Source organism: Streptomyces sp. NPDC048257, from assembly GCF_043201855.1.
In the GTDB taxonomy this organism is placed as follows: domain Bacteria; phylum Actinomycetota; class Actinomycetes; order Streptomycetales; family Streptomycetaceae; genus Streptomyces.
Map to the genome: position 1 here is coordinate 187,418 of NZ_JBICZI010000010.1, position 49,542 is coordinate 236,959.

General features: G+C 70.0%; 38 protein-coding genes and 6 pseudogenes. 22 read left to right on the top strand and 22 right to left on the bottom strand.

The genetic code is table 11. The features are described from left to right. Positions 1 to 163 precede the first annotated feature (163 nt). The 3 genes from ACGFZK_RS21470 (at position 164) to ACGFZK_RS21480 (ending at position 5,633) form a co-directional block, all read left to right on the top strand. Positions 164 to 691, top strand: a complete 528-nt coding sequence (locus ACGFZK_RS21470; RefSeq protein WP_393850473.1) for a hypothetical protein — start codon at positions 164 to 166, stop codon at positions 689 to 691. A gap of 2,957 nt (positions 692 to 3,648) precedes the next feature. Then, complete coding sequence (locus ACGFZK_RS21475) at positions 3,649 to 4,500, top strand: peptidoglycan-binding protein (RefSeq protein WP_393850474.1); 852 nt, start codon at positions 3,649 to 3,651, stop codon at positions 4,498 to 4,500. Between the two features lie 191 nt (positions 4,501 to 4,691). Continuing rightward, a complete protein-coding gene (locus ACGFZK_RS21480) occupies positions 4,692 to 5,633 on the top strand; it encodes an FHA domain-containing protein (RefSeq protein ID WP_393850475.1) in 942 nt (313 codons plus the stop codon). 312 nt (positions 5,634 to 5,945) lie between these two features. On the opposite strand, the gene ACGFZK_RS21485 is transcribed toward ACGFZK_RS21480, so the two are convergent. The 3 genes from ACGFZK_RS21485 to ACGFZK_RS21495 all read right to left on the bottom strand — a co-directional run bounded on the left by ACGFZK_RS21485 (position 5,946) and on the right by ACGFZK_RS21495 (position 9,516). Further along, the gene (locus ACGFZK_RS21485) at positions 5,946 to 7,175 is read right to left on the bottom strand and encodes a serine hydrolase domain-containing protein (RefSeq protein WP_393850476.1); all 1,230 of its coding nucleotides are present in this window, start codon (positions 7,173 to 7,175) and stop codon (positions 5,946 to 5,948) included. 832 nt (positions 7,176 to 8,007) lie between these two features. Next, complete coding sequence (locus tag ACGFZK_RS21490; RefSeq protein WP_393850477.1) at positions 8,008 to 8,655, bottom strand: NADPH-dependent F420 reductase; 648 nt, start codon at positions 8,653 to 8,655, stop codon at positions 8,008 to 8,010. 48 nt (positions 8,656 to 8,703) lie between these two features. After that, positions 8,704 to 9,516, bottom strand: coding sequence for an inositol monophosphatase family protein (locus ACGFZK_RS21495; RefSeq protein ID WP_393850478.1), 813 nt, complete (start codon positions 9,514 to 9,516; stop codon positions 8,704 to 8,706). Between the two features lie 120 nt (positions 9,517 to 9,636). Between ACGFZK_RS21495 and ACGFZK_RS21500 the strand changes: the two genes are divergently transcribed. Beyond that, positions 9,637 to 10,578, top strand: a complete 942-nt coding sequence (locus tag ACGFZK_RS21500) for a LysR family transcriptional regulator (protein WP_393850479.1) — start codon at positions 9,637 to 9,639, stop codon at positions 10,576 to 10,578. 767 nt (positions 10,579 to 11,345) lie between these two features. Here the strand turns inward: ACGFZK_RS21500 and ACGFZK_RS21505 are convergent. The 3 genes and pseudogenes from ACGFZK_RS21505 to ACGFZK_RS21515 form a co-directional block, all read right to left on the bottom strand. Continuing rightward, positions 11,346 to 12,059 (bottom strand): annotated as a pseudogene (locus ACGFZK_RS21505) (MFS transporter); the annotation flags it as partial. A 343-nt stretch (positions 12,060 to 12,402) separates the two neighbouring features. Next, positions 12,403 to 13,518: an AI-2E family transporter gene (locus ACGFZK_RS21510; protein WP_393850480.1), complete on the bottom strand. Its 1,116-nt coding sequence runs from the start codon at positions 13,516 to 13,518 to the stop codon at positions 12,403 to 12,405. Positions 13,519 to 14,577: 1,059 nt separating this feature from the next. After that, complete coding sequence (locus ACGFZK_RS21515) at positions 14,578 to 14,982, bottom strand: SgcJ/EcaC family oxidoreductase (protein ID WP_393850481.1); 405 nt, start codon at positions 14,980 to 14,982, stop codon at positions 14,578 to 14,580. 322 nt (positions 14,983 to 15,304) lie between these two features. Here ACGFZK_RS21515 and ACGFZK_RS21520 point away from each other — a divergent pair, with 322 nt between their 5' ends. Next, complete coding sequence (locus ACGFZK_RS21520) at positions 15,305 to 15,832, top strand: 2'-5' RNA ligase family protein (protein ID WP_393850482.1); 528 nt, start codon at positions 15,305 to 15,307, stop codon at positions 15,830 to 15,832. Positions 15,833 to 16,418: 586 nt separating this feature from the next. On the opposite strand, the gene ACGFZK_RS21525 is transcribed toward ACGFZK_RS21520, so the two are convergent. Then, positions 16,419 to 17,783 (bottom strand): NAD(P)/FAD-dependent oxidoreductase, encoded by a 1,365-nt coding sequence (locus ACGFZK_RS21525; RefSeq protein ID WP_393850483.1) that lies wholly within the window; start codon positions 17,781 to 17,783, stop codon positions 16,419 to 16,421. Positions 17,784 to 18,038: 255 nt separating this feature from the next. Between ACGFZK_RS21525 and ACGFZK_RS21530 the strand changes: the two are divergent. Both ACGFZK_RS21530 and ACGFZK_RS21535 read left to right on the top strand, forming a co-directional pair. After that, a pseudogene (locus ACGFZK_RS21530) lies at positions 18,039 to 18,593 on the top strand (ATP-binding cassette domain-containing protein); the annotation flags it as partial. Positions 18,594 to 18,789: 196 nt separating this feature from the next. After that, entirely contained in the window at positions 18,790 to 20,220 is a 1,431-nt protein-coding gene (locus tag ACGFZK_RS21535; protein ID WP_393850484.1) for an amidohydrolase family protein, read from the top strand. 361 nt (positions 20,221 to 20,581) lie between these two features. Here ACGFZK_RS21535 and ACGFZK_RS21540 read toward each other — a convergent pair whose 3' ends face one another. Further along, positions 20,582 to 21,397: a hypothetical protein gene (locus tag ACGFZK_RS21540; RefSeq protein ID WP_393850485.1), complete on the bottom strand. Its 816-nt coding sequence runs from the start codon at positions 21,395 to 21,397 to the stop codon at positions 20,582 to 20,584. A gap of 942 nt (positions 21,398 to 22,339) precedes the next feature. On the opposite strand from ACGFZK_RS21540, the gene ACGFZK_RS21545 reads away from it, so the two are divergent. After that, a complete protein-coding gene (locus tag ACGFZK_RS21545; RefSeq protein WP_393850486.1) occupies positions 22,340 to 22,693 on the top strand; it encodes a hypothetical protein in 354 nt (117 codons plus the stop codon). A 57-nt stretch (positions 22,694 to 22,750) separates the two neighbouring features. Here the strand turns inward: ACGFZK_RS21545 and ACGFZK_RS21550 are convergent, their stop codons facing one another. Further along, complete coding sequence (locus tag ACGFZK_RS21550; protein WP_393850487.1) at positions 22,751 to 23,431, bottom strand: 2OG-Fe dioxygenase family protein; 681 nt, start codon at positions 23,429 to 23,431, stop codon at positions 22,751 to 22,753. A 738-nt stretch (positions 23,432 to 24,169) separates the two neighbouring features. Further along, entirely contained in the window at positions 24,170 to 24,631 is a 462-nt protein-coding gene (locus tag ACGFZK_RS21555) for an ATP-binding protein (protein WP_393850488.1), read from the bottom strand. Positions 24,632 to 24,959: 328 nt separating this feature from the next. Here ACGFZK_RS21555 and ACGFZK_RS21560 point away from each other — a divergent pair, with 328 nt between their 5' ends. The 3 genes from ACGFZK_RS21560 (at position 24,960) to ACGFZK_RS21570 (ending at position 26,649) form a co-directional block, all read left to right on the top strand. Next, a complete protein-coding gene (locus tag ACGFZK_RS21560; RefSeq protein WP_393850489.1) occupies positions 24,960 to 25,559 on the top strand; it encodes a TetR/AcrR family transcriptional regulator in 600 nt (199 codons plus the stop codon). Positions 25,560 to 25,825: 266 nt separating this feature from the next. Beyond that, positions 25,826 to 26,227: an SsgA family sporulation/cell division regulator gene (locus ACGFZK_RS21565; RefSeq protein ID WP_393850490.1), complete on the top strand. Its 402-nt coding sequence runs from the start codon at positions 25,826 to 25,828 to the stop codon at positions 26,225 to 26,227. A gap of 71 nt (positions 26,228 to 26,298) precedes the next feature. Continuing rightward, entirely contained in the window at positions 26,299 to 26,649 is a 351-nt protein-coding gene (locus ACGFZK_RS21570; RefSeq protein ID WP_393850491.1) for a PRC-barrel domain containing protein, read from the top strand. Between the two features lie 101 nt (positions 26,650 to 26,750). Here the strand turns inward: ACGFZK_RS21570 and ACGFZK_RS21575 are convergent. Further along, positions 26,751 to 27,295, bottom strand: a pseudogene (locus tag ACGFZK_RS21575) (transposase family protein); the annotation flags it as partial. 88 nt (positions 27,296 to 27,383) lie between these two features. On the opposite strand from ACGFZK_RS21575, the gene ACGFZK_RS21580 reads away from it, so the two are divergent. The 4 genes and pseudogenes from ACGFZK_RS21580 to ACGFZK_RS21595 all read left to right on the top strand — a co-directional run. Continuing rightward, a complete protein-coding gene (locus ACGFZK_RS21580) occupies positions 27,384 to 27,911 on the top strand; it encodes a GNAT family N-acetyltransferase (RefSeq protein WP_393850492.1) in 528 nt (175 codons plus the stop codon). A 118-nt stretch (positions 27,912 to 28,029) separates the two neighbouring features. After that, positions 28,030 to 28,434, top strand: a complete 405-nt coding sequence (locus ACGFZK_RS21585) for a RidA family protein (protein ID WP_393850493.1) — start codon at positions 28,030 to 28,032, stop codon at positions 28,432 to 28,434. A gap of 98 nt (positions 28,435 to 28,532) precedes the next feature. Further along, positions 28,533 to 29,299: pseudogene (locus ACGFZK_RS21590) on the top strand (transposase); the annotation flags it as partial. Positions 29,300 to 30,485: 1,186 nt separating this feature from the next. Then, positions 30,486 to 31,181: pseudogene (locus tag ACGFZK_RS21595) on the top strand (helicase); the annotation flags it as partial. A gap of 879 nt (positions 31,182 to 32,060) precedes the next feature. On the opposite strand, the gene ACGFZK_RS21600 reads toward ACGFZK_RS21595, so the two are convergent. The 6 genes from ACGFZK_RS21600 to ACGFZK_RS21625 form a co-directional block, all read right to left on the bottom strand. Then, the gene (locus ACGFZK_RS21600) at positions 32,061 to 32,894 is read right to left on the bottom strand and encodes a PIG-L family deacetylase (protein WP_393850494.1); all 834 of its coding nucleotides are present in this window, start codon (positions 32,892 to 32,894) and stop codon (positions 32,061 to 32,063) included. Positions 32,895 to 33,238: 344 nt separating this feature from the next. Beyond that, a complete protein-coding gene (locus ACGFZK_RS21605; RefSeq protein WP_393850495.1) occupies positions 33,239 to 34,261 on the bottom strand; it encodes a hypothetical protein in 1,023 nt (340 codons plus the stop codon). An 823-nt stretch (positions 34,262 to 35,084) separates the two neighbouring features. Further along, positions 35,085 to 35,804: a hypothetical protein gene (locus ACGFZK_RS21610; protein WP_393850496.1), complete on the bottom strand. Its 720-nt coding sequence runs from the start codon at positions 35,802 to 35,804 to the stop codon at positions 35,085 to 35,087. Further along, a complete protein-coding gene (locus ACGFZK_RS21615) occupies positions 35,801 to 36,994 on the bottom strand; it encodes a tryptophan 7-halogenase (protein ID WP_393850497.1) in 1,194 nt (397 codons plus the stop codon). Before ACGFZK_RS21615 ends, ACGFZK_RS21610 begins: the two co-directional genes overlap by 4 nt. Beyond that, the gene (locus tag ACGFZK_RS21620) at positions 36,991 to 38,964 is read right to left on the bottom strand and encodes a LodA/GoxA family CTQ-dependent oxidase (protein WP_393850498.1); all 1,974 of its coding nucleotides are present in this window, start codon (positions 38,962 to 38,964) and stop codon (positions 36,991 to 36,993) included. Before ACGFZK_RS21620 ends, ACGFZK_RS21615 begins: the two co-directional genes overlap by 4 nt. Before the next feature lie 126 nt (positions 38,965 to 39,090). Beyond that, the gene (locus ACGFZK_RS21625) at positions 39,091 to 40,245 is read right to left on the bottom strand and encodes an oxygenase MpaB family protein (protein ID WP_393850499.1); all 1,155 of its coding nucleotides are present in this window, start codon (positions 40,243 to 40,245) and stop codon (positions 39,091 to 39,093) included. A 636-nt stretch (positions 40,246 to 40,881) separates the two neighbouring features. Between ACGFZK_RS21625 and ACGFZK_RS21630 the strand changes: the two genes are divergently transcribed. The 6 genes from ACGFZK_RS21630 (at position 40,882) to ACGFZK_RS21655 (ending at position 45,561) form a co-directional block, all read left to right on the top strand. Further along, positions 40,882 to 41,082 (top strand): hypothetical protein, encoded by a 201-nt coding sequence (locus ACGFZK_RS21630; protein WP_393850500.1) that lies wholly within the window; start codon positions 40,882 to 40,884, stop codon positions 41,080 to 41,082. 154 nt (positions 41,083 to 41,236) lie between these two features. Continuing rightward, positions 41,237 to 42,115: an oxaloacetate decarboxylase gene (locus ACGFZK_RS21635; RefSeq protein ID WP_393850501.1), complete on the top strand. Its 879-nt coding sequence runs from the start codon at positions 41,237 to 41,239 to the stop codon at positions 42,113 to 42,115. Then, positions 42,112 to 42,366 (top strand): hypothetical protein, encoded by a 255-nt coding sequence (locus ACGFZK_RS21640; RefSeq protein WP_393850502.1) that lies wholly within the window; start codon positions 42,112 to 42,114, stop codon positions 42,364 to 42,366. Before ACGFZK_RS21635 ends, ACGFZK_RS21640 begins: the two co-directional genes overlap by 4 nt. Before the next feature lie 781 nt (positions 42,367 to 43,147). Further along, the gene (locus tag ACGFZK_RS21645) at positions 43,148 to 43,639 is read left to right on the top strand and encodes an SRPBCC family protein (RefSeq protein WP_393850503.1); all 492 of its coding nucleotides are present in this window, start codon (positions 43,148 to 43,150) and stop codon (positions 43,637 to 43,639) included. Positions 43,640 to 44,245: 606 nt separating this feature from the next. Continuing rightward, complete coding sequence (locus tag ACGFZK_RS21650) at positions 44,246 to 44,545, top strand: integrase (RefSeq protein ID WP_393850504.1); 300 nt, start codon at positions 44,246 to 44,248, stop codon at positions 44,543 to 44,545. Positions 44,546 to 44,622: 77 nt separating this feature from the next. After that, the gene (locus ACGFZK_RS21655; protein ID WP_393850505.1) at positions 44,623 to 45,561 is read left to right on the top strand and encodes a tyrosine-type recombinase/integrase; all 939 of its coding nucleotides are present in this window, start codon (positions 44,623 to 44,625) and stop codon (positions 45,559 to 45,561) included. A 156-nt stretch (positions 45,562 to 45,717) separates the two neighbouring features. Here ACGFZK_RS21655 and ACGFZK_RS21660 read toward each other — a convergent pair whose 3' ends face one another. The 4 genes from ACGFZK_RS21660 to ACGFZK_RS21675 form a co-directional block, all read right to left on the bottom strand. Further along, entirely contained in the window at positions 45,718 to 46,245 is a 528-nt protein-coding gene (locus ACGFZK_RS21660) for a hypothetical protein (protein ID WP_393850506.1), read from the bottom strand. A gap of 99 nt (positions 46,246 to 46,344) precedes the next feature. Further along, entirely contained in the window at positions 46,345 to 46,788 is a 444-nt protein-coding gene (locus ACGFZK_RS21665) for a hypothetical protein (protein WP_393850507.1), read from the bottom strand. Positions 46,789 to 46,906: 118 nt separating this feature from the next. Further along, positions 46,907 to 47,071 carry a hypothetical protein gene (locus ACGFZK_RS21670; protein ID WP_393850508.1) on the bottom strand — a complete coding sequence of 55 codons (165 nt, stop codon included), beginning with the start codon at positions 47,069 to 47,071 and terminating at the stop codon, positions 46,907 to 46,909. Between the two features lie 230 nt (positions 47,072 to 47,301). Beyond that, positions 47,302 to 47,577 carry a hypothetical protein gene (locus ACGFZK_RS21675; RefSeq protein ID WP_393850509.1) on the bottom strand — a complete coding sequence of 92 codons (276 nt, stop codon included), beginning with the start codon at positions 47,575 to 47,577 and terminating at the stop codon, positions 47,302 to 47,304. A gap of 713 nt (positions 47,578 to 48,290) precedes the next feature. On the opposite strand from ACGFZK_RS21675, the gene ACGFZK_RS21680 reads away from it, so the two are divergent. Further along, positions 48,291 to 48,683 (top strand): hypothetical protein, encoded by a 393-nt coding sequence (locus ACGFZK_RS21680; protein WP_393850510.1) that lies wholly within the window; start codon positions 48,291 to 48,293, stop codon positions 48,681 to 48,683. Between the two features lie 739 nt (positions 48,684 to 49,422). Here ACGFZK_RS21680 and ACGFZK_RS21685 read toward each other — a convergent pair. Next, positions 49,423 to 49,542: pseudogene (locus tag ACGFZK_RS21685) on the bottom strand (MerR family transcriptional regulator); the annotation flags it as partial.

Below are 49,542 nucleotides of genomic sequence, written 5' to 3' on the forward strand. Positions count from 1 at the left end.
CGGCTCGCACTCGGTCGAGGCGGGTGCTTGGCGCAGCTGGTCAGTGCGACTACCGCGGCGCATCGCTCATCCCGCGGCCCAACGGCCGAATTCCTCCTGCTGAGGGCGGGATTCCACTGCGAGGCTGCGGGCGTCCATTCGGATCACACCGCACGGAGTCCGCATGAACCGAGTACGCATCCGCCCCGTCTTACTGGCCGCCGCTCTTCTCGCCCTGATCCCGGCCGGGCTCGGCGCCACGGCGGCGCAGGCCTCGCCCGCCACGCCGGCTGTCACCTCGGCCGCCCTGGGCAGTGACACCGAGACCGTCATCACGGGCACGACCGGCCTGAACCGGGGCGAGGCCTGGTATTCGCCCGACCGCCGAACCATGCTGATCCAGCAGTACGACGGCCACGTCGTGCTCTACCGCGACAACGTCGCCATCTGGACGGCCGTCGGCAGTTACGGCTACGGCAACACTTTCTACATGCAGGCCGACGGGAACCTCGTCTCCTACGACGCGGCGATGCGCCCGCTATGGAACAGTGCCACCGACCATCACTGGGGTGCGTATTTGGCGATCCAGAACGGCGGCAACCTGGTGGTCTATTCCGGCTCCACCCCACTGTGGTGGTCCAATTTCCGGCCGGGCGGCCCCGTGGATCCTGGCGACGACTGCAACCCGACGCCTGGCCGGCTCTGCCCGTAGGGCGTGACGCCGCGCCCGGCATCTGGTTCGCAGACCGCCATCCGTTACGGGGCTGCTCGCAGCCCTTCGGACGGGCCCCTCCCCCGGGCCCGCTCGGCAGCCAGCGCGTTCGTCTCCTTGGGGAGTCCGTTGGCCTTGTCCGCTGGCCTTGTCCGTTGGCCTTGTCCGGTAGCTGTCCCACGATGCGGTGGCCGTGGCTCGCCAGGGTTGTGGTGATCGCCCGGGACCGGTTCGTGCGCGGTGCCGAGGATGTCTTCGGGGCCGGTCGGCGCCCGGCGGCCGGTAGACGGGGACGATCAGGGAGGCGGTCTTCCCGGAAACGTCCAGGCACAGGGCGCGGCCCTGGGCTTGGGCGCAGCGGATGACGCTGCGGGTGGGGTGGGCGAAGACGACCGCGTCGACGCTGGTGATCTCGACACCCTCCGGAACGAGATTGGCGTTCGCCAAGATCGCCGCAGCGGGCGCGGCGAAGGCAGTGGAGGAGGAACAGATCCCCCTTCGCGGGCGGCCATGCGCTGACCTTGCACTGACCATGCACCCCTGACCCAAGGTCAAGGTCGACCTCTATCGCGGCCATGGGCTGCCGGGACCGATCGCAGGTTTCCCCGGCCTCGAAACGGAGGTGGCCGCCGGCCGGCAGCACCGCCGAGATCGCAACCCGAGTCCCGCTCACTCCAGGCCACCCTCGGCCCGCTCCTCGACGCGGCTCACACGATCACAGCCGCCGACGATGTGGGGGCACGTTGAGCCCATGCCAGACGGGCTCACCATCGGGCAGGCAGCGGCGTCGGTCGGCGTCACGTTCACGACGATGTGTCTCTTGTGCCCGCTGTTCGACCCCGTCCGGCGCATGGCGTGGTCTGCACGATGGACTCGAAGATCGTCAATGCCGCGCAGATGCACTGCTACGACACGCGTGAGACCGTCGTCGGTGACGGCCGACGCCCTGCCCGGACGCCTCTGAAGAAGACTCAGGACCAGGCCGGTGCCCCGGCCGAGCGCTGGAGGGGCCGCCAACTCGGCATCCTTGCAACGATGGCAGAGGAGCAGGCCACCGAGGAGCAGCTGCGACGTGGCGGCAGGTGTCAGCCGACCGTGCAAGGCCGGGCGGCGCGGGAGGAGGCGGTCGGCCGGGCTCGGTCCGTACGCCGTCGTGTGAGGGCGCGTCATGGATGCCGTCCGTGACCCCGAGCACCTGACAGGAGACCGCCCAGACGGTCGCCGCCTCAAGGGCGCGCTGGAAGATTTCCTCTCTCCACGAGGCCCATCACCACGTCGCCCCGCGGCCTGGCACCGGGGGTACTCCCGCGCAACGACGCGGAGCCCCTCGAGATCAAGGCACCCGCGGTGGGTGCGGGCGAGGTCCCCGTGGGCAACGCCCGCGCCCCGGACCAGAGCCCCGGCGGGCGCGTCGCGCACTCACGCCCCTTCTCCTCCTTACCGCGTCCATGTGGGAAGGTGCGTTGAATTTTGTTCGAACACGCACCGCCTTCGGGCTTCGGCCGGGACGCCGGGCATCGTGAATCAGCCACAGGATCCTTCACCAGTACCGCCTCGCACGGTGCGCAGACAGAACATCACAGGCTGATCTCAGCCAACCCAGCCGGGTTGACGATCTTCCCCTGACAGAGGTTTCATAGAGCACGCCCGTTGAAATCTGTTGGTTATTGGCCGATTTCACGGTTGGCCTACGAGTACTTCGACCCGCCACAGAGCCGACGGGCGGCCTACGCCCGTCGCGGCGAACGCGCCGTCGGATCGCCCCTTGACCGGCCGGACCCCTACCGGCCCAGTCCGGTGGCCGCCCCATGCCGGCGGTCACCGGACGACCGCTCCGCCGCGGCGAGCCGAAGCAGAGTGTCTCCTTGCCACGAGGATGGTTCATGTTCCACTGTCACAGGCGTCGGCGTGTAGCCGGCGTGGCCCTGGCCGCAGTGGTGGCGCTGGGAGCCGCCTCCCCCGGGACCGCCGTCGCGAAGTCGACCACACCCGTCCCGTTCGCGGGCGGGTTCGACTCCGGCGGTGCAGCCCAGTGGCCCCGCGAGCGAAGCGAAGGCGCAGGCACCGCGGCGGTCGTGGGACACGATCTCGGTCCGGCGCGGTTCGGGCAGTGGAGCCAGTGGTCCGTCCAGGACACCGCCCCGTTTCACAAGATCGGTCTGTACCGGCCGAGATGGAAGGGGACGAAGGGACACGCGGCGGGTGGGACGCCCACGGTGGTGATCTACTACGACGACATCAGCATCACCTCCCTCTCCCCGGGCTCGGCCCGGCCCGCACCCGCACCGTCCGTATCCGCACCGGCCGCATCCGCACCGGCCGCACCCGCGCCCTCGAAGGGCGCGACATCACTTCCGCCGGCTCCGCCCACGGCATCCCCGTCCGTGTCGACGCAGGCCTCCGGGGCGACTGCGGCATCCGGCTCAACTGCGTCGGCCGCGACATTGCCCGGGGCTTCGGGCAGAGCCGGGGCCGACGCGGCCGGCGGACCCCTGGCACAGCCCGGCGCGTCAGGACCCCTGGCGCTCCTCCCCGCCTTCGGCGGAGCACTGCTCACAGCCGGCCTGGTCATCACCGGTCACGCCCGTGCGAAGGCGAAGGCGACCAGGCGCAGGGCGGGGCACTCGTAGCACTGGAACGGCGAGGGATGACTCCTCGGATCGCCGGGCAGCGCTCCACCGCCGGCAGACGGCGAAGGCAGCGGAGTTGTACCCGGTCGCGCTCCGGACGGACCACGGGATCGCGGCCAGCTGGGCGGCGTACTGGAACGCGTGCCGAGCAAGGGACATACAGGGATCCCGCAGAAGAGATGCGGGGACGGGTGAAGTGCGGGCAACGGCTTGCACACGTGGCCGGCAACGGCCCAAGGAAGGATTTCAGTGACTGGGAGAAGCTGTCCGGATTGTGGCGCTGTCGGCGCCGGCTGCGGGTGTGCGCCGCTTCGGGGTTTCGACCCCATGCGCATACGTCCGTACGTCGCGTTGCCCGACCCCGGCGAGCCGGACGCCCCTGCGTTCGAGTCGCCGGTACTGGGCGCGGTGACGCTGCCCCCGGGCGACACCCCGGCGTACGGGATGCACGTACCGCCGGAACACGTGCTGTGGCCGGAAGCCCCGGCGCCCGTCCTGCACGCCGCCCACACGGTGGAGCTCCAGTCGGTATCCCGGGAGCCCGCCCCGGGAACGGTCGGGTGGACCGCGGACGCGGCGGGGGCGGGCCGCGGCTCCGAGGAACGGACCGACCGGACTTCCCGGAGGCTGGCGCCGCTCCTGTTTGCCGCCGCCGCGGTAACCGCGGTCGGTGGGACGGCCATGCTGTGGACGGCACCGGGCTCCTCCTCCGTCGACTTCGTCATGCTCCCGGATGCCGTACCGTCGGCTCCCGCAGTGACCACGGTCAAGCCCGGGGCCTCCCCGACACCCTCCGCCAAAGGGTCCCGCCCTTCACCTTCGGCTTCGCGCTCTCCGTCAGCGAGCGCGTCCGCTTCGGCGTCCCCGTCCCGGTCCACCTCCCCCGATCCCTCCCGCTCGGCGCTCCCCTCTGCTTCACCGAGCGCGAGCCATTCCCCCGTCCTCAAGCCGCCGCCACCTGCGCAGGTACCGACCCTGCGGTACGGGGACTCGGGCTCGGAGGTGGAGAAGCTGCAGCGGCTGCTGGCCGCGAAGGGCGGCCTGTACAAGGGAAAGATCAACGGCCGATTCGACTGGTACGTGAAACAGGCGGTGTCGAAGTTCCAGGTCGACCGGGGCATCGACGAGGACGGTCGGGGCAACTACGGGCCGGCGACCCGTCGAGCACTGGAAGGATAGGAGCCCAGGTACGGATCGTCCCGAACGCACGGCCGAGACCGTCGAGTCAAGCAAGCCGCGCCGCGAGGGCCTCCTCAAGCGCGCTGCCGGGTCGGCGAGATGCCCCTTGAACCCGTTCGCCGTATTCCGTCCGAGTAAGAAGCCCGAGAAGACCTGCCACGATGACACAAGGAGAACGGGGAAGTATCGCCATGTCGACCTGCCCGAACGGGCACCAGTCCGCCTCCGAAGGCTGGTGCGAGTTCTGCGGCTACCCCATGGCGGCCGCCGCGAACACCACTGCGGCGCCTTCCTACGGCTACGGCTACGGCTACGGCTACCCTCCCGCGGCCGGTGAGTGGACCGCGCAGGCGGAGCTGTGCCCGCAGTGCCGGACCACGCGCGAGGCCACCCTCCCGTTCTGCGAGGTGTGCCGGTACAGCTTTCCGACGCCAGCGTCGGCTTCGTACACCCCGCTCGCGCCGGAAACGGACAGCGCTGCGGGCACCCGGAGGGTGGGCACTGCGCCGCCCCCGCCGACCTTCTCGCAGGACCACTTCGCCGCTCAGGGCTCGTGGCCCACCCCGGGCAACCGGCCGGCCGACCCACTCCCGCGCGAGGACCACTGGCTGCTGCCGTCCGGGCCCGATCAGCAGTCGCACGCGCAGCACCAGTACTACGAGTACCCCTCGCAGCAGCATCCTCATCAGTACTACGCGCCCCCGAACCAGGTCTCGTCGCACGGCGGCGGTGACTGGAGCGCGACGGTCGGCCTCGACCGCTCGTACTTCATGGCGATGATGCAGCACACTGGCCCCGAGGGGGCCGGGTTGAGTCTGCCCGAGCACTCCCCCGAGCAGTACCTCGCGCTCTCCGGCGGCCAGATCACCATCGGCCGGCGCCGCGCATCCTCCGGCGAGTCCCCGGACATCGACCTCTCGGTGCCGCCCGAAGATCCGGGCGTCTCCCACCAGCAGGCGATGCTCGTCCAGCGGTCCGACGGAACCTGGGCGGTGATGGACCAGAACTCCACCAACGGCACCACCATCAATGGCTCTGAGGAACCGATCCAGCCGTACGTCCCGATCCCGCTCGACGACGGCGACCAAGTCCACGTCGGCGCCTGGACCACGATCACCGTCCGTCGCCGTTAGGCCGGAGGCGAGCTTGGCGGTCGGACACGGGTAGTTCGCGGACGTCAGGGAGGCGGTGCGCGCTGCAGAGCAGCACCGGTGGCCCGCAGCCACTTCTTCACCTCGGGCGCCGTGAGCTGCTCTTTCGGCTCTTGCCTGGCCCGCGCTGCCTAAGGGCTGTCCCGTAATCCCGGTGGATCAGCGCACGGCGTCAGATGCGGTGCATCGCAAGGCGGAGGAGCGTCCTCATACTGTGCCTATTCGGGCGTTCCGACCACGCAGCGAGGTGCCGTAGCTGTCGTTGTGCGCCCGCCGGGGATTGCGGGCCAGCCCTTAGGGGTGTTGTCCGGGCAGGCTGGGGCTTCCCTGGTTCCCGAAGGCGGCGAGGGCCAAGCGTTGGGCCACTGCTTCGGCCCCGTTGCCGAGGGACGATGACGTGCCGATCGCGTATACCGCGCGCCGGTTGAGGTCCGGGGAGGCGAAGACGCCGCTCCGGTATCCCGGATCGGAGCCCGTCTTGCCCCACAGGACCGAGCCGTCGGGCAGCGGCACATACATCAGGCCGACGCTGAAGCATGCCGTGCCCTTCGCGGGACCGGTGTTGCAGTTGGACCCGTTGGCATAGGGCAGCGGCTTGCCGTCGGTGCCCTTCGGCACGGCGAACAGCTCCGCGGCCTGCGCCGGACGCAGCAGCCGGCCGTCGAACAGGCCGGAGATGAAGCGGTCCAGGTCACCCGTGGTGGAGGTCATGCTGGCGGGCAGCCCGCCCTGTACGTTGACATCGACCAGCTCGCCGTTGCTCCTGGCCATGTAGCCGGGCAGGTAGGGCGCAGGCACGGGCGTACTGCGGCCCGGCACGGCAGCCCTGGTTTCCCTCATCTTCAGCGGCTTCAGGATGCGGGTAGTCACCTCGTACTGGTACGGGTGCTTGGTGATCTCTTCGATGAGCTTGCCTGCCACGCGGTAGCCGAAGGAGTTGTACTCCTGCCGGGTACCGGGGCGAAAGCGCGGACCTGGAGCCGGCCTGCCCACGGGGCGGAGCGTCTGCTCGATGACCTCGTCGAAGGAGAGGTACTCGTGGCGACGCTCGATCGCCTCGTCCGCGGGGGTGGCCGGAGAGCCCTCGAAGTCCTGGGGCAGGCCACTGGTGTGGTTGAGCAGCTGCCGGACGCTGATCGGCTCCGCGAACCGGGTCTCCGGCAACAGCCCGGGCAGGTAGTGCTGGACGCTCTGGTCCAGATCGACGCGGCCCTCGGCGGACAGCTGGAGGAGAATCACCGCCTCCATGGGCTTGCTGATGCTGCCGATACGGAAGTGCGCATCGGGGCTGATGGGCTTGCCGGTGCTGATGTCCCCGGACGTACCGCGCCACCTCTGCCCGTTCTTGTGCACATCGGCCACGACACCGGCGGCACCGTCGTCCGGGCGCACGGTAATCGCCTCGCGCAGGGCGGCACGGTCGAGGTTGCCGGCGGGCGTGGAGGCAGCGGTGGCGGCCTGCGCGGGGGCGATCACACCGAACGCGAGGGCGGCGGTCAGTGACAGGGCCGAGGAACGGCGCATAGGGGAAACTCCATTGGGAACGTGATGATCAAGTACAGGTGAGTCTGTCCGCCCAAACCTGCCCGGTTCGTCGGGGATCGCCCTGCCCGGACCCTGATCAGACCCTGCCCCCACATCAGGGATCCGTAGGAAACGGCCTCGATGTCGAGGATCAGCTGGACCTGAGGGTAAGCGGGCGCCTCGACACGCGTGTTGCAGCCACCCGGCACCCGGTTGGTGAGACTGTCGACCACGTCCGCCGTCCCATGGCCTGGACTGCAGGGCAGACCACCAGGAAGGCCGCACCCCGCTCGTACCGGTGGAGACCGGAGGGCAGGCCTCGTCGGGGCGGGCATATCCCCGGCCGGCTGCTCAGCAGTCCCCCCTGCGCCGGGCATCCTCCGCTCCGCCGCGAGCGGGCCGGGCGCGCAGACGTGCAGGGCCCGTACGTACGCACCCCGGACCTTCTTGTTGACCGACGCGATCAGCTTCGGCGGCTCCGCTGCAGGTTGATGCCGCAGGCCGGGGCGTCGGGGGCGGCGTCCAAGGCAGCCGGTGGCTGCCTTGGACTTCACGGCCTGGACATGCCCGGCGAGGCCAGGCGCGGCCGCAGCCGCAGCAAGGATGCTCTCCCCCTGAGCGAGTACGCCTCCGTCGGCGGCCGGGGCAGCGTGGCCGCGAGCGGGCCCCGGCGGCCGGATCTGCCGGCTGGACCGGCACGCTCATCCGTGCCGTCGCGACGACCGCCCCTGCGCTCGGTCGTTCCTCGCCCCGTTGCTGGACCGGCGCCGAGCGGCCTCGTACGGGCCCGCCGGCTGGCTGCGGTCTGAACCCGGTGTTGGCGTGGTGGTGGTCAGCGGGCGAGGGAGACGGCGAAGGGCGTGAAGCCGTGGCGGCGCAGGATGTGGGGCACGACCAGGATCATCGCCTCGGTGGCGCGGGCTGTGCTGATGTCGCCGAGATCCTCGATCCGTTCGGGCTGCCAGCCCAGGTCGCCGAGCAGGCTGGTGACGGTCTTCTTCGCCTGTTCGTCGTTGCCCGAGACATAGACGGTCGGTGGGGTGGCCAGGGTTTCGGGGGCGGTCATGACCATGAACAGCATGGTGTTGAGGGTCTTGACCACATGGGTGTCGGGGAGGGCGGCCTGGAGCTTCTCAGCGAGACTGCTGCCGGGATAGCACAGGTCGCCGGGCAGGCCGTCTCCGGCGTCGCGGGTGGCGTTGGAGACGTCGATGAGGAGCTTGCCGGCGAGCTCGGTGCGCAGGTCGGTGAGGCGGTCCAGGGCGCTGTCGCCGGGCGTCGCGTTGATCACGATGTCCGCGGTGCGGGCAGTGGTGCGCTGGTCGGCGAAGGAGACGCCGGGGGCTGTGCCTTCGGCGGCCGCCGCGGTCTCTTCCCTCGGGCTCCGGCGGCCGAGGGTGACATGGTGCCCGGTGGCGGAGAGCTTGCGGGCGAGATTGGTGCCGACGCGGCCGGCGCCCAGGATGCCGATGCTGGTCATGAGGTGGTGCTCCTTGCGGTATCGGGTGGGAAGAGCGGGGGTGCCCGGTCAGGCGATCGGCGAGAGGACCTTGAGGGCTGTGGCGTGGATGCCGGGGGCGGCGGCCAGGAAGTCGCGGCTGCCGGTGTTCCAGGGTTCGCCCGCCAGATCGGTGACGGTGCCTCCGGCCTCGGAGACCAGCAGTGCGCCGGCGACCAGGCCGGAGCGGACGTCGGAGAACTGCCAGAAGGCGTCCATGCGTCCGGCGGCGACGTGGATGAGCTGCATCGTGGCGGGAACGGACACGCGCACGACGAGTCCGTTGATGAGCATGGCGGTGACGGAGTCACCGATCCGCCGGAAGGTGCGCTCGTCCTCGCCGGGCCTGGCTTGGCCGGTGCCGATGAGTGCAGCGCCCATTTCGGTCTTGGCGGACACCTTCAGCGGTCGGTCGTTGAGGCGGGCACCTCCGCCGGCCACTGCGGTATAGGTGTCGTCGGTCAGCGGCAGGTGGACGACGGTGAGTACCGGCTGGTTGTCGCGGACGAGGGTGGCGGTGACGGCCCAGTCCGGCATGCCGTGGACGTGGTTGATGTTGCCCTCGGCGGGGTCGACGACCCACCACTCCCCGGGCGGGAGCGCGCCGCCGGCCAGCTCGTCCTCGGCCCATTGCGATCCTCGCCGGGCCCGCAGCAGCGGTTCCCGCAACACATCCAGCACCGCGTCGTCGTTGGCGTGGATCTCGTCGACGACCTCACCGAGGCTCACGCCGCGGGCGTGCGAGGTGTAGCGGTGGAGCAGCGTGAGGCCGGCGGTCTTCACCGCGGTGGTCACGTCGGACAGGAGCGTCGTGTCGGCGTCGAAAGGCATGACTTTGCTCATGGCGGGCTTCCCTGGGTTCGGTTCGTGCGGCGGGGCGGCTCGTTCCGCACCCACACCTCGAAGTTAGGCCGCCAGTGGATTAACAACAAGTGCATGCTATTCACTCGTAGAGTTACTCTCATGCAACTGGATCTGAACCTGCTCACCGCCCTGGACGCCCTCCTGGAAGAGGGCAGTGTCGCCGGCGCGGCGGACCGTCTCCATGTCACCGCACCGGCGATGAGCCGCTCCCTGGGCCGCATCCGCAAGGCCACCGGTGACCAGATCCTGGTCCGCAACGGCCGCAGCATGGTCCCCACCACCCGCGCGCTGGCCATGCGCACCCAGGTCCACGCCCTCGTGCAGCAGGCCCACCAGCTTCTTTCCGCGCAGCAGGAACTCGACCTGGCGTCTCTGGACCGGGTGTTCACCGTGCGCTGGCACGACGCCCTCACCGCCGCTTGCGGCACCGCCCTGATCACCGCCGTCCACCGCCAGGCCCCCGGCGTCCGGCTGCGCCTGCCCGCCGAACCCGGGACGGACACCCCCGAGCTGCGCCGGGGTGAGGTCGACCTCGAATCGAGCTCCAGCGCTCCGGCGCTCCCCGACATCCGCCACCGCCTCGTCGGCAGAGACCGGCTGGTCGTCGCCGTCCGCCCGGGCCACCCGCTCACCGAAGGCCCGCTGACCCTCGAGCGCTACGCGGCCGCCGAACACCTCACCGTTTCGCGGCGCGGAAGCCTGCGCGACCCGATCGACGACGCCCTGACCACACGCGGCCTCGAACGACGCGTCGCCGCCGCCGGGCCCACCGCCGCCTTGGCTCTGCAACTCGCGCTCGGCACCGACCTGGTCGTCACCCTCCCCGACGCGGTCACCCGCGCCGCCCGGGAACAACTCGGCCTGGCCACACTGCCACCGCCGCTCCCGCTGCCCGACGTGCCCCTGTACCTGCTGTGGCACCAGCGCTACGACAACGATCGCGCCCACACCTGGCTGCGCGAAATGGCCGCCGAAACCGTCCGGGCACTGTTCGCACCACCGACCGCCTCTCAGCCCCTCACCAACCGGACGGTGCAGTGACGCTGAAGCACGGGGGAAGGCCCGTGGCGGACCGACTCCCGTTCTCGGGCTCTGACTCACCCTCTGTGGCCGTGGCCGTGGGTGACCGGTTGGGCCTCGACGAGGGCTTCGTCTTGTGACGGGATCGGAGGGGCCGGCCAGGACGTCGCGAAGGCGGATGCCGGGGTCCGTGTCGTTGTCGAAGGGGCCGATGCCCCAGGTGCCCATGTCTCTCCGCGCGTGGCCGTCCGGGGACCGTCGCGCCGGCCCCTGACAGTGAGGTCGGGAGGCAGGCAGTACCCGCTTGCCCAGGAGCTTGAAGCGAGCGAGCTTCGGCTCACCCGTTTCCGAGGAGCAGGTGGCTGCGACGAGAACCGCGCGGAGATCAACCGGCCCGAAGCCTCCTCGGGCTTCCCGCCGCGTACCGCCGCGTACCGGCGGGTGCGGCCACTGCGGCGACCGCCTCACCCGCACCGGCTGCGCGGCACTCGGGCCCCTGCCGGTGCCGGACCAGGACCCCGACGTCGTCCCGCGGTTCCACGCCGACCGTCCCAACATCCGCGGTGCCTGCGACGAGGACACCGGGCCCGACGCCGGGCCGGCCGAGATGAAGGCCCTGACCGAATCCCGCACCACGCCCATCGCCGCCGACCTCCTGCGCGCCGGCACCGGCCACGCCATGCTCGACACCAACCTCGACCCGAGTAAAAGCGAGGGCAGGGTCGGGGGCTGCCGCGCGACCAAGGTCGCCCGGCCCGCTGCGGCACGCGGCCAGATCACCCAAGGGATCAAGTCAATTCGGGTGCACCCTTCCGAACGGGGTCCTCGGATTGCGGGTGACCTGGACCGCCGGTCGAGGCAGCGCTCCGCAGCGCCGCCTCGACCCGGCGGTTGCCGGTCATGTTCGCCGTCACGGCGGTCATGGTGAGAAGGAGGCCGGCGGCGACGTAGAGCGGGGTGCGTACGTCGTACGTGGTAGCCAGCCAGCCGCCGAGGAAGGCACCGAACGGGGCGGCGCACATGGCGAGCATGCGGGAGGTGGAGGCGACCCGGCCCATCAGGTGGGCCGGGACGATCGCCTGCCGGAGGGAGGGCCCGAGCACCATCGTCGTGCCCATGCCCGCCCCGCAGACGGCGAGCGCGAGCCCGGCCACGTACGGATTCGGGGCGGCGGCAAGGCCCAGGATGGCAAGTCCCTCGACCATCGCCGTGCAGATCAGCGCGGTGCCGGTGCCGAGTTGCCGGCCGAGGAAGGAGGCGATGCCCGCGCCGAGCAGGCCGCCGGTGGCCTCCGCCGTGAGGAGCAGGCCGTAGCCGAAGCTGCCGATGCCGAGACGGTCGTGCGCGAAGAGGGCGAGGACGGTCTCCACGGCGAGGAAGGCGACGTTCCCGACCGCCGGACGGAGCGCGAGCCCGAGCAGCAACCGGTCCCGGAAGACGTACGAGGCCCCGGCCCGCGCCTGCCGAAGCAGCGACTCGCGGGCCTCCGGTACGGGCCGAGGACGTCCGGCTGCGCATGGGGGCCGAGAGAGCGGGCCAGGTATCCGTAGGAGCGGGATCGGCATGGGGGCGTCAAGGACTGCACGACCTGGCGTACCCACGCAGGCGCCGCCCCCGCCCTCACCACCCCCAACGGCCGCCTGTATGCCATCTGCCACGCCCCCACACACGGGGGCATCCCGGCCGGCGCCGGATACCCGGCAACGCGGGACGCCACCGGGTGGTGGCGCGCCCGAACATGCCAGGCCGGTTTTCGGCTTGAGGGCCTGTTTCCGGCGCAGCCCCGGCTCCAGGCCGCACAGGCGGGCACGAGCAGCATCAGGGCGGCGGCGCCGCAGCGCGGTCCTACGACGGGGCGGGCGCCGTGGGAAGCCGTTCGCCGGCCTCCGGCTCGTGCGGTGGTTCGCTGAGCTGGTCGCGCAGATAGTTCCAGACGACGGCGATGAGTGCGGCCGCCGGTACGGCCAGCAGGCTGCCCACGACGCCGGCCAGGCTGCCGCCCAGCGTGACCGCCAGCAGGACCACCGCCGCGTGGAGACCGAGACTGCGGCTCTGGATCATGGGCTGGAACACGTTCCCTTCGAGCTGCTGCACCGCGACGATGATCGCCAGCACGATCAGCGCGTCCGTCAGGCCGTTCGACACCAGCGCGATGAGCACCGCCACCAGACCGGCGAACAGGGCGCCCACGATCGGCACGAACGCGGAGACGAAGGTCAGAACTGCCAGCGGCAGAACCAGGGGTACGCCCACGATCCACAGGCCCAGGCCGATGAACACGGCGTCGAGGAGGCCGACGAAGGCCTGGGACCGGACGAACGAACCCAGGGTCTGCCAGCCGCGCGCGGCCACGACCGGGATGTCGGTGGCGAACCGGCCGGGGAGCTGGCGGGTGAGCCACGGCAGGAAGCGGGGGCCGTCCTTGAGGAAGAAGAACATCAGGAAGAGCGCCAGGACGGCGGTGACCAGGCCGTTGAAGATGGTACTCACCCCCGTGACGACGGTGGAGACCGCGCTGCCGACGCTGTTCTGGAGGCGGTCCATCGCGGCGTCGGAGGCGCCGGTGATCTGGTCGTCGCCGATGTTCAGCGGCGGCCCGGCCGCCCACTCGCGCAGTCGTTGGATGCCCTCGGACACGCCGTCGACCAGTTCGCCCGACTGGGAGGCCACGGGCACGGCGATCAGCGCCACGATGCCCGCGGCCACCAGGAGGGACAGCACGGTCACCACGGAGGCGGCAAGAGCGGGCCGCCACCCGCGCCGACGCAGGAATGCGGCCAGGGGCCAGGTCAGGGTGGTGAGGAACAGGGCGACTATGAGCGGCCAGACGACCGACCACATCCGGCTCAGAACCCACAGGGTCGCCGCCGCCATGACCAGGACCACCAGCAGTTCGGCGGAAAACCGCGCCGCCGTACGGAGTGCGGCAGCGGCCTTCGTGGAGCTCAGAATGACAGACATGGCGTCACCCTAGTCACACTCCGTTCGCGCTGGGGCAGGGCTCGGCCTGGTCAACGGCGGGGCTGGGCACGTTTTCGGCCCTCCGCTGGAACTCCCCACTCGTAGTCGGCCGGCATCGAGCCGAAGTGTGCCAGGGCGTCCGGATCCTCTGTCAGTGCCGCAGGGACTCCCGAGGCCCGCGTCGTGCTCGCCGAGGGTGTCTTTGTCCAGGGCGACGCTCCGGGCGCGCTCGGCGGGCCCTTCTTCGGCGGGCCCTTCTGCCGCATCCCGGCACGTCGGGCCATCGTTGCCCGGGCACGGACCGGGCGACTACGGCCCGGGCGTAGGGGCCACCGTAGACGGGCTGTTCGAGGAGTTCCGGCGCGGTGGCGGCCGACGGCGGCGATCGGGACGGACCCCGAGGGCGTCGGGGGCGGGATCGTGGTGGCCGGAGCGTTCGGCGGTTTCCAGGATCCGGGTGAGATCGACGTGCAGGGGCATGCTCACGCAGCCGCGCAGTTCCAGGCCGGGGCGGACGATGCGGGTGAGATCGACTGGTCCGCCTGGTGGAGGTGGTGCGGAAGGAGGGCCCGGGCCGCTCGCGCGGCGGCTTCACCACCAAACTCCTCCTCAGCGCGGACGACCGCTGCCGCCCGCTGTCCCTGATCGTCACACCGGCCAGCGGGCAGACCGCATGCAGTTCAAGCCGGTGCTGGAGAAGACCGCCTCCCGAAGCTCGGGCCGGGCAGGCCACCCGCAGGAAGCCGGACAGCTTCGCGGCCGACAAGGCCTACAGCAACGGACCGTGGCGCGAGTACCTGCGGCACCGGGGCATCCGGCACACGATCCCGGAGAAGACCGACAGCCAGGCCGCCCGCTTGGGAAATGGCTCACGCGGCGGGCGGCCGCCCGGCTTCGACGGGGAGCGGTACAAGCACCGCAACTCATCGAACGGGCTGTCAATCGGTCGAAGCAGCGCCGGGCGCTGGCCACCTGCTACGGCAAGCGCCGTTACGTCCACCTCGGCACCGCCACTGCGGCAGCCCTCACGGTCCGGCTCCGAACGTGATCGAGGGCAAGCTAGTGGGCGACGACCCCCGTGTTCTGGCAGGCGGTCAGCAGCCAGCGACCGTCGGCTTGCTTCGAGATCACGTACAGCGGGGCACCTTCGCTCTCCTCGCCTGGGGCGAGGTAACGCTGACGGACCTTGACCGCCGCGACATCGGGGCGGATGAAGAGCACGTGGACGACCTCGTAGGTGACCTCGCCGTCCCAGCTCGCCGCGGGGAGGACCTTGCGGGTGAACTCCGAGATCGCGTCGAGGCCGATGAGGACCTTGCCGTGGGCAGTCGTCCAGATCGCGTGCGGGTGGAAGAGGCCGAGGAACTCCTCGGGGTCCTTGTTCTGCTGGGAGTGCTCGACGGTGGCGACGAGCCGGCTGATCGCTTCGACGTCTGCTGCGCGGGATGTGGATTCCGTGGTCATGTGGATCACCGTCACACCTCAAGCGTGATTGAGGTCAAGCGTGTGATCACACGGTGATGTGAGGATGACCGGACATTCGGCGCGGTTCCGGCACAAGCTGCCCAGGAGACCTGAGCCCAGGACGACGAGCCGGGCACGAGACATTTGCGTGATCGGCAGGACAAGTCCGAGACGGCGCACAGCTCGCCAGACGGGCGGGCGCGCGTGCTTCCGGCCTGCCGCTCCGTGATACCACGTCACGCAGCGTGGGCCAGACCCCCAACCGCCCCGCAACCCCAGTCTGACCGTGTCGGTCCCGTACCCGGCCTGCGATGATGATGGAGTGCCAGAGCCAGGGACCACTGCCGTCGTCATTCTTCTGCCCGATGCCGCCCCCCTCCTCGATGCGGCGTGGCGTATCGACCCGGCTCTTGTGCGTCATGGGGTGCCGGCGCATGTCTCGCTCCTCTACCCGTTCGTGCCGGACTCGGCGCTGACGGGTCAGGACGAGAAGGGCGTGCGTTCCCTGGCGGCGAGTTTTCCGGCAGCTGATCTGCTCTTGGAGGAGCTCGTGACGGCGTCCGGCTTCGTCGGCGTCACCGTTCCGGAACTCCAGCCGATCGTTGATGCGTTCCGCGCCACGTGGCCCCGGTTGCGCCCGTACAGAGGCCGCTTCGGGGCGCGGCCCGCCGCCCATGTCACGGTCGCCATGGGCGCGGACGACCCGACAGCCTCCGCCCATGTCCGCGCTGCGGTCGGCAGCCTGCTGCCTCTGCGCACCCGTGCGGCCGCGGTCCAGGTGGTGGTGCTGACGGAGGAAGGCTGGCGTCCGCGGTTCACCGCGCCGCTCGGCGGCCCTGACGGACGGTGAACACCGCCCGACAGTCCCCTGGCTGCCACGACCACAGCCAGAGGCCGGCACCCCACAGCTGACCACGTCTCGAAAGCCAGTGGAACTGCGCCTACCCGGTGGCACGCCATCGGCGGCGCCCTGTCCGATGAGGAGACGCAGAAGCGGTTCGAGGGCCTCATCACCTGCGCCCAGCCCCCCCGCCCGGACGGCCGGACGCGCCCGTGCGCAACCGGCCACAGCGTCGGCCCGGCACCGCCCCAGGTACGGCACGGCGCCCCTCGGCTCCGGCACTCGGCCCCCGCCGGACCTGCGGTGTGCAGAGGCGGCTCGGCGAGCTGGGCGTGGGCCGGGCCCGGTAGCGGGGTCGGGCGGCTGTTCCAGAATTCTGGAACAGCCGCCCGCCTGTAGGGGCTGGCGTCAGTCGCGGACGCGGGTGCCGGCGGCGAACATGCCCACCGCCGCCACGATTCCCAGCGCCCACGCCACGCCCGTACCCACGCTGCCCAGGGCCACCGGCTCCACCATGCGAACGGATCGGGCTGCGGGAACCGCCGGTCTTGGTGGGTCCGACTCCTGCTGATGGCGATCTCGCTCGGCGGAACGGTCAGCCTCCGTCGGCCGCCGTGCGGGCCCGTACCTCCTCCGGGGTGAGGTAGTGGTCCGTGTACTCGAAGTCGCGCAGCGTCCCCGGCTTGTACGTCTGGAAGCCGGTCCGGACGAAGTCGTCGCCCGCCACGGCGTTCAGGAGCCAGTTCGTCATCACCCGGGTCTTCGCGGCCCCGGTGCGCAGCGCTGCCCAGTGGTAGCCGCGGGCCACGGCCTGGGCGGGCATCCCGCGCAGGTCGATGCCGAGCGGTCGGGAGACGCCGTCGCGGCCGCCGAGGTCCACGACCAGTCCGAGGTCCTTGTGGGCGTACGGACGCAGCGGCGTGCCCCGCAGCGTGGCGACGACGTTGTCGGCGGCGACCCTGCCCTGGCGCTCGGCGTGCTGCGCGGTGGGCGGGCACACCGCACCGTCCCCGCCGCCGGCAAGATCGGGCACGGCGGCCGCGTCACCGAGCGCGAACGCGCCGTCCGCCCCCGGCACCCGCAGGTCCGGAGCGACGACGAGCCGGCCGCTCTTCGCGGTCTCGGCGCCGAGCGTGGCGATGAGCGGGCTCGCGGCGACGCCGGCCGTCCAGATGAGGGTGCGGCAGGGCAGCACGCGCCCGTCGGTGAGGGTGACGTCCTCGGGGCCCGCCTTGGCGACGGAGGCGCCGAGCGAGACCTCGATGCCGCGCCGGCGCAGCACGTCGAGGGCTGCCCGGCCCAGCCGGTCGCCGAGCTCGGGCATCAGCTTCGGGGCCACGTCCACGAGGTGCCAGCTGATCTCGCGCCGGTCCAGCCGGGGGTAGCGGCTGACGGCGTTCGTGGTGAGCCGCTCCAGGGAGGCGGCCGTCTCGGTGCCCGCGTAGCCGCCGCCCACCACGACGAAGCCGAGCCGTGAGGCCCGTTCCGCCGAGCCCGGGGCGGCGGCGTCGGCCAGGTCGAGCTGGGCGATCACGTGGTCTCGCAGGTGGGCCGCCTCGGCCAGCGTCTTCATACCGCGGCCGTGCTCCGCCAGGCCCGGGATGTCGAAGGTGCGGGTCACGCTCCCGGGGGCGAGCACCAGGTGGTCGTAGGGCTGGTCCACCAGCTCCCCGGTGATCTTCCGGATGACACAGACCTTGGCCCGGGTGTCTACGCCCACGGCCCCGCCGGGCACGATCTGGGTCCGGTGGCGGCGGCTGCGGCGCAGCGACACCGCCACGGACTGGGGGGTGAGCACACCGGAGGCCACCTGCGGCAGCAGGGGCAGGTAGAGCTGGTAGGAGAACGGAGTGACCAGCAGGATCTCCGCCTCCCCGGGTGGCAGCGTCCGCTCCAGGCGGCGTACGCAGGCGACGCCGGCGAAGCCCGCGCCGACGACCACGATCTTCGGTCGTGCCATGGTGTCCGTCCCTTCTCGGGTGTACGGGTCCCCGGCACGTCTTCCCCGGAAGGCCGTTCCCTGCACGCAAAAAGCGGGACGGACGGCTCCAAAGGGCCTGGACGGCCACCGAACGGTCCCGAACGGCCCCGGATGTCCCCGCCCCGAGGCACGGGAGTGCCCATCAGGGTCTCGCATTCAAGCGCGGGGAAGCCGCTTGCTCGGCGACGGCGAGCAGGGACAGGTCTGAATCGCACGTACCCGCGCGTTCTCGGAGGTCGACGACACCGATTCCTGATCTCCTTCACCGCCCGGCCGGGTGAGAAGGCCGCCGTCATCGGGGAGAACGGGGCCGGCAAGACGACGCTGCTGCGCGTCATGGCGGGCGACCTCGCACCGGACACCGGAGCGGTACGCCGGCCCGTTCGCATCGGGTACCTGGCGCAGGAACTATCCGCGCGCTCCACCCGGCTCCCGCTGCTCGCGGCTTTCACGGCCGGGCGGCCCGGGCGGTCCGGGCTGCCGGAGGAGTACACCGAACGGCTGTCGGCGCTGGGGCTGTTCCGCGAGGAGGACCTGGACGTCCCGGTCGCGGCGCTGTCTGCGGGACAGCAGCGGCGGCTGCAGATCACCACCCTGGTGGCCCGGCCCGCGGACCTTCTCGTACTCGACGAGCCGACCAACCACATCGCGCTCGACCTCGTCGAGGACCTGGAGGCGGCGCTCGCCGCGTACCCGGGAGCGGTGGTCGCGGTCTCGCACGACCGCGGCTTTCGCCGGCGCTTCCCGGGCGAGCGCCTGGAACGGCGCGACGGCCGAAGGAGGCCCTGAACCGCGCCGAGCCCGCCCCGGGGCGCGGGAGTCGGATGGCCGGCAGATGGCCGGAACGGAAAATGTTTTCCGCGAACGCCTATCGAATGGCCGTTCGCTGGGAATGCTGCCTGTGCTCTCCCGCCCCTGCCCGACGCTCCCACACGGCGTTGCCCGGGCGGGCCTTCCGTTCTGAGCCTTCGGGAGGTACTACGCCATGCAGTCGTCCCCCACCCCGTCGCCGGCCCCCAGCCGCCGCGAAATCCTCACCGGCCTCGGCCTGGCCGCCGCCACCCCGCTCGTCCTCGGCATCACCACCCGCCCCGAACGCCCGAGCCGCCCCACCTACCCACACGTCCCGGTCGGCCCGACGGTCCTGCTGCGCGGCGCCTCCCTCGTACTCACCATGGACCCGGCCCTCGGCAGCGGCTCCCTCGGCGCCCTCGAGAACGCCGACGTCCTGATGCGGAACGGCACCATCGCCTCCGTCGGCACGGGCCTGCGGCCCCCGCCCGGCACCTGGATCGTGGACGCTTCGGGGAAGCTGGTCATGCCGGGGTTCGTCGATACCCACACCCACCTCTGGCAGGCGGTGATCCGCGGGGGCTGTACCGACGGAGACCTGTTCGGCTGGTTCACACGATGTACCGACCCCCAGCGGGGCCGGCTCACCCCCGAGGCCCTGCACAGCTTCGTACGCCTCGCCGCCCTCGACGCCGTCCAGTCGGGGGTGACCACCCTCGTGGACTGGGTGGACATCTTCTCGTACGACCTCATCGAGAGCTACGTACGGGCCCTGGCCGGAACCGGAGTGCGGTTCACCTACGCGATGTTCCCCTCCGAAGCCGACCCGACGCTGGTCACGAAGGTGAAGAAGGAACTCGTCGACCCCGTTCCGCTCGGCGGCTTCCAGGTCGCCACACACGCGGCGCGCGCCGTCCAACACCTCAACCACGCGCACTGGGAAGCCGCCCAGGACCTCGGAGTCATGCTCAACTCCCACGTCCTGGAACGCCCCGAGCAGCGCGCCGACGACCCCATCGGGGTCCTCGCCGACATCGGCGCCCTCGGTCCGCGGCTCCTGATCAACCACGCGATCCACCTGACCGACGACGAGATCGCCGCCGTCGCTGCGCACGACGTGCGTGCGGCCCACTGCCCGCTCAGCAACATGCGGCTGGCCTCCGGCATCATGCGGCTGTCCGAGTTCGGACGGCGGGGCGTCAAGGTCGGCCTCGGCCTGGACGGCGGCACCAACGACAGCTCGGACTTCCACGCGCTGATGAAGACGGCCATCGGCCTGCAGCGCGCCCGCGCGACGGAGGCCGGGATCTTCCCACAGGTGCACGACATCCTGCGGATGGCCACGCTGGGCGGCGCCGAGGCCCTCGGGATCAGCGACCGGACGGGCTCCCTGACCCCAGGAAAGCGTGCCGACGTCGTGGTCGTCGACCCCGCCGCCCTGAACTTCGCGCCGCGCTTCGACTGGGTCGGCCAAACCGTCTTCAACGGGCGGCCCGAGAACGTCGAGGCCGTGTTCGTGGACGGACGGCCCCTGAAGTTCGACGGCCGGCTCGTGGACATCGACACGAACCGCGTCGTACGGGAGGCGGAGGCGGCCGCCACCCGACTCCGCGCGGCCGGATAGACACGCCGGCCCGGCGGACCGTACGCGGCCCCCATCGGGTTTCTCCGGACCACCTCGCCCCGGCTGCGGTGGGTGATCCCATGCCTGCCGCGGAGGCTCGGCCGTGCACCGGACTGGACGCTGTTTCGGTCCGGTGCACTCGCCGTCGCCGCCCAGGCCGAGCAGGGCGAGCAGGGCGAGCCGTCCGGCGTACCACCCTTCAGCAGGGGTGGCCGGGGGTGTGGCCGGAGCCCACGCTGCCTGAACCTTGAGCTCGCAGCGGGCGCCCCCCATAGGCGGACCGTCTGCCTGAGCCTGCGTGGCCGGCACCTGCGAAAACGACTTCCCGCTCACCACACTCGACTGGGACCGCCACAGCCCGTCAGCTCACCTTCGGACTCGGCTCGTCCGCCGGCCGGGCCGTCTCGCCCACGTGCCCATCACCAGCGCCGAGGCCGGCGCCGCGGGGGCCGACCGCGTCCCAGGCCGTCAGCGGACCGTCCAGCCAGGCGGGTGGCAGCTCGGCGGCGTCCCACTCCTCCCGCAGTACGACCGTTTGCGTGGCGAGCCGCTCCAGCACGGCGACGCTGGTGGCGGAGTGCAGAAGGGAGTAGCGGCCGTGGATGGCGGTGGCACTGCCGGGCCCGTACTCCACGTACAACCGCTCCAGACGGGCCCGGTGCTCTTCGGCGAAATCCGCCAGCCGGCCGGCGTAGCGGGCCCTCTGCCGGGGGGTCATCGTGCCGAGGACGGCACGCAGTACCTCCTCGGTGACCTCGGGGTCGAGGTCGGAAACGGCGGTGAAGGTGAGGTAGAGGGGGGTGACCGCCGCCTTCGCCTGCTCCACCTCCATCCGCCCGACCGGCGGCCGGGCGGCCGAGGCGGCGCTCGGTCCGTCAGGGTCGACGGTGTGCCGCAGTGCCCGTTCGGCGATCCCGCCGAGCTCGTCGGTGACGGCACGGGCACCGTCCAGCCAGCCCGACTCGTACGGCTCGCCCTTGTCCCCCGGTAGGGATCCCCCGAGCGCGCCGACCTCCTCGCACGCGCCGGCCAAGGCGCCCGCCTCGACCAGGGCGATCAGGCCCTCCGCATCGTCGGCGGAGACCCCCGCCCGGCCGAGCAGCTGGAGCAGCGTCCTCTTCGCGTTCAGGACGCTGACCGAGTCCAGCTCCTGCCGGTTCTCCTCGGCGGCATGCATCCGATCCTCCTCATCCCAGGGGCCAGCGGTGCGACGGGGTGCGCCAGCGCGGAGCGCACCGTTTGACGGTTCAACGCATGATGGGGCCGCTGTGATCCCTGCGGATGCCCTGTTGCACGACGACTGCATCCGTTCAGCGGAACGAGCGCCCCGGCCTGGTCGCACGACACGGGTGACGGTCGCCGGGGTCTCGCACCGGACTCCGGGGCGCAGCGCCGCAGGCCGGACACGCAGGTGCTGGCGTGGTCGACCTCCACCTGCCAGTCGGTCAGATGGTCACTTCCTCCGAAGGCGTTGGAATCGTTCAGGGTACTGGACGCGGCACTGGATTCCGGGCCGCCTGGGGGGCGCTCAGCACCCCTTGAGCGGGCAGGCCAAGCAGGCCGACTGGTTGCGGGCCGTACGGGTAAGCTGCGCACCGTCCAGTACGGCCCTGGGCGTGCAGTACCGCACCTGCTGCTCGCAGTCCCCGCCCCTGAGCGGCGGGGGCGTATCAGCCCAGGGCGAGCGGGAACCTCACCGCCGCGGCGTGCAGTTCGGCCCGCTGCGCGTCGGTGGGCGCGCAGCGGCCGGTGCCGACCAGGAGTGCGTCCCGGTCGGTGAACGACGCGGGGAACGTCGCCCCAGCAATCCGCGCATACGTCGAGGACCGCGGTCCGGCCGGTATCCCAGTGGTCGGCCAGCGTCTCTCCGGGCTCCGACCTCTCGGACCCGAAGGGTCTTACGCGGCCGACAGTTGCCGCGTTCTCGGCCCGGCCAGCGGAGAGGTGCTCGCAGAGCACGTCCTGCCGTCCTTTCCTGCTCACCGCCTCCATGGGCCAGGACGGCGCCCGCTGCCTCCTGGTCACCTGCACGGCCGGGGGCTCGACATCCGTGCGGCGGGCACCGCCGGAGAACCCTACGTCGGCCTCGTGCCGCACGCAGGACGGCGCTGACGACGTCATGATCGAAGCCAGCAACCTACTGCCCGACGAGCGGCCCTTTGTCGGTTACAACCCGGGCTTCGTCGACAACCGAATCCTGGTCGTGACGGGCGGGGAACAGTGGGCGGAGCAAGGCACCCACCTCCGCCTCGGCCCAGGCACACTCCAGCCCATCGCCGTACCGCTCGGCGACGGCAGCTGGCTCACCCCCGATCAAGAAACAGTGCAGCGCTGGACGACCTCGTCCGGGTTTGCGCCGCTGACCGCATCACTACGCGGCGGACTCGGCCGGGCCGAGAAGGCCCTGCCCACCGCGGAGGAACAGGAAGGACTCGCCGCGTCCAGGCGGCCGCCGAAGGGGCCGCCCACGTAGCTGGTCGGGGACGGCGCCGCGTATTGGCGTGTGCGGCGGGCGCGGGTGGTGCCGGTGTCACAGCTGGGGGACGTACGGGGCGAGGCCGACGATGAGGATGGACCGTTCGCCAGGCCCCGGCTCGGAGCCCGTGCGGACCGGGCCGACGTAGTGGCTGACTCTGTGGTCGTGGACGGCGTAGCCATCCAGTGGGTCGGCGAGGGTGAAGTCGGCGTGGATGTCCGCCCACGGGTCCTCGGGCTGGAGGCCTGCGCTGCCCGGCGTGGCGATGACGTTCTCCCCGCCGGCGACGTTGGTACGGCTGATCAGGTGGGCGAAAGTGAACGTGCTGGCCGAACCGCCGTCCTGGTGCAAGCAGTTCGGAGAAGAAACGGCGTCCTGGCCGGGACGGTCGACGCCGAGCCGGATCAGGTGGACACCAGCCCACAGCGGCCGTCTCCCCAGATTCTTCAGGGACAGGACCTGCTCGATGTCCCAGCGCAGGAGTCGCAACAGCAGAGCGTTGCCGCGCAGCGCCTCGGGGATGTCGGGGAGCACGCGCCGCGTCCGCGGGTTCTCAGGCCCGTCCTCGCCCTGGGAGAAGTCGGTGACCGTACCGTGTACGGGGTCAGGGCTTCCGGGAATCCAGGACAGTTCGTCCTTCCACGGCAGATAGACGGCATGGGAGTACCGGCGGAACCGATTCGTTCCCGGAGCGTACGGATCGGGCGGCAGAGCCGCGAAGACTTCCCGGATCATGGCCAAGTCACTCGCAGCGGAGCCGGCCGGAATACCGAGTTGCTCAGCGCCGTAGCGGGCGAACCCGCGTTCGCGCAGACCGTCCAGGACCTCCCCCGGACCCCCCTCACCAGAGTGCGATCGCCGCTGGGGCTCAGTGTTTTCCATGTGTTCCTCCAACAGGTCACCACCAGGGCCACGGCGCCGACGGCCCGAGACGGCCGTATGCACGCCTCCCCCGTCACGCCCCGGGCTCGACGCGGCCCTGCAATGCAAACCACAGCCCTTGCGGCGTGCTCGTCGAACGGGCGAGGCTGCGGACGGTCCAACTGCTGAGCGTCCTACGGGCCGGCGGAGGAAGCAAACTCGATCTTCCTGCCGCGGACGCGTGCACAGGCTGCGTAACCGCTGAGGGCGCTCGTCCGGCTCGGCAGCGACAGGACCCGTTCACTCCTGCCCCCGGCACGGCGCCCTCGCCCCGCGCCGGTGGGGCACCGACCAGCAGTGGGCCGCCGTGGTGCTGTCCGTCCGCAATGATCGATCTGTCTCCTTCGGCTGCCACGGGCGCGCAGGTGCTCTCCCATGGGTGGAGCCATGCAGATGGCTGTCCGTTATACGGAGTCATGGCCTTATGGCGCGAACACGATGTAAAACGGTTCAAAACCGGCGTCTCGGACTTGTCTCGGACTTGCAATGAGGTCTATCCGGTCAGTGATCGTGGGGAGGTCGCGTCCGCGCAAGCCGGTGAGCGGTGCTGCGTCACATCGTCGGCGCCGGATACGACTGGTCGTGACCGGGGATGGCCAGTTCGAACCACGTCGATTTGCCGGTGGTCGTGCGATCGCTGCCCCAGTCCTGGGCCAGGGCGCCGACGAGTTCGATGCCCCGTCCGCTTTCGGCATCGATGCCGGCGGTGCGGGGGACGGGGCCAATCGGGCTGGCGTCCTCCACCTCGCAGCGCAGGACCGCGCCGTGCACGCACACATTGACCCGGATCGGGCCGTGAGCATGACGCAAGGCGTTGGTGACGAGTTCGCTGACCAGGAGCCGGGTCGTGTCGGCTACTGCGTGAAGTCCCCAAGAGGACAACTGGGCCGTCACGACGCGCCGGGCATGGCCCACCGAAGCCGATTCACGAGCCACGGGCCAGGACGCGCCCCGCATGCCGGCACAAATCGCCGAGGCACCGTACGGGGTGAGCGCCCGCAACCACAGCGCCATCTGCCGGGCGACCCAGGAGGTACGCCCGCGACCGTCCAGCCACTGCCCGCCACGCGCGGAACCAGGCCGGACGGACCCGCCCCGGCAGGCAGGCCGGCAGATGCGGAGCCCGCCGGGCCGGCCGTTCTGGCGGGTTCCACGGAGGCCGACGCCCTGGGCGGCCATGCTGATCACTCCATTCGCTCGGCTTGGTGGCGGTTCCCCGCCTGCCGGTGCCCCGGCCGTTCATGTAGCACTCGCTACAACAAATATACACGTAGCGGTTGCTACAGTAAATACCTCCCGATATAGGACATGCGGGGTGGCGGTGCAGAGAGGGGTGACTGTCATGGCACGACCGGCTGACCTGGGCAAACGGGCAGACCTGCTGCGCCGGGTCCGCGAGTACGTGATCCGGAACGGGCTGGCGGGCCTGTCCCTCCGCCCCCTCGCCAAAGCACTGGGTACCAGCGACCGCATGCTCCTCTACTACTTCGGCAGCAAAGACCGGCTGGTCGCCGAAGCACTGGCCCAGGACGAGGGGAGGCCCGTGTTGCTCGTGCGCAAGGCACTCGACAGCGCAGGAGCCCCTGGGAATGCCGCGGCCATGCGGCTCGTCATGGAAGAGCTGTGGAACCAGTTCATGGCCCCGGAGCGCCGTAACGTCCTCCCCGTCACCTTCGAGGTGATGACGGCCAGCGTGCTCCACCCCAGCCGATACGGCCCCGTCATGCGCGACGTGCTCCACGAATGGAGGACTCTGCTCACCGCCGCCTTCACCGACCTCGGAATGTCCGGGTCGAGGGCCCTCGTCGAGGCCAGTCTCCTGGTCGACGCCACCCTCGGACTGCTCCACGCGGCACTCGCCGACGACGACTGGGACCGGGCGACAGCAGCCTTCCAGACACTGCTCGACCGCCTCGAGCCCGCCTGGCGAGCCGTTGATTGACCAGCGGCACGGGCGCCGGCACCCGGCGCGCGGGCCCCCGGCCGTTCGCCGACCAGAGCCGGCCGGCTGTCCGCCTCGAATTCGTCGCCGGGGAAGGTCAACGTAGCCGTGGCCAGTGCGGCCACCAGGTTTCCTCATGGGTGGTCCCCACTCTCACACTCGGGAGCTCGGCGATCCGGTCCCTCGCTCCGGAGTGAGTACGGCGGGAGAGGGCACACGAGGGGCGCGGTGTACCGCCTATTTCGGAGGCCTCCCTCATGTCCTGCATGTCCAGTCTGATCGCTGTCCGTCTCGAGACGGGGGAGGGTGCTGTCCCGCTCCTCGCCCGGTTTTCGTACTCCGCTGACAATCCATACGCGGTACAGGCGGACTTTTTCGACCGTCTGGCCCTCCTGGCTTCCTGGCAGTTCGACCGGCAGATGCTGACCGAGGGGGTGCGTCGGCAGGTGGGTGAAGGCGACGTCACCTTCCGCCCCCATAGGGGGTCAGGCGGCGACGAAGTCCGTATCGGCTTGCGAAATCATGGTGATGGCCGAGAAGGACATGCGGTGCTCTTTGCGGATGCCGGCGCGCTGAAAGGGTTCCTGGATCGGACGTACGCCGTTGTTGGCGAAGGCGAGGAGTCCCTCGACCTCGACAAGCTCCTCGAGGAGTTCCTGGCCCGCTGAGGAGCCAACGCATCGGATGCTGTCACAGGACACCGGCGGCGAGGGTTTCGAGAAGCAGAGGAGTATCGGCGATGGCGGAGGACCCGTGGAGCTTTGGCCCGTCGTGCGGTCAGCTGGCCGGCATTGACCTGACCGGATGGCGGGTCGAGGCCGCTGATGGCCACATTGGCGAAGTGGACGAGCACTCCGACGAGACGGGCAACGCGTTCCTGGTGGTGGACTCGGGCGGATGGATCTTCGGGAAGCTGCTGATCCCGGCGGGCGCAGTGACGGGGATCGACCGTGCCAGGCGCACCCTCCATCTGAGCCTGAGCAGGGGGCAGGTGGAAGACGCGCCTCAGTTCCTGCCCGGCCAGCACCGTGGCGACCGGGAGTACCGGGAGGACATCGTGGAGTACTACTGGAAGGTCGGCCCCTGCTGAGGGCTGTCCCGTAAATGATCTATGGCGTGCTCGATGACCAGCTCGTCTCTCCGTTATCCGGCGAGGGTGAGGTTGTGAGGCGGGCGATGCCAACATGGCGTGGGCAGCTCGGCCTGGCCGCGTTGGCGGCGGTGCGGGATGATCAGGCCGGTGCCCCGGTAGCCGCCGTCGGCGATCACCGTGGCCCATCCGACGGCCGCCTTGGTTCCGGACAGTTCCCATGCCTCACAGTCGTTGCGGTTTCCCGGCAGAGGCCGGCCGACTGCGACGACGAGTAGTTCTTCGACTGCTCGGCGACGTTGTGGTCGCGGGTGGGCACCGGGGTGCCGTCCACGATCAGGACGGTGTCCTTGCGGACGCCTGTGGTGCCGGCCAGGCGCGGGCCGACGTCGTTGACGATGCGGTCGGCGGCCGACTTCGATATGCCGAAGAGCGGGGCCAGCTGGCGCAGTGTCAGGTTCGTTCGCCGATACGCGGCGACCACCAGTATCCGGTCCTCCAGGACAAAGCCTCATGGCCGGCCCTTGCGCACCGGATCAGCCCCCTCCCGTCGCAGTGCGGTCAGCAGCTTGCTGAAGCAGCGCGGGCTCAGCCCGGTGAAGGGGGCTATACAAGACGGCTCCGACGCCGTGATCACACCAGTCACACCAAGGTCATCCCCTGTGACGGGTGGCTCCGTGTGAGGCCCTCGGAATCCGATGGTGTGACACGGTTCTGGCGTCAAGAATTGCCGGATGAATGAAGTGAAGCTGTCCGACGGGATCACCACTCTGTCCGCGCTGCGCCTGGACGATGTGGAGGCGCACCTCACGGGGGAGGATGAGTTGCTCGTCCGCTGGCTCAACGGCGGTCCCGGCACGCGCGAGGGCGTTGAAGCGTACGTCCGGCACTGTCAGGAACAGTGGGAATCCGCTGGGCCACTCCGCGCTTTCGGCATTCGGGTGGGAGCCGACGAGGCACTTGCAGGGACGGTCGACTTGCGGTTCGCAGGCGAGGGTTTGGCTCCCGGTCAGGTGAATGTCGCCTACGGCCTCTATCCCTCCTGGAGGGGGCGTGGCCTGGCTACCCGCGCGGTGCTCTTGGCGTCCCAGTACGCGGCGAGCGAGGGCGGGGAGGCGGCAGTGATCCAGGTGGAGCCGGGGAATCCTGCATCTGCCTCAGTCGCGCAGCGGGCAGGGTTCGCCCCCGGCAAGCAGACGCACAGCAAGGACGGCACACGGTTCGACTGGTACATCCGGGACCTACGCGTCGCCACTCAGTGACGACCAGGTGATTATGGGACAGCCCTTGGCTTGTTCTTTAACCTCAGGTTGCTGCGGAGTGCTTGCCGGTGGGGAAATTGCGGTGCGTTTCGGCACCACGCTAGGCAGACTCGCGGACATGAAGATCACCCGCATCAACCCCGAGCAGCTGCATGAGACGCCCGGCTACCACCACATCACGGTGGTAGAGGCAGGGCGTACGGCCTACCTGGCGGGACAGTGCCCGCTTGATCGGAACGGTGACCTCGTCGGTGCCGGTTCCCTCGAGACGCAGGTCGACCAAGTGGTCGCGAACGCGCTCACTGCCCTGGCCGCGGCGAGTGCCCAGCCGCAACACGTGGTGCGGTCAGTGATCTACGTGCGGAGCGACGAGAGGGACATGCTCGGAGTCGCATGGCGTCGGCTCACCGAGTCTGCCCTGGGGCCGGCGTTCACCACCGCCAGCACACTCTTGGGCGTTGCCCAGCTGGGCTTTCCCGGACAGCTCGTCGAGGTGGATCTCACCGTGGCGCTGCCTGACTGACTTCGAACGGCGTATCGATGGGTAGCCCAGCTGGGCATTCGCCGGATGCTGGGACGGCCTTCGTCTGATCATGTGCTCCGGCCAAGGTGCACGTGACCATGACGAAGGCCGTGAGGGTGAGTCTGCTGCCTGATGCTGCTGTACGGGAAGCGTTCGCGGAAGCCTCAAGCTTCCGGAACGAGTTGTACGCGTGTCTGACCGTGCGGGGCGACGAGCTGTTCGAGCTGGTGGACGCGGTGCTGTGTGCTCCGGGTGCGGTGCACTCGGCGGTGGAGCTGACGTTGCTGCCCGAGCACCGGCGTGGGCATGGCGCTATGTACGACGGCCTCAACCAGGGCCGGATCGACAGCGGCCGGCTGCGGTCGCTGCTGGCCGGCCTGCCGCTGCCCCGCTTCCCGGACGCACGCCTGGTGCCGGCGGTAGACGTCTCGCCGTGGCTGCGGTCAGACGCGCCGCGTTCGCCGGAGCGGCAGTTCTGCCACGTCTACGGCCGGGCCAGCCGTACTCATTCGTCGCGGTGCTGGAGATGGGTGCCACGTCCTGGACACAGATTCTGGACGCGGTCAGGCTTGGCCCAGCCGACGATGCCACCACGGTCAGCGCCGCCCAGCTCCGCGATGTCGTCGAACGGATCGTCGCGGCAGGCCAGTGGGCGCCGGGCGAGCCGGACATCACCATCGTGACCGACGCCGGCTACGACGTCACCCGCCTGGCCTGGGTCCTGCAGGACCTGCCTGGCGAGCTGGTCGGCCGCGTCCGCGGCGACCGTGTGATGCCGCTGCCGAAGCCGCCGCGCGTCCATGACCCGAAAGGCGGCCGGCCGCCGAAGCACGGGCCGGAGTTCCGCTTCGCCAAGCCTGAGACTTTGAAGATCCGCTAACACGCCGGAGCGTTCGACCCACCCAGGCGGGCGTACCCGACAGCGAAACCCTCCGCGCGAGACCCCGTCACACCATCTGGCACCACGCCTCAGGCCTGCATGGACGACAACCAACCTCCACCGAAAAACGACACTCCGGCCACGCGGCACTCAAGCCCGCCACGCCCACCACCAGTGAAAACCCCTAACGCACACCAGTGCACACCACACGACACCCAGCAGTCGAGGAGCCTGTGGAGAGCGACCTGCCGGAAAGGGCTGCGACGTACTGCGTAGGGGACAGATCTCCTGGATGTCACTCAACTGGCCCGCGGTACCCGAACTCGACCTCGGAACCCGAGCACGCACGTACAGGCGTACAGGCGTACAGGCATACAGGCGTCCTTCAACATCGACGCCACCCACGAACCGACCCGCCAACTACACCGTGTACGTCCACCCTTTCGATGGAGAGCGGGCGGAGTACCTCGCCCGGCAGATCGGACGGGCATCGTCGGCCCAAGCGAACACGGCTGGTGGCACAGGCCCGGGCAGGGCATCGCCTCCCGAACTGCACGGGAAGATCGGAAGCACCGATGATTCAGCGTCGGCAACACCAGGTCAAAGCGAATGCGCGTATGCGCGAGGGGGTGCGATTCCGCGCGAGATCATCTGTGTCCACCAGGGGGGCGCTGAGAGATCAGGTCGGGGCGGCAGATCTCGCAGGCTCCGCGCTGGCCCTGGACATCGCTGCGCGGGACGGATTGGACGTCATGGGTCTCGTCTCCCCTCCAGCGGGCGTACCGCTGTCCATCTTTGATTCCTTCACAGTTGGGTGTCCGGTGATATACGCTCCCGCCTTTGGTGATGTAGACCCTGCGAGGCAGTTCCGATCGTGCCGTCCGGCAGTGGTCGCACTGGGATGCGGGAAGGAGCATCACTTCGCAGAAGTCTTCGGCCATGCCTCCTATTTTCCTGCACTGGACCCTCCCTGACCATCTCTTATCGGTCAATCGCCCCTCGGTAGAGGGCTTTTGAGTGTCGCAACGAGAACAGGATCCACTCCGCCCGCATACAGGTCTGGTAAGAGAGAGCTGAGAGGTTAAGGATGTCGATCACCGACTCCGCGAGCACCAGGTGGACGCGAATTCTCGTATTCGACGGTGGATCGGATTGTCTTCACGGAACGCCGTACGAGCTGGAGACCGGGCGCCACGTCCCGGCGGACCGGGTGGGGTCGGCGTGGCTGCGCGGCGACCACCTTGTCGCCGAGCGACGCGAGGGGCTGCGGCAGTTCGCGAACGGCATCGACGCCGGCGGCCGGCGGGTGCACCGCACGTTCCTCGCCTTCGTGCGCGTCCTCCTTGAAGGCGTGGACATCGTCGGCGAGCGGGGGAGGCGTTCTGCTTCGCGGACACCCGCGGCTCCCAGGTCGAGATCTGCAGAACGTCGTCCGGGCCCTGCGCCCGAACCCCCACGGCACCCCCGAAGTCGCCCGGATCATCGTCCCGGTCTTCCGCGCCCCCGGCGAGGACCCCCAGGACATGGTTCGCTTCCGCCTCGTAGGCGCCGCTGGTCGCCGTAGGCCTGCGCTCACATGCTGAGCGCCTGGTCGAGCAGCTCGCCTCCCGAGCCCTGACCCGCCAGTCACGAGCCAAGCCACACCACCTGGTCCGCGACGCCGACGGCCGGATCAATCGCCACCAGTGCCGACAGCACGGTGACCGGCACGGGCCAGGAAGAGGGGACGCCGGGCGAGTCGGCGCTGCTGCACTTTTCCACCCCCCGGGACCCCGCGTCCGTTTACGCGTTCCTGCGCACCCGGGTCTACCGCCCGGAGTCGCCGGTGTGGCTGGAGGGCTACCAGGCCCTGCTGCGATGGCGGGAAATTCCTCCTCGGGCGGTGGGTGCACCACGGTGCACCACGGTCCCTTCGCCCGTGCCGGTCACGGCGAACAGCGCCGAGCCCACCTGCATCGCGTTGACCGTGGCTTGCCACGACTCGAGGGTGTTCGCTTCCGGTTCGGCACGCAGTGGGCCTGGAGGGCCGGGACAGCGGTGCTGAACGCGAAGTCGATCGCGTCAGCCGATTCTTCGAGACGGTCGATGCGGCGCGCCACACTTCCGCTCAACCGCGCGGCGAATTCAGCGGCTCCGGGCCCGCCCACGAGGTGGCTGGCAACCGTCACCGTCATGGAAGAGTTCCGCTGCTGATGTCGAATCGCCGGCGCGGGCGGCGGCCCGGCTCCTGCCGAGTGGGCCGCTACGCGTCAAGCGCTGCGCGCCGGCGCCGAACGGGCCGGAAGCCCGAAGGCCACCGGCGCCAAGGCCACCGCGTGCTGCAAGACCGCCGCCCACGTCCCCGGCCGCCCGAACATGGCCCGCGACGACCTGGTGAAGGCGCTGCCCCGAACACGACCCAGGCAGGTCATGACGACCACGACCCGTCCGGCCGCGACCACCTGTGTCCGCTGCGCCCTGTCCGATGCCCGCTGGCGGCCGACCGCCGCACCCCGCCTGACGCCGACCGGTATCCGGCGCACCTGCCGCTACCGCGTGCCGGCCAGCCGGTCGTGGCCTCGGTTCCCCGGCGTCTCGGCGCCAGAGCCGGACATGCGGGCCTCCGTCCGGACAGACATCGCGCGGCGATGGTTGGTCAGTACGGTGGCCAGATCGGCAGGGCGGCCAACTGCTCTCGGCGTCGGCGGTCGGCTCGCACCTCGGCGCGCCCGGTGGCGGCCGCGGGCCGCCGATTCGGACGGGCGGATCAGCGCAGCCCGGCGAAGAGATCGCTCTCGGGTACGGCCGCGCCGGTGGCGTCCTTGACACGGACGAAGGTCTCCATGCCCATCAACTCGCCGAACCTCTCCTTGCCCATCCTGAGGAAGAAGATGTTCTCGCCCTGACTGGCGTGCGCGGCCAGCGCATCGAACTTCTGACCGCTGAACGCGGTGGTGTCCACCCACGTGGTGATCTCGTCGTCGGGGAGGCCGATCTTGGCCATCGCGGCGGCCTCGGCGGGATCCGGCTCCGGCATGTCCTCATGGAACTCGCGCATGATCTCCCCGAACCGCTGCATCCCCGAGCGGGGCATCGTCGTCCAGTACACCTTCGGTGTCAGCGCGGTCATCTCCAGCGCCGCCATCGTGATGCGGTGGGCCTGGATGTGGTCGGGGTGGCCGTAGAAGCCGTTCTCGTCGTAGGTGACGACCACATCGGGCCGGTAGTGCCGCATGAGTTCCGCGAGTCGGGCGGCGCCTTCCTCCACGGGGGTCTGCCAGAAGGATCCGGGGGCGTCGTTACTCGGCCAGCCCATCATCCCGGAGTCGGCATAGTCCAGGATCTCCAGATCGCTGACCTTCAGGACGTCACAGCTCGCCTCGAGTTCTTGACGGCGCATCAAGGCGACGGTCGCCGGATCGTGCCCGGGATCGCCCGGCTTGACACCCCCCGGTCCGTCACCGCAACGGCCGTCGGTACACGTCACGAGAACCGTGCGGATGCCTTCCGCCGCGTACCGCGCGAGGACCCCTCCGGTTCCGGTGGCCTCGTCGTCGGGGTGGGCGTGCACTGCCATGAGCGTCAAGGGCCGGTCAGTCATGAAACAGTCCTCCTGCAGAAAATGCGTCTTGGTCCGAGTGCGCGGCGGGCGTGCCGCGATCCCGGGGCCCGGATCCTGGCGGGCGAACGACCTTGTGCTCTCTGTGCTCACCCCTGGATCCGGTCCCTCGGTCGATGCAACCGCGCCGACCGGCCCGGCTGTTCCCGGCCCGGCGGCTCGGCTTCCCAGGACGGGCGACTATTTCCTCCTGCGCCCCAGCCAGCCGTAGGCTGTCCGGCAGCCAGGGGGCCGCCCGCGGGTCGTCGAGAGATGCGTGGGTGGCTGGGGCGCGGGCCAGCAGAGCGTTCAGCGGTTCCCGTCCACGGCGGGAGCCGCCGGTTTCGTCAGGACGCGGGCTGGTGGAGCCAGGGTGCGCTGGTCGCCCAGAACATCACGTCCGCGCCCAGGCGCCGGCCGCCGAAGTCGACGAACTCCTCCTTGGTGTAAGGCTTGCCGGTCGAGGGGTTGGTGTACTCGAAGTCCGGTTCCTGCACCGCCATCGCCACCAGGGGGAGCCGCCCGCGGTACCGCTCGAAGAAGGGGTAGGAGTTCTCCATCTGCGCCTGGCGGTTCGGCAGGACGTCGGGTCCGCCGAGGCCCACGCCGTGGGCCTCGGCGAACTCAAAGGTCTTCTCCATGTAGCCGTGGTCGTTGTTCCACTCACCGGGCCAGAAGTTCACGTACTGGATGAACTGCGTCCGTTTGAAGACCTTGGCACCAAAGGCCATGTTGTCGAGTTCGGCCCGGAAGTACGACTCATCGGTGTAACCGCTGTGGTCCTTGCCCAGGTCCACCTGGGTAGCGGTCTCCGGGAGGTTCACCCCCGCCAGACGCCCGTCGAAGCGGTCGGCGAGAGCTTGGAGCAGGTGTTGGAAGCGCTGGCGTACCTCGGGGTTCCATTGGGCTGCGACGGCTCCGGGTTCGCCGGGCCCCAGTCCGTTCTCGTTCGTGGTCGGCGCGGCGCCGCCGGCGTACGCCGGTTCCGTGAGCAGGTAGTTCGGGAGCCGTGTGGGAGCACTGAAGAAGCGGTCCTGCACCTGGACGAACAGTTTCTTGTGGCGGGCCTGGAGGTAGGTGAGGGCTTCCTCGATCGCGGAAAAGTCGTACTGGTCCTTCTGTGGTTCCATGGCCTTCCACGGCACGACCACCTGTACACCCGCGATGTCGGGCCGGTCGGCCAAGGGCTTGACCTCGGAATCGAAGTCCCCGATCGAAGAGTAGAGGTACTGGGCCGGGGGCACTGGCCGGGCCGCGTGCCCGGGGCCGGAGCCGGCGGGAGCCGCCGCGGCCGCCGGCGCGAGGCCGGTGTGTGCGAGGGCCGCGGTAAGGAGAACGCCGAGCACGGCGGACAGTCGTCGGGTCGTCATGGCGGCGAGACTAGGAAGCGCTCCTAAGACGATCGTAAGAGCCCCTGGTGTCCTCCTGCTCGGCTCGCGTGCTGCTGGGAGGCTGGTGCCGATCGGAGACGCACGGTCAACTGTGAGGACCGCTTGCCGCTTCGCAGACGGTGGTGAGGAACCAACTCCCCTGCGTCCGTACTCAGCGGGAGCGGAGCGCGCGCGTCAACTGGCAGAGGTCGCCCTCATCGGCCGGGCCGGGAACCCGTCCGGTGGCCACCGCCGTCTGCTGTGCCCGAACCGCCGGGCGGCAGCCTGAAACTCCCTGGCCCCTCCGAGTCGTTCTTCATCCTCGACGGGACGGTGCGGCTCTTCAACGGAGCCGACCGGATCGACGCGAGTTCGCGCCGGGAGCTCCGCGCGAGGAGTACTTCGAAGACCAGCTCGCCGACGCCACCGATGAGGAACGCACGGAGTTCTTCATCAAGAACGACTCGTACTTCGTCGAGGAGGACAGCGGGCCAGCCACCGCCCGAGGACGGCCTACCCACCGCCGCGGGCCCCGCCGGCGACCACTCCCCCGGCGGGCCCCGGCCTCCGCCGTCGTGCCGACGACCGGCGATGCCCTGCCTGCCGCTTCGCGCCGCCTCGTCCACCCCAGGCCCACCCCCGCGCGGCCGCACAACGCCAAAAGGCGTGGCCCCATCGGTTTCCGGCCGGCGGGGCCGCGTCGCAGGTCGGTGGTTCTACGGCGCCGGCAGGGCGAGCCGCCACCGGGGCGCCGATGGCCTGGCCGCCCGCCATGCGCGACGACGGGCGGGACGCAGGACGGTGCGGCGCCCGATATTCGTGGCTACTTGTTGTTGAGACTGGTGTGGTTCCACCAGCCTTGGCGCCCGGCGGTGAAGGTGACCTCGCGGGTCCCGATCAGGCCCTCGTAGGGCTTGCCGTTCACCAGGGGGCTGGTCTTGACGACGCCTTTCGGGTCCTTGATGGCGGGGATGGTGACGGCGGCGGCGTGGTCGAGGTCGCTCTGCTCGAAGCCGGCGGGCTGTGTGGTGGTGATGACCTCGTCCCAGTTCGGCGAGGCGGCGAGCTGGTGTGCGAGGTGGACCTCGGAACCCTCGCCGAAGGCGAGGTAGGTGAGGTGGTCGGGGTAGCCGGTGGCGTCGAGGGGCTCGTAGTGGACGACGTCCTGCTTACGGCAGGTGGCGGTGGTCTCGTCGAGGATCTTGGTGAAGGTGCGAGCGCCGGTGCTGTCGACGGTCACCCGCTCGAGTTCCACGGGCAGCGAGTCGCGGGTACCGTCGACGATCTCCTGGAGGGGCCAGTGGCCCTCGGAGAACAGGGAGTAGTACACCCGCCGGTCCTCGTGGTTCGCGAGGTCATTGAGGTACTTCTTCCGCAGGTTCCCGTCCAGTCCGAACTTGGTGATCATCTGGAAGGCGTGGACGGCGACGTGGTAGAGCGGGAGGTGGTAGGCGAAGATCGTATCGGTGCCGATGAGCAGGAACCGGTGGCCGTGGCGGTCGGCGCCGGTGCCGGACGAGGAGGTGGTGTCGGTGGTGGTCATGCGGGCACTCCTGAGGTTGGGATCGGGTCGGGTCGGGTGTCCGGCGGGCCGTCGGCGGGAGCCGTCGGGCCGGCGGTGTGGCGGCGGCGCCAGAAGGCGTGCCGGGGCCATCGGTGTTCGAGGCCGTAGAAGGTACGCCGGTTGCGCAGGTGGACCGCGGTGATCGTGTCGAGTTCGGTGGCGTAGCGGGTGAGGGCGGTGCGGTCGCCGCCGAGGTGGTCGTGGACCGCCTGGCCGGCCCGCATGCCGGTGTACAGGGCGGTGAGGATGCCCTGCGACGACAACGGATCGAAGGCGGCGGCGGCGTCGCCGGCGGCGACCCACCCGTCGCCGTGGACGGCGTCCAGACGGGCGGTGTGGGCGGGCGCGCGCCGTACGGCGGCGGCCGGCCACGGGTGCGCGGACACCCGGGTGCCGGTGTGGCGGGTACGGGCCACATCGGTGCGCAGGCGGGTGCCGTCCGTCCCGGGGCCCGGCAGGTCCGCGTCGGTGTACCGGGCGAGCAGCCGGTGGCCGGCGGGCAGCAGCGCCGTGTACCACCAGCCGTCCGGCGCGGCTTCCACGAGGGTCGAGGCATCGGAGGCCGGCGTGGTCGAGGGGGGCAGGGTCAGGCAGAGCGCGACCAGCCGGTCGTGGACCACCCGACGGGCGCCGGCCGCGGTGGCCAGGCCCGCTCGGCGGCCGGTGGCGTCGACCAGCCAGCGGCAGCGCACGGTGCGGCGCTCGCGGGGGCCGCGCAGCTCCACGGTCCAGGTGCCGTCGCCGGAGCGGCCGGCGGGGCGGGCCGTGGCGCGTTCGGCCACGTCTGTGCCGAGGAGGCGGGCGCGCTCGCGCAGCTCCCGGTCGAAGCGTCCGCGGTCCAGGTGCCAGCCGTGGCCGTGCGGGTCGAGGATGCTCTCCTGGGTGGTGAGCTCGTCCGAGCCCCAGGCCGACAGGTTCGCGTAGCAGGGCAGGTGATGGCGCTCGTCGAGAACGTCCTGCGCGGCGAGGTCGTGGAGAAGGACCCGGGCGGCGGCCGGAAGCGCCTCGCCGACGGGCGGCGGTCCGGTGGCGGCGTCGGCGAGCAGGACGGTGCGGCCGGCGCGGCCCAGTGCCAGGGCGGCGGCGGCGCCGGCCGGGCCGCCGCCGGCGACCACCACGTCGTACGCGGGCGCGGTCGCCGGCCGGTGGCCGGTGTGGTCCACCGTCACGAAGAACCCTCGTGGCGGCCGGCGCCGTTGGCGGCGTCCTCCCCGAAGGGGTCGAGCTTGTCGATGTAGCCGACGGTGATGTTCTGGGGGGCGACGCCGACGTCCTCGGCGAGGTCGGACAGCTCCGCGTCCCGGGTGGTGTCGTCGGCGGTCTGCGGTACGTGCAGGGTGACCAGGTTCCGGTCGTCCGGCACCCCTTCGAGGGCGAATCCGGGCACGGACTCGACCTGGATGTGTGGCGGGTAGTGATTGTCGCCGACGGTGTAGCGGCGGGTCTCCACGACGCCGAAGCGGTGCCACTCCGCGACGGCCTGTTTCAGCTGCTCCTCGTACGTGCCCTTCAGGCCTCGCAGCCAGGAGGCCCGGTTGGCGAACGCCGCCGTGCGCTCGTCCTCCGAGGGTGTCAGGCCGCCCTCCTTGTTGACGATCCGGAAGTCGCGCTCGGTCAGCACGTGGTTGGGCACCGTTGCGGGCCAGAAGGTCGGCAGGTGGGGGTCGTACCGCGGGCCCAGGCCGGCGGTGGACTCGTAGCCCGAGCGGCAGCTGGCGGTGTCCGTCTGCCAGGGGATGGCCATCCACCGGGTCAGGCCGCCCGGGCCCTGCGCGTGCAGGGGGCCGTCGGGGGCCAGCGCCTTCTCGGGAGTGAGCTCCTCGCCGTAGTCGGGCTCCGCCTCTCCCTCGGGACGGTGCAGGATGCGGAACGGTTCGGCGAACATCGTCGCGTGCCGGATCGGCCAGGTCACCTCGCAGCCGGGGTGAAAGGCATCGGCGAGGCAGAAGTCGAGGGCGGCGCGGTCCAGGAGCCCGGGCTGTTCGGCGAGGGGCGCGTCCTCCAGGTGGCGCGGGGAGTCGGGACCGGAGGTTTCGACGAAGTCGCCCTTGGACCACCTGAGCAGCATGTCCATCTGGAGGGCCGACAGGGTCATGTACTGCCGCGGTGACTTGGGGCGGCTGGCCATGCCGTCGCCGTAGAACCACGGCCAGGTCATCGGCGCCACTCCGTCCCGCTCGTAGTCGCGCATGGCGGTGTACACCTGACGGCGCAGCTCGCGGTAGGTGGTACCGGGCTGGGAGAGGCGGCGCTGCAGTTCGGTGGTGGTGAAGTCCTGCGGGCCGTCGCAGCCGAAGTGGGTGGCGAAGCCCTTGTTGACCCACTGCAGGTTGCTGAAGCGCTCCAGGAGGGGCGCGATGTGGTGTTTGAAGGACACCTGCGCGGGCCGGGGCAGTTGGCCCTTGCTGACGAAGACGTCGAGGAGCAGGTCGTAGAGGGTGCGCACGGTCTTGATGTCCGGTGCGTAGTTGGGCGGTCCCACCACGACCCACGCGGGTCGGACCTCGATGGGGCGGCCGCCCAGGCTGACGGTGGCGGTGACCGGACCGTCCGAGATGTCGTCGTACCAGCCGTCGTTGTTGCCGTACGAGTGCAGTGGTTCGTTGTTCTTCGCGGCGGACCGGCCGGAGCCGCCGAGCACCACGAGCCGGCCGTCCTCGTCGGTGTGCATCCGGCCCAGCGGGACGGGGATGCCCTGGAACGTGCCGCCGGTGAACTCCACGGCCTGGCCGATGCCGGCGCGCAGGGTCTTGCGGCCGGGGTCGATGACGAGGCTGCGGCGGTCGATGCCCTTGTTGCGCCTCGGCGTGCTGTGGCCCTGCGTGTCGGGGATGTCGAGGGCGAGCCTGAACTCGTACCAGGCGGCCTTCTGGTTCGCGACGTGGACGCCCCACTCGATCGTGGCGTTGCTGTTCGTCAGCTCGCGTACGACGTTGCCGGCGCTGTCGTAGCCGTAGAGGCGGAAGCGGGCCGCCTGGCGCTTGAAGGCGCCGGTTTCGTCCTTGATGGAGCCGGCCGGCATCGGGTCCGGGTCCGGCGTCTCGGGGCCGTAGTACCAGCCGTCGTCGCGGGCGCTGTTGCCCACCCGGGCCACTCCGATCGCGGGGTGGATCTTCGCGTAGGCGATGTCGCTACTCATGGTGGTTGCGGGTTCCTTCCGAAAGGGTGAAGGTCGCAGGGTCGTCGTGCCGCGTCGGCGGGCGGCCGGGTGGCCGGGCGACGAGGCGGCGGTCCGGGCCGGAGGCGGCAGCTCGCGGGCCGGGGGTCAGCGGTTGTCGCCGAGTTCCTGGTGCATCTGCGGCTGGTCGTCCTGGTCATGTGTGAGGGCGTACTTCTCGACCTCGTTGTAGGCCTTGGAGGCCGCTCCAAGGATTTCCTTGTACGGGTTGACGCCGACCGTCTTCTTCACGCCTCCGCCCAGGAGGCCGCCGCCGATGCCGCTGATCGCCTTGTGGCCGGCGGCCAGGGGCTTGCCCGCCTCGTCGAGGAGGTTCTTGGGCAGCCCGGCCATGTCGGCGTACTTGTCGGTCAGCGCGACCCGGACCATCGCGATGTAGGCGTCGTGCATGCCCGGGGGCAGGAACTTCCTGTAGAAGTCGACGGCCTGCTTGGTCATGAAGACGCCGTCGTCGGTCTTCTTCCACTCCTTTTCGCGCTCCTGGTTCCAGACCCGTTCGACCTCGTCGGCGTCCTTGGGCAGGAGCCACTTCTCGGGGGTGCCGAGGTAGTGGTTGACGTAGTGCCAGGCACACATGAAGCCGTGCGCGTCGTCCTCGGAGACGTCGATGCCGAGGTTCTTCATGGCCTGCAGGATCTGGGTGGAGAAGACGCAGGCGGCGCCGGTGGTGTATTTCTGCGAGACCGGCTCGCCCCACTTCTCGTAGTCCCACTCGCCGCTCTTCTTGTGGAGCTGCCGTACGGAGGCGTGGACCAGGCGGACCTTGGTGACGTTCGCGGCGAGCGAGCCGTCGCGCAGGGCGTTCTTGTTGCCCATGTCGATGAACAGGCGCGAGGACTGCGACAGTCGACGGCCCGGGCCGTCGACTCCCCCGAGGCGGCCGGTGGAGCGCAGGGTGAACGCGCCGGTCGGGGAGAGGTAGGTGCCGATCAGGCCGACGGTGCCCTGGAGCATCGAGACTTCGCCGTGGTGGTGGGCGAAGAAGCCCTCGGCGGCCTTGACGTCCGCATCCGACCAGTCCGGCGGCGCTGCTGCGGCCTCCTTCAGGAACGTCGCCAGACGGGGAGGGAGCTGGGAGAGGTCCTGGTTGGGCTTGAGTGTTCCGATCGTGCGGAACAGGGCGTTGACGGAGTCGATCTCCTTGTTGGCAAGCAGATCGGCCACGAGCTCATCGGCTTGGGGATCGCCGGCCTTGCTCGCGGCTTCCATCTCTTGGGCGGCGTTCTGGACGGTCAATGGCACAGCAAGCTCCTCGTGCGGGGGTGCGGGGGTGCGGGGGTGCGGGGACGGGGGCGCAGACGTCGGCGACTCGGGTCTGGAGGCCGGAAGGGGTGCGTCTGCGCCCGGCAAGGCCACAGCGGGGTGGTGGAGGGGGACGGTCGGCCACGAAGTCCTCGGAGGCCGGACGCGGTGTTGTTTTGATCAGTCCTGATCGGGTCCTGGGCAGCGCCCAGGCAGTCCCGGTCGGTGTCAGGGTCGGTGTCAGGGTCGGTGTCAGGGTCGGTGTCGGTGTCAGGGTCGGGCAACATGTCCTTTCCGTGGCCTGCTCGTTGACCATGTAGATAGCGGGCCCCCGCCCGCCCCGATACCGCCCCGTGCCCTTGTCTAGCCCGGTCGGGTGACCCGTTCACCGGGGAAACGATCAAGCTGCACGGCCATCTGGCGAAGCGCACAACCAGGGCGCACGACAGCGGCAACCGCCCGCCCCCGCCATCGCGAAGCCGAGAGATCCAGCGGCCCCCCGAGCGTGGCCGCCGCACCCCGGACGGTGCCTCAACCCCGCCATCCACGGACTCCCCGCTCGCCATGAGACGGTTCCCGACGATGGGGTGTCCGGGCAGGGCTCGTTGCTCCCGGCACTGCAAACCCGATCCGCCCATGGCAAGAGCGCCCAGCGTCCGGTTCCCACCGCCGGGCCGCACGGCACGTAGGTGGTGGCCCCGGCCCACACCCCTCGACGCCCTCATCGCCGCCGACTTCTTCAGCAACTGCCCCTGCTCCGGCTCCGGCTCCGGCTCCGGCTCCGAGGCGGAGGAGCTGCACGACAGGGTGCCGGTGTCGGCGTCCCGTGCCGAGTGACGTTTCTCTGGTGAACGGATTACGCCGTTGGCGTGAGGCGGCCGACGCAGTAACCATTCCCCTGCAGAAGGTCAGGAAAGGATCTGTTTTGGGTAAAGCATCGCCGTGTCGCGGCGGCTTCCCATCTTTCGATGCGTCGTGAAGGAGCCTGATCATGAGTTACGGAAACACGCTGCGGGAATCGATCGCCAAGCCGGGCACGACACCGCTGATCGGCGTGTACGACATGTACTCGGCGTCGGTCGCGGCCGGGCACTACGACGGGATGTTCGTCTCCGGCTTCGGGTTCGCCGCCTCCCACTACGGGCTGCCCGACATCGGGTTCATCGCCTGGCCCGACATGATGGGCTTCGTCCAGCGCCTGCGCGGCGCCTTCCCCCGCCACCACCTCCTGGTCGACATCGACGACGGGTACGTGGATGCCGAGGTGGCCTGTCACGTCGTCGAGGGCCTCGAGCGGATGGGCGCCTCGGGCATCATCCTGGAGGACCAGAAGCGGCCCCGCCGGTGCGGGCACGCGGACGGCAAGCAGGTCCTGCCGCTGGAGGAGTACCTGGAGAAGCTCAACATGGTCCTCGCCACGCGCAAGGACCTGGTCGTGGTCGCCCGCACCGACGCCACCGAGGAGGCCGACATCCTCCGGCGGGCGGAGGCGCTGGCCGCCACCGACGCCGATGTGGTGCTGGTCGACGGGGTGCGCAGCGTGGAGTGGATCGAGCGGATCCGCCAGGTTGTCGCCGGAAAGCCGCTGCTGTTCAACCAGATCGCCGGCGGCAAGTCCCCGCGCCTTTCCCTGAGCGAACTCACCGACCTCGGCGTCGACGTCGCGATCTACAGCACGCCGTGCCTGTTCGCCGCGCACCGGGCGATGGACACCGCCCTCGCCGAGCTCCGCCTCGCCGACGGGCGCCTGCCCGCCGCCGAAGGGGGCCAGGAGATCGGTGTCACCGAGTCCACCCGCCTCGTGGCCAAGAACCTCGCCCGCCACCACGCCCTGCCCGCCGCCCGTGACAGCGCCGACGTGATCGCGTGATCCTGACCCGAGCACGGGCCGCCGCCTACCTCGCCGTCGTGGTCCTCGGTGCCACCGCCCCGCCCGCCACAGCCGGCGAAAGCCTCATAACCGTCATCGACAACTCCCACGCCGACTCCGTCCTGGAAGTCGACCGGACCGCCAACCTCCAAATCGGCAGCGGCACCGCCGGCAGCGACCACGACGGCAGCGCCGTCGACATACTCGCCACCCTCCTCAACACAGTGCACCCGCCGGACAACGGCAACTGACGAAACCGCATCCCCCGCGCCGTGGTCGGAAGCACCACCGCCGGTTTCCCCGACAGCGGACAACCGCCGCCGGGGGGACCGACGGGGCGTGATGCGGGAGCCCAGAGCCCGGCTGGCATTCGCGCGCCACCAGGGTGTGCGGCGCTCAGCGCACATGTGCCGTGACCTCGCCTATGAGCCGGCGCTCAGTTCCGACCCCACCGACGGCATGGCGGCCAATGGGGTGCACTCTCCGCCTCGGCCACATCTACCGCCCGGCTGCCGGGCACGGCTGCGATACCAGTTGCCGAGCGCCGGCCATCCGAACACCCAGGGCTTCACACGCTCGCTCACCCCATGGGAGACCGTTGTGACCGACTCTGTCGGAGGAAACCCTTCCCCCATTGAAGTGCTGACGAGCCTGCTCAGCCCGGAGAACAAGAAGTGGCTGCAGGAGATGGCCAACAGGTTCGTGAACCACGGGCCCGTGGCGGCAGGCATGGGCAACGCAGCGGACGCGACCCCATACGCCCCCCGACTTCGCCAACAAGATCGTCGAGTATGTGAAGTACGGCGCCATCCCCAGCTGACCGCAGGACCGGCTCCCGCCCCCGCGAGCTGGGCCGAGTCACCTCCCTGACCCATGACGCCCGGTCCGCCGCACCCCCGCCAGCAGCGGCAGGATTTCCGCGGCGGGACAGCCGCGGTGCGTGCGACGGAATGCAGTGCCCTCAGCCGAGGAGCACGACGACCAGTAAAAAGGCACATTGACCCACACCTAGAAGGAAAGAATGATGCGCCCATGAAATACACCGTCTCCATCGAGATCGCCCTGCCGCGGGAGCAGGTGGTCCAGCTGCTCGCCGACCCGGTACACCTGCCGAAATGGCTGCGGGGCCTGGTGCTGCACGAGCCGCTGAGTGGGGAGCACGGGCAGCTCGGCACCAAGTCGCGGGTCGTGATGCAGATGGGCCAACGAAAGATCGAGTGCACCGAGACCATCACACGCCGGGAACCGGCAGACCTGCGCGAGATCCCGAAAACGAGCGTCGTTCACTTCGACCGCGAGATCGTCGGCGAGGGCATGTGGAGCGCCGTGCGCGACCGGCTGACCGCAGCCAGCCCGGAAACGACGCTCTGGGAGAGCGAGAACGAATACCGGTTCAGCGGCCTTCTGATGAAGCTGGTGGGACTTCTGATGCCCGGCGCCTTCCGCAAGCAGTCGCGACAGCACATGCAGGACTTCAAGGCGTTCGCCGAGCAGGGAAAGGACGTCCGCGAAGCGACGGACTGATCTGCCGTAACTGGTCAGGCATCTGACGACGTGGTGTGTCGATCTTCCCTTCGTTCGTAGACGACCGCTGGGGCAAGCTCCACCGGCGCTGTCTGGAGATGATCGTTGTCGAAGGCTGCGAGGCCGCACGCGTTCAGGGATGTCGATCCGGCTGCTCCACCCTCATCGGGTGGGGGCCAGGGTCAGCGGTGGTGGCGGTTGCCCCACGACTTGGTGTCGATGGTGCGGCCGCGACGGATCTCATTGCTCGTCATCCGCTGATTGTCCCAGCGCAGCTGTGCCATCACCCTCCCGGATGGGCTGAGCTGAGGACACGCGTGGCACGCCGAGGTGGATCGCCGTGCCGCCGGAAGTTCGCCGGTCCACTTGGGCGATCTTGTCCTCGGCGCCAGCCAGGCTGACCTGAAGCCCTTCGATCTTGCCGAGCGGCCCGAATCGTCGAATCCGAGAACGAAGGTGGAGGTTGTCGCGGATCTCGACAGTCGCTGCCGCTGGACTGGATCGGGGCGGAGCATCGAGCACCGGATGCCCCGTTGACTGAACGAACCACGTTGATTGTGCAGTTCAGGACACATGTGAGGTTGTCGCCCAGTACGGTCTGCGGTCGTGATGGACGATCGTGAACCCGAGCGGGATCTGTCGAAATTGACCGCTCCTCGGTGGGGCCGACTGGTGGAGACCGGCGACCAGTACGAGCCGTACCGGCTCGTCGACGCCGACGGCGCGGCCGTGGTACCGGTCGCGGTGTTCTTCCAGGAGCTGCTCGCATCCGGGAAGGCGGCGGCGACCGTCCGCTCCTACGGCATGGACCTGCTGCGGTGGCGGCGGTTCCTGCACGCGGTTGAGGCCGGTGGGATCGAGCGACGCGCGTGGACGCTCGGGATTTCAGCTGCTGGATCCAGCTGACGGTCAAGCCGCGATCGACCGCGGCCAAGCGGCGGCCGGCCCGCACCGCCGGCGCCCCGAATCCAGTGACCGGGAAAATGAGCGCTGGGCTCGGCTATGCCCCGTCGACCGTCGCCCACAGTGAGACGGTGCTGCGCAGGTTCCACGACCTGCACCGTGATGCCGGGTCCGGGCCACTGCTCGACCCGTTCCCGCTCGACCTGGCGCGTCGCTCCGGCCGCGCGCACGCACACCGCAACCCGATGGACGCCTGGGCACCGGAGCGGACAGGCCGCTACCGGCCCACCGTTCCGCGTCGGATTCCGCGTTCGATCCCGGACGCTTGGTTCAACACGCTGTTCGCGGCGCTGCCGTCGAACCGGGACCGGGCCATGATCGCGTTTTGGATCTCCAGCGGAGTCCGGGCCTGGGAGCTGATTGGCGTCCGGCAGTGCGACGCCGATCCGGGGCAGCAGCTGATCAGCGTGGTGCGGAAGGGCTCCCGAGCACGGCAGCAGGTGCCTGCCTCGGCAGATGCGTTCGTGTGGCTGCGGCTCTACCAGCAGGAGCTGCACGGACTGGTGCCGCGAGGCCGGACACAGCCAGTGTGGTGGACGCTGCGGAGTCCGTTTCAGCCGCTGACCTACCACGGCGCCCATCGCATGTTCGAGCGGGTAGACGCCACCGTCGGTGCGGACTGGACCCTCCACGACCTTCGTCACAGCGCCGCCGCCCGCATGGTCCGCGATCCAGCGCGGACGCTGACCGACGTGCAGTGGATCCTCGGGCACGCGCACCTGACTACGACCGAGATCTGCCTCGCGCCGCGCCAGGACGAGGTCGTGGCCGAGGTGCTGGCTGCTCGCTCCTCCGGCCAGACCCGGCCCAGCGCAGCCGGTTGGAGGAGATCCGCCACAACCTCAAGGCCCGAATCGCCGAGGCCGAGCGCGAAGGCTGGCTCGGCGAGGTCGAGGGGCTTCGAGTCAGCCTGGCCGGCGCCCAAGACAAGCTCTCCCAGCTGGCCGGAAGCGCCGTGAGCGCGGCGGTCGACCTCCCGATGCCGATGCTGAGGCGTGACCGGTGAAGCACCTCATCACTCGCTCCAGAGCGGCAGGCCCCCGTGAGGCAGCCGGATCAGAACGGTACAAAGCTCGGCTCGACCGGACCAATCTCGCCGCGCTCTGCCAGTTCGTTCACGTCTTCCGGCTCAAGGAACTCCAAGAGATCAGGGTCGATTCGATTCCGTGGTGCGGGTCCACGTCGCGCAGGCGCTTGACGAAGGCGAGCACGAAGTCCGTGAACGGTCCATCGAAGACCTCGGGGTCGGCCCCGTTGATGTTCGTGACGATCTTCCAGCGGTCAGGGTTCGGGTCGCACGGCCAGAAGAAGTGCTCGTCGCCGGAGTAGTCGTATCCCCAGGAGATCAGGCCGCCCGCGGCTGGGTGAAACCGGAATGGGTACTCGTCCGGGTCACGTCGCCACGACTGGCCGAACGACTCGTGGGTCTTCCGCATCCGATCCAGCAGCGGGCTGGACCCTAGGGGGTGGAAGACCACCAGCTCTCCGCAGATCGCGCCGGTGCCATAGGCGTCCAGGAATGCCTTGAAGTCGCCTGGTAGCGCCGAGCCGAGATGGTTTTCGACCTCGGCCCAGTCGTCCGGGGATGGCTCTCGGGCCGGTGGCAGGCCGAACAGTTGCACCAGGTCGTTCAGACCCGCCATACGCCCCACCTGCTTGATCGTCGGTTGTCGGCCCAAACCTCATCAGACTCAGCTGCGGGGATCAAGGGGAGAGCGGGACCGGCAGCCACCCCCGCCGAGTCATCTCACCACGTTGACCGCTCGCGACGACGACCAACGAGGTTCACGAGCAGCGAAGTTCGGATAAGCAGGCGTGCTCGTGGATGCATGGTGTGCCGAAGGCGCGGCGCAGGTGCCCACGGAGAGTGGGCGGCGTTCGAAGTGGCTGAGGAAGTCGTCCCACTCGGCGTCAGTGGGCGTGCGGTACTCCTCGCCAGGGCACTGGGCACGGCGGCGGGTGATGAAGGCCCGGTGGGCCTCGATCGCTTCTGCGGGGTAGATGGCGTGGTAGCCCATGGTGGTGTTGATGCTGGCGTGGCCGGCGATGACCTGGGCAACGTGCGGGGGCAGGCCGCTGCGACGGAAGTCGTGGGGAGCGAACTCCAGGGGCTTTCCGGGAGCGTCGGTCAGGCCCGCGGTGGTGAGGACTTCGCGCAGGCCGCGGCGGATGAGGTTACTGGTCATCCGGCTCGGCTCGGCTCGCCGCTTCGGTTCCACTGGAACAGCAGGGGCATGGGCTGGTTCCAGAGCGTGCCGGAGGGCCAACTGCAATTCGCCCAGTCGCACCGCCCCTTGACGTCCCTTACAGCTGTCTCGGCCGCCACCACCGCAGGCTGCGCAGCGCGGCCTCAACGTCGGCGGCGGTCATGTTCGCCGCGTACACCGAGCGCCCCGCAGCTCCAAGGACCTCGCCCGCGTCGGTCACGGGACTGCTCTTGGACAGCCCTGCGGGCTGCTGCGTGCCCACGCGCAGGTGGAGGTCGCCTCTGCACGCGAGGGCCACACCCCCACGCGGGACCGGGGCTGCTGGGCCGGGACATCCTCCGCGGCCGCAAGGACCAGGTGCCACAGGCTCGGCCGGCGGCACTTGGTCCAGGCACACGGTCTCACTGTGTCCGCCCATCGGGGAACACGTCAGGGTCTCCTTTCAGCGGCTCACGGACAGCGCTGCGACACCGCGGCCGCGCGTACGGGGCCTTAACCGTTTCTGCCGCTGCGCACCAACGCGGCAATGGCGCCAGGTGCCACAACAATCGCTGCCCCGAGCGTCGCCAGCATGACCGGCGACGGCCCGTCATAGTCGATACCCACATCCGCCGAGGCGCCGAAAAGAGCTGCGACCAGCACGATCAGAACAGAGACACCCAGGACACCCCTCCCCCACGCCTTGCGGGCGGAAGGAGTCCGCATCGGGACCAGCGCGATCAGTAACCACACCACCGCGAAACCCAGCACTACGGGCAGACTGCCCATTGACCCTCCCCCAAGTCAGTGTCAAAGCAAGCTAGATGACGATGTCACGCTCCCCGGCCAACGTCACCACCTCCACCTGAAGCCGTCAGTCGCCACCTCCAGGGTCTGCACACCAGCGGCTGCGGGCCAGCCGGCAGCAGAGGGGGTGTCGCGGTGGGTTGTCTGCCTGTGCGCGGGGTGGGTCAGTCGCCGACGAAGGTGCAGGGTGTCGTCGGCCTACCAGCGGTGGCGCTCTCGTCTTCCAGCGTTCCCCGGCGCCATCCTCACGGCGGACGCCCTGGTCGTGATCGCCGCGCTTGCCTGGCTGTTGTCAACAAGAACCGCCGGCTCGCCGCGCGCCACCCTGACGAATCCGGCATCGACTCGCAGTGCGACAGCGGCGTCATCCCTCACCGGAACTCGGGCGACCCGAGCACCTCGCCCTCTGCCCCACCTGCCACCACGGCTACGACCGCCGCGGCTACGCGGGCTGACGCTCCGGGCCCCGGCTACGGGCCGGGGCCTTCGGCTGCCTTCCGTGAACACCTCAGGAACCGCTGCATCACGGCTGGCACCGCCGCCCTGGCGGGCACCGCGGCACTCCAGTCGCCGACCGTGAGTACGGCTGTCCGGTCTGTCAAGTCACGAACTATGGGGACATGTGTGGCCGGCGGCGGGGAGGGCCTACTGGAGTTGTTCCGCTTAACCGATTCCCCCCCGAAGGAGTACTTCTCATGTCTCGTTCATCTCGTAAACAGCGTTTTGCCCTGGTTGCCGTCTCGGCCGCGTTCGTCGGCGCCGGTGTACTGGTGCCCAGTAGTGCCTTTGCGTCGTCGGCGCCCTCGTCGGTCAGCGAGGTAGCCACCATTACTGCGAGTCATGTCGACCTCGCCAAGGGTGACCGTGGTGGGCACGGCGACCACCATAAGAAGGGTGACTGGAAGCACAAGAAGAACAAGAAGAAGGGCAAGAACAACAAGCCCAAGAACGTGAAGAACATGCCGGGCTGCAAGTTCTACAAGGGCAAGGTCTACTGCGAGCACAAGCCCGAGCCGGCCAAGCCCAACCCCGCCCCGGCCCCCGCCCCGGCGCCCGCACCCGCACCCGCACCCGCTCCCGGTGGGTGACCAACCCGCTACTGAGCCCCTCGCACTACCCGGGACGGTGCACCCCACCGTCCCGGACGGACGCCCCGGCGCTGATCCACTTCGCGATCAGCGCCGGGACAGTACTGCCACGAACTGCGAAACCTTCACCCTCCTCCGGGTCACAGGCGCCAGCCACGGACGATCGGAGTGCAGGTGCGGTCTGCTGGACGGGCACCGGCGGATGCACGGCGGGCCCTGCCCCCACACTTCCAGCTCACGGCCACGGCCCCGTGACCACACTCCGTGAGCACATGCCGTGACCTGCCCCCGCCTGACGCGTGGCTCGGGGGCACGGTCCCGTTACGAGGACGGAGGCTGGGCGCACCCCCGGCACCGGCCCCCTACCCACGCCGCGCCGCCCCATGACCCGCCCGTCACGGCACGCGGCGTGCGCCCGGCGGGCGTCCCTGTCGCCGTTTCCCTGGGTTCCGCGCTGCCGCCCAAGGGAGCGCCACCGCGGGATCTCCTGGTCCGCAGGCCGGATCAGGAGCCAGGTGACGCGATCCCGGCTTGATGGGCAAGACCATGTTGAGCAGCTCTTGGGGTAGCAGGCCGCGTAGACCGAGGCTGCTTGGACCGGTGGACTCGCCGCGGTCGATGGCCTGGGCACCGCCTTCGAGGCGGCTCGCCGGCTTCTCCGGTGAGGCGCAGACCATCCGGTGGGGCCGACCTGGTCACGACTTCGGGGCCCGGGGAAGATTGCGCGGTCTTCGCCGTCTCAGGTCGCGGTTGTCGGGTTCGCTGATTCGGCGGCGCGGCGGTATTCGGCGTTGATGCGCTGGGCTTCCTCGAGCTGGTCTTCGAGGATGATGATGCGGCAGGCGGCCTCGATGGGTGT

Bases quoted from the DNA above. Each gene is read 5' to 3' on its own strand.
- ACGFZK_RS21470 (WP_393850473.1), top strand. From the start codon at position 164: ATGAACCGAGTACGCATCCGCCCCGTCTTACTGGCCGCCGCTCTTCTC.
- ACGFZK_RS21475 (WP_393850474.1), top strand. From the start codon at position 3,649: ATGCGCATACGTCCGTACGTCGCGTTGCCCGACCCCGGCGAGCCGGAC.
- ACGFZK_RS21480 (WP_393850475.1), top strand. From the start codon at position 4,692: ATGTCGACCTGCCCGAACGGGCACCAGTCCGCCTCCGAAGGCTGGTGC.
- ACGFZK_RS21485 (WP_393850476.1), bottom strand. From the start codon at position 7,175: ATGCGCCGTTCCTCGGCCCTGTCACTGACCGCCGCCCTCGCGTTCGGT.
- ACGFZK_RS21490 (WP_393850477.1), bottom strand. From the start codon at position 8,655: ATGACCAGCATCGGCATCCTGGGCGCCGGCCGCGTCGGCACCAATCTC.
- ACGFZK_RS21495 (WP_393850478.1), bottom strand. From the start codon at position 9,516: ATGAGCAAAGTCATGCCTTTCGACGCCGACACGACGCTCCTGTCCGAC.
- ACGFZK_RS21500 (WP_393850479.1), top strand. From the start codon at position 9,637: ATGCAACTGGATCTGAACCTGCTCACCGCCCTGGACGCCCTCCTGGAA.
- ACGFZK_RS21510 (WP_393850480.1), bottom strand. From the start codon at position 13,518: ATGTCTGTCATTCTGAGCTCCACGAAGGCCGCTGCCGCACTCCGTACG.
- ACGFZK_RS21515 (WP_393850481.1), bottom strand. From the start codon at position 14,982: ATGACCACGGAATCCACATCCCGCGCAGCAGACGTCGAAGCGATCAGC.
- ACGFZK_RS21525 (WP_393850483.1), bottom strand. From the start codon at position 17,783: ATGGCACGACCGAAGATCGTGGTCGTCGGCGCGGGCTTCGCCGGCGTC.
- ACGFZK_RS21535 (WP_393850484.1), top strand. From the start codon at position 18,790: ATGCAGTCGTCCCCCACCCCGTCGCCGGCCCCCAGCCGCCGCGAAATC.
- ACGFZK_RS21540 (WP_393850485.1), bottom strand. From the start codon at position 21,397: ATGCATGCCGCCGAGGAGAACCGGCAGGAGCTGGACTCGGTCAGCGTC.
- ACGFZK_RS21545 (WP_393850486.1), top strand. From the start codon at position 22,340: ATGATCGAAGCCAGCAACCTACTGCCCGACGAGCGGCCCTTTGTCGGT.
- ACGFZK_RS21550 (WP_393850487.1), bottom strand. From the start codon at position 23,431: ATGATCCGGGAAGTCTTCGCGGCTCTGCCGCCCGATCCGTACGCTCCG.
- ACGFZK_RS21555 (WP_393850488.1), bottom strand. From the start codon at position 24,631: ATGGCGCTGTGGTTGCGGGCGCTCACCCCGTACGGTGCCTCGGCGATT.
- ACGFZK_RS21560 (WP_393850489.1), top strand. From the start codon at position 24,960: ATGGCACGACCGGCTGACCTGGGCAAACGGGCAGACCTGCTGCGCCGG.
- ACGFZK_RS21565 (WP_393850490.1), top strand. From the start codon at position 25,826: ATGTCCAGTCTGATCGCTGTCCGTCTCGAGACGGGGGAGGGTGCTGTC.
- ACGFZK_RS21570 (WP_393850491.1), top strand. From the start codon at position 26,299: ATGGCGGAGGACCCGTGGAGCTTTGGCCCGTCGTGCGGTCAGCTGGCC.
- ACGFZK_RS21580 (WP_393850492.1), top strand. From the start codon at position 27,384: ATGAATGAAGTGAAGCTGTCCGACGGGATCACCACTCTGTCCGCGCTG.
- ACGFZK_RS21585 (WP_393850493.1), top strand. From the start codon at position 28,030: ATGAAGATCACCCGCATCAACCCCGAGCAGCTGCATGAGACGCCCGGC.
- ACGFZK_RS21600 (WP_393850494.1), bottom strand. From the start codon at position 32,894: ATGACTGACCGGCCCTTGACGCTCATGGCAGTGCACGCCCACCCCGAC.
- ACGFZK_RS21605 (WP_393850495.1), bottom strand. From the start codon at position 34,261: ATGACGACCCGACGACTGTCCGCCGTGCTCGGCGTTCTCCTTACCGCG.
- ACGFZK_RS21610 (WP_393850496.1), bottom strand. From the start codon at position 35,804: ATGACCACCACCGACACCACCTCCTCGTCCGGCACCGGCGCCGACCGC.
- ACGFZK_RS21620 (WP_393850498.1), bottom strand. From the start codon at position 38,964: ATGAGTAGCGACATCGCCTACGCGAAGATCCACCCCGCGATCGGAGTG.
- ACGFZK_RS21630 (WP_393850500.1), top strand. From the start codon at position 40,882: ATGGCAAGAGCGCCCAGCGTCCGGTTCCCACCGCCGGGCCGCACGGCA.
- ACGFZK_RS21635 (WP_393850501.1), top strand. From the start codon at position 41,237: ATGAGTTACGGAAACACGCTGCGGGAATCGATCGCCAAGCCGGGCACG.
- ACGFZK_RS21645 (WP_393850503.1), top strand. From the start codon at position 43,148: ATGAAATACACCGTCTCCATCGAGATCGCCCTGCCGCGGGAGCAGGTG.
- ACGFZK_RS21655 (WP_393850505.1), top strand. From the start codon at position 44,623: ATGAGCGCTGGGCTCGGCTATGCCCCGTCGACCGTCGCCCACAGTGAG.
- ACGFZK_RS21660 (WP_393850506.1), bottom strand. From the start codon at position 46,245: ATGGCGGGTCTGAACGACCTGGTGCAACTGTTCGGCCTGCCACCGGCC.
- ACGFZK_RS21665 (WP_393850507.1), bottom strand. From the start codon at position 46,788: ATGACCAGTAACCTCATCCGCCGCGGCCTGCGCGAAGTCCTCACCACC.
- ACGFZK_RS21675 (WP_393850509.1), bottom strand. From the start codon at position 47,577: ATGGGCAGTCTGCCCGTAGTGCTGGGTTTCGCGGTGGTGTGGTTACTG.
- ACGFZK_RS21680 (WP_393850510.1), top strand. From the start codon at position 48,291: ATGTCTCGTTCATCTCGTAAACAGCGTTTTGCCCTGGTTGCCGTCTCG.